This window comes from Nissabacter sp. SGAir0207 (assembly GCF_005491205.1).
Lineage (GTDB): Bacteria > Pseudomonadota > Gammaproteobacteria > Enterobacterales > Enterobacteriaceae > Chimaeribacter.
In genome coordinates, this window is record NZ_CP028035.1 from 629,434 (window position 1) to 686,375 (window position 56,942).

Consider the following 56,942-nt stretch of genomic DNA (forward strand, 5'->3'; position numbering starts at 1 on the left):
CCGGGTCGGCGCTCTGGCACTGGCTGTTGATCACGATGCCGCCGCGCGGCGCGGTGGGCAGCCCACACTGTTGCGCCAGCTTGTCCTGCGGCCGGATGCCGGTGGAGAAGACGATGAAGTCCACCTCCAGCGCGCTGCCGTCGGCGAACTGCATGGTTTTGCGCGCTTCACGGCCCTGCTGAAGGATCTCCTGGGTGTTTTTGCTGGTGTGCACCCGCACGCCCATCCGCTCGATTTTCTGGCGCAGCTGTTCGCCGCCCAGCCGGTCGAGCTGTTCGCCCATCAGCACCGGTGCGAACTCCACCACGTGGGTCTCCACGCCGAGGCTCTTCAGCGCGCCAGCCGCTTCCAGCCCGAGCAGGCCGCCGCCGACCACCGCGCCGCGCTTGCTGCGGCGGGCGCAGGACTCAATCGCGTTGAGATCCTCGATGGTGCGGTAGACGAAGCAATCCTGCCCCTCCGCGCCCTTGATCGGCGGCACCCACGGGTAGGAGCCGGTGGCCATCACCAGTTTGTCATACCAGACGGTACGGCCGGTGTTGGAGTGGATCACCTTCTCCTGACGGTTAAGGGTGATGGCGCGCTCGCCGAGCAGCACCTTGACGCCGTGCTTCTCGTAGAAACCCTCACGAACCAGCGACAGCTCCTCAGCGGTATGGTGGGAGAAGTAGGAGGAGAGATGGACGCGATCGTAGGCGATGCGTGGCTCCTCACAAAAAACGGTAATTTCGAACTGGCCCGGCTCCGCTTTTTCCATCAACTCTTCGATGAAGCGGTGGCCTACCATCCCGTTACCGATCACAGCAACTCTGACTTTGCTCATTTTTGCCTCAGTTTCTTTTATGCTGCGCTTACGATAACGGGTTGGCTGGCGTGAATATTGATGCAAATCAATCTCGCCTTGGGATCACTCTTTAGAGGTATGTGGATGATTTATCACCATATTTATAAGTTGCGGATTATATTCAACTTTGGCTGAAACGAATCAGTGCCGACGGGCTGGCCGCAATTGCCAACCGCGCCATTTTTGGTCGCTATGGTCAAACTTTCGGCGGAAGGCGGGAATAGGGCAGTGCGGCATTGCTGAAACCCGGCCCAAGAGGATATTTTGGGGGTGAAAATTTCATGAAGGAGTGGGGACAGTGCGTGAGGCACCCAAGGTGATGACAGAATTGGATAACGGCCTGCTGGAGGAGATCGTCAATCTCACCCGCCCGTTGATTGGGCAGGGCAAGGTGGCGGACTATATCCCGGCGCTGGCGGAGGTGCCGGCGGATCGGCTGGGCATTGCCATCTGTACGGTGGATGGGCGGGAGTACTATGCTGGCGACGCCGCCGAGCGCTTCTCCATCCAGTCGATCTCCAAGGTGCTGAGCCTGACGCTGGCGCTGACGCGCTACCCGGAGCAGGAGATCTGGCAGCGGGTGGGCAAGGAGCCATCAGGCCAGCCGTTCAACTCGCTGGTGCAGTTGGAGCTGGAGCAGGGCAAGCCGCGCAACCCCTTCATCAACCCCGGCGCGCTGGTGGTGTGCGACATGCTGCAAACCCGCCTCAGCGCCCCGCGCCAGCGGATGCTGGAGGTGGTGCGCCAGCTCGCCGGCCAGCCGGACATCGGTTACGACGGGCGGGTGGCGCGCTCGGAGTTCGACCACGGCGACCGCAACGCCGCCATCGCCTACCTGATGAAGTCATTTGGCAACTTCGAGAATGAGGTGCTTTCGGTACTTCAGACCTATTTTAATTACTGTGCCCTGCGCATGAGCTGCCGCGAATTGGCGCGCGCCTTTGTCTACCTCGCCAACCGTGGGCAGGCGCTGGATGCGGAGACGGCGCTGCTATCGCCCCGTCAGGCGCGGCAGATCAATGCGCTGATGGTGACCTGTGGCATGTACAACGGCGCGGGTGAATTTGCCTACCGGGTCGGGATGCCAGCCAAGTCTGGCGTGGGCGGCGGCATCATCGCCGTGGTGCCGGATGAGATGTGCATCGCCGTCTGGTCACCGGAACTCGATCCGGCAGGGAACTCTTTGGCCGGCACCGCTGCCTTAGAGCATCTGGCGCAGCGTCTTGGCCGTTCGATATTTTAAGCTGCCGCCCGCCGGGTGGCAGAAGAGGGAGTCAGTATGCAATTGAAGAAGATCGTACAGAGCGGGCTGTGTGCCGCCATCCTGCTGGCCGCCGGGCAGGCGCAGGCGGATTACCAGTGCAATGTCAAACCGCAGGATGACATCGTTATCACCCCACAGAGCGTGCAGGTGGTAGGGGCCAGTGGCAACGTGGTTATCTCGCCGAACGGCGACGTGAACCGTGGCGGCCAGATGGTGAATCTGGACGCCCTGCAACGCCAGAAGGCGGTTGATTATCAGGCGGCGTTGCGCCGCGACCTGCCGTGGATTGACACCGGCGCGCAGCAGCATCTGGAGAAGGCGCGGGTGGCGCTCGACGGCGTCATCGTCGAGCAGCTCGGCAGTGGCAGCAACGTGCGCAACCGGCTCACCACGCTTAATGGCCAGCTCAAGCAGCAGATGAACCGCATTCTGGAGCACCGCAGCGACGGGCTGGTGTTCCACCATCAGGCGATTGATCAGGTGCGGGCAGACGGCGAGCGCATCGTGCAGCAGAGCCTGGGCGGTGTGCTGCAAGACAGCCTGAACGAGATGGGCGTCAAGCAGGCGGCCGGTGCCTCGGACAGCAACCCGTTGCAGGCGGTGATGGGCAACCTCGGCGGGCTGCAACAGGCGATTCAGGCGGAGTGGAGCAATCAGGAGCAGGAGTTCAACGCCTTCGGCCATGAGGTGTGCAACCGCGTCACCGCGCTGGAGAACCAGCGGGCCGGGCTGCTCAGCAGCCTGAAGTGATGGGCCAGTAAAGAAAAGGGCGCCTTCGGGCGCCCTTTTTTTACTCTTCGCTCAGGAACAGCTCCAGCAGCGAGTTGAGGAACAGCTTGCCGTGCGGCGTGATCTGCCACATCTCGGCGTTCTCCGTCAGGTAGCCCTGTGCCAGCGCCTCATCGATTTGCGGGCGCACCACGCTCTCCGGCAGGCCGGTGAAGGCGGTGAACTCGGCGCGCGGCGCTGGCTCCAGCAGGCGGAAGCGGTTCATGAAGAACTCGAACGGCAGCTCTGCCGCCGCCACCGCATACTCTTTGTCGAGGTAGCGCCCCTGCATATAGCCGCGCGGGTGTCGGGTCTTGCTGGTGCGCAGCAGGGTGCCGTCAGCCAGCGTGATCTTGCCATGCGCGCCGCAGCCGATGCCAAGGTAGTCGCCAAAGCGCCAGTAGTTGAGGTTGTGGTGGCACTGGTAGCCCGGCTTGGCGTAGGCCGAGGTCTCATACTGCTGGTAGCCCGCGGCGGTCAACAGGGCATCGCCCTGCTGGAAGATGTCCCACAGCGCGTCATCATCCGGCAGCACCGGCGGGCGCGAGCTAAACAGGGTGTTCGGCTCAATGGTGAGCTGGTACCAGGAGAGGTGCGGCGGGTTGAGGGCGATCGCCTGACGCAAATCGTCGAGCGCCTCCTCCAGCGTCTGGTCTGGCAGCCCGTGCATCAGGTCGAGATTGAAGCTGCGCAGCCCCAGCCCGGCGGCCAGACGCGCGGCGCGTTTCGCCTCCTCCGGCCCGTGGATGCGCCCAAGGCGGGTCAGCTTCTCCGGGCTGAAACTCTGCACGCCGATGGAGATGCGGTTGACGCCAGCGCGCTGGTAGCCGCTGAAGCGGTCTGCCTCCACGGTGCCGGGGTTGGCCTCCATGGTGATCTCCGCGTCCGCCGCCAGCGGCAGGCGGGCGCGCACGCCATCCAGCAGCGTCTGCATCGCCTCGGCGCTCAGCAGGCTCGGGGTGCCGCCGCCGATGAAAATGGTGGTAATGGTGCGTCCTGCAACCTTCGGTACCTCAGTATCCAGATCCGCCAGCAGGTGCGCGACATAGTCGTCATGCGGCACCTCGCCCTTGAGGGCGTGGGAGTTGAAGTCGCAGTACGGGCACTTCTGCACGCACCACGGGATGTGGATATAGAGGCTCAGCGGTGGCAGTTTACGCATGTTTAATCGCATCCAGCAGCTGTGACAGCGCCCTGCCACGGTGGGAAAGCTCGCGCTTCTCCTCGCGGGTCAGGGCGGCGGCGGTCTTGCCGGCTTCCGGCGCGAAGAAGATCGGGTCGTAGCCAAAGCCGTTGGTGCCCTCGGCGGCGAAGGTGATCTCGCCCGGCCATGCGCCGTGGCAGACCAGCGGCGTCGGGTCATCGGCGTGGCGCAGGTAGACCAGCACGCAGTGGAAGCGGGCATGGCGACGGCCGGGCGGCACATCCTGCAACGCCACCAACAGCTTCTCCAGATTTTGCTGGTCGCTGGCATTCTCCCCGGCATAGCGTGCGGAGTAGATGCCCGGCGCGCCGCCCAGCGCGTCCACCGCCAGACCGGAGTCGTCGGCAATCGCTGGCAGGCCGGTCAGGCGCGAGGCGTGGCGCGCCTTGAGGATGGCGTTTTCAATAAAGGTCAGGCCGGTCTCTTCCGCCGACTCCACCCCGAGATCGGTTTGGGCGACCACATCCAGGCCAAAATCAGCCAGCAGATGGGCCAGCTCGCGCACTTTGCCGGCGTTACCGGTGGCGAGAACAACTTTTTGCATGAGGGTATCCTGCTGTCACGAGGGTGCCGCCGCAGCGGCACCGTAGAGTAAAGAGTGACGCCGCATGGGCGGCGTCAGGGGGCGAGCAGTGCCGCGACTTCCGGGGGGATCTGCCGCGGCGCAAGGATGCGAATCTGTTTGTGGCGTCCCAGCTCGCCCTTTTCGATCACCACCTGGTGCTTGGCGACGCGGAACTGCTTCGCCAGATACTTCACCAGATGGGCATTGGCCTGCCCATCCACCGGCGGGGCGGTGATGGCGACCTTCAGTTCGTCACCATGCAACCCGACCAGTTGGTCACGGCTCGATTTGGGCTGAATATATAGCCTGAGCAGCAGCCCGTCCAGTTGCGTGGTGACGGCGGTCACAGCAGCATCCACAGCTGACCGAAGAGATCCATGCCCAAGTAGTTGAGCAGGTAGAGAACCAGCACCACCACCATCGCGGAGAAATCAATGCCGCCCATCGCCGGGATCACGCGGCGCACCGGGGCCATCAACGGCTCGGTCAGCTGCATCAGCACATAGTCCATCGGGCCGTTGCCGCGGCTGACCCAGCTCATGATCGAGCGGATGATGATCATCCAGAACACCAGATAGCCGGCGGACTTGATCACCGAGATCAGGCCGAACAGCAAATTATAGGGGCTGAGCGACAGCCCGCCCCCCTGAATCAGCAGCAGCAGCGGGTATTTGATGGTCATCAGCAGGAAGGCCAGCAGCAGCGAGGCGCTGTCAACCGGCCCCAGCGACGGAACCACCCGGCGCAGCGGGCCGACCACCGGCTGGGTGATGCGCACCACAAACTGTGAGAAGGGGTTGTAGAAGTCAGTACGCGCCCACTGCATCCAGATGCGCAGTAGCAGCACCATTACGTAGAGATCAATCAGCGTTTTGACCAAAAAAGTCAGCGTCAGCATAAATTACCTTGTTGTTGTGATTAAAACTGTTTTTCCATGTCCTGCGCGCGGGCAATCGCGGCCTGCATCGCCTCGGCGACGATCTCCGGCAGCTTCTGCTCGTTGAACACCCGCAGCGCCTCCGCCGTGGTGCCGCCCTTGGAGGTGACGCGTTCGCGCAGCGTGCCGATACCCTCATCCGGGCTGGCCTCCACCAGCGCCGCCGCGCCGCTGGCCGCCTGTTGCACCAGCAGGCGCGCCTTGTCGGCCGCCATGCCCTGACGCTCCAGCTCCTGCTGCATCGCCTCCATAAACAGGAAGAAGTAGGCCGGGGCGCTGCCAGCGGCGGCGATCACCTGATTGATGCCCGCCTCCTGCTCGACCCAGCAAATTTTGCCGACCGAGCGCATCAGGTCAGCGGTGAAATCGCGGTCGGCGGCACTGACGTAATCGGGCGCGTAGAGGCCGCTCATCCCTTTGCCGACCAGCGACGGGGTATTGGGCATGATGCGCACGATGTTCAAACCCTCGCCCAGCAGCTCGCAGAAGCGGGTGACGCTGACGCCCGCGGCGATCGACAGCACCAGCTTGCCGTGGAAATCGACCTGCCCGCGCAATGCGTCGCAGACACTGGCCATCAGCTGCGGTTTCACCGCCAGCACCACCACCTCCGCCGCGGCGGCGCAGGCCGCGTTGTCACTGCTGCTCTTCACGCCATATTGTTCGGCCAGTTGGTCACGGTGGGTGGCCGACGGCGCACAGACGCTGATGGATTGGGCCGGATAGCCCCCGTCAACCAGACCGGCGACAATCGCGCCAGCCATGTTGCCCGCGCCGATAAAGGTAATGTTGCGATGTTGCATGGGACTCCTTGTTGGATGTTATGCAGCAAAAAGGCCGCGCGCTCAGCGTGGCTCGCCGTAGTCGCGCGCACCAAAAATGGCGGTGCCAATCCGCACCAGCGTACTGCCAGCGGCAATGGCGGCTGGCATGTCATCAGTCATGCCCATGGAGAGGGTATCCATCTGCGGGTGGCGCGCCTGCATCGCCGCCAGCGCGTCAGCCATCTGGCGGAACACCGCCAGCTGGCGCGCCGGGTCGCTCTCCGGTGCCGGGATCGCCATCAGCCCGCGCAGTTGCAGGCGTGGCAGCGCTGCCACCGCGTCCACCAGCGCTGGCAGTTCAGCCAGCGTGACGCCAGACTTGCTCGCCTCGTCGCTGATATTGACCTGCACCAGCACATTCAGCGGCGGCAGGTGCGCTGGGCGCTGCTCATTCAGGCGGGTGGCGATCTTCAGGCGGTCAACGGTATGGCACCAGCCAAAATGCTCGGCCACCAGACGGCTCTTGTTGGATTGCAGTGGGCCGATGAAGTGCCAGCTCAGCTCGCCAGCCAGCGGGTGGGTGGCGAAATGCTGGATCTTCTCCACCCCCTCCTGCACATAGTTTTCGCCGAAGGCGCGCTGGCCAGCGGCCATCGCTTCTTCGAGCGCGCTCGCAGGTTTGGTTTTGCTAACCGCAAGCAGCGTAATCTCTTTGGCATCCCGCCCGCATTCTGATGCAGCAGCGGCGATCCGGCGGCGAACATCCTGTAAATTGTGCTCAATCGTACTCATAGTGGCTCAGAGGTGGTGGAGATGGATATCAATGAATGGGTGGCCCTTAGTGTAAAGCATAATGCCTCCGATCTGCACCTCTGTACCGGACATCCGCCCATCTGGCGGCAGGATGGGCGGCTGCGGCGGGATGAGCGCCAGCCGCGCCTCTCCGCCGCCGCGCTGGCGGCATGGTGTGACCGCTGGCTGGCAGAGCCACAGCGGCAGGCGCTGGTGGCAGAGGGACAGGTGGATCTGGCGCTGACCCTGCCCGCAGGGACGCGATTGCGGGCGCACCTGTTCCAACAGGCGGAGGGGCTGTCATTGGCGCTGCGCCCCTTGCCGGTAAGCTGCCCGCAACTCTCGGATCTGGGCGCGCCGCCGGTGCTGGCGGAGTGGGCGCTGGCCGCCGATGGGCTGTTGCTGGTCACCGGCGCGACCGGCAGCGGCAAATCTACCACGCTGGCGGCGCTGGTTGGGCACCTCAACCGGCAGGCCGCGCGGCACATCATCACGCTGGAAGACCCGATTGAGTTCCTGCACACCAGCGAGCGTTGCCTGATCCAGCAGCGGGAGATTGGGCCGCACAGCCGCACCTTTGCCGGGGCGCTACGGGCGGCGCTGCGTGAAGACCCGGATGTGATTTTGCTGGGGGAGCTACGTGATGCCGACACCATCCGGCTGGCGCTAACCGCCGCCGAGACCGGGCATCTGGTGATGGCGACGCTGCACACCCGCGGCGCGGCGCAGGCGGTGGAGCGGCTGGTGGACACCTTCCCGGCGGAGGAGAAGGCCTTTGTCCGCGCCCAGCTGGCCGGCAGTTTGCGGGCGGTGGTGTCACAGACGCTGTGCGCCACCGCCGGGGGCGGCCGGGTGGCGCTGTTTGAGACGCTGGCCGTCACGCCAGCGGCCAGCCACCTGATCCGCGAGGGCAAAAGCCACCAGCTGCCAGCGCTGCTGCAAACCGGCGCGCAGGCCGGGATGCAGACCTTTGCCCAGAGCCGCGCACAGCGGCTGGCACAGGGGGTACGTTTTGAGACGGAAGCGGGTGGGGCGGGCGTTCAGCCGTAGTGGTTTTCGAACCAGCTCTCAAGGATCACCACTGCGGAGGCGGAGTCAACGCTGCCCTTGTCGAGGGCGCGGAAGCCGCCACGGTCGAACAGGTGGGCGCGCGCCTCTACGGTGCTGAGGCGCTCGTCATGCAGCTCAACCTGCACGCCGAAACGGCCATGCAGGCGGTTGGCGAACTTACGCGCGCGGGCGGTCAGCGGTTGCTCGGTGCCGTCCATATTGAGCGGCAGGCCGACCACCACCAGATCGGGTTGCCACTCTTTCAGCAGCTTCTCGATTTTGGGCCACTCTGGCGTGCCGTCCTGTGCCTTGAAGGCGGGCAGGGCGCGGGCGGTGCCGGTGATCTCCTGGCCAATCGCCACGCCAATGCTCTTGGTGCCGAAATCAAAGGCGATCAGGGTGCGGTTGCTCATCAGGCGTGCCCCGCCTGCGTGGCGATGTTGGCGATGTCGATGCCAAGGCGACGGCCCGCCTCGCGCCAGCGGTCAGCGATCGGCACGTGGAACAGGATATCTACGCTGGCCTCCGAGGTGAGCCAGGCGTTCTCCAGCAGCTCCTTCTCCAGCTGGCCCTGCTCCCAACTGGCGTAGCCCAGCGCCACCAGCACCTCTTCCGGCTGGTCTTGGGTGCCGAGCGTCTCCAGCACATCCTTGGAGGTGGTGATCATGGTCTGGTCAGAGATCAGGATACTGGAGCCAAAACCCTCACGCGGGGTATGCAGGATAAAGCCACGATCTTCCGCCAGCGGGCCGCCGGAGAAGACCGGCTTGTCCAGACGGATGGCGGGATCGCGCTCAACGGGGGCGATTTTCAATTTGTTCAGGACACCTTCAACAGTGAACTGCTCAACCGGTTTGTTAATGACCAGCCCCATCGCGCCTTCTTCATTGTGTTCGCAGATATAGACTACGGCACGTTTGAATTGCGGATCGTCCAAAGAGGGCATGGCAATAAGAAAGTGATGCTGTAAATTCATTATAGTTTGGAGCTTTCGCGGGGTTAAAGGGTACACAATCTGTAGTATGCGGCGTGCGGCCAGCCAAGTCACTGGCCGCAATCTGAAAAGGCGGCCAGTTTCCGGGCTTTTTAGCGGGGATTAACGGGCAGCCAGGCGTTTCTCAATTGCATCCATCAACATACCGGTGATGGAGATGGGGAACGCCGCCTCGATCTCGCGAGCGCAGGTCGGGCTGGTGACGTTGATCTCCGTCAGGCGGTCGCCAATGATGTCGAGGCCGACAAAGATCAGCCCTTTCTGCTTCAGGATCGGGGCCACGGTGCGGGCGATCTGCCAGTCGGATTCGCTCAGCGGGCGCGCCTCGCCACGGCCACCGGCCGCCAGGTTGCCACGGGTTTCGCCCTGCGCCGGGATACGCGCCAGACAGTAGGGCACCGGCTCGCCATCCACCACCAGCACGCGCTTGTCGCCGTCTTTAATAGCTGGCAGGTAGTTCTGCGCCATGCAGTAGCGGCTGCCGTGCTCGGTCAGGGTCTCGACGATGACGGACAGGTTGGGGTCATCCTGCTTCACGCGGAAGATGGACGCGCCGCCCATGCCGTCCAGCGGTTTGAGGATGATGTCACCATGCTCCTGATGGAAGCTGCGCAGGTGCGCCTTGTCGCGGCTCACCAGCGTGTCCGGCGTCAGCTCCGGGAACCAGGCGGTGAACAGCTTCTCGTTGCAGTCACGCAGGCTCTGCGGCTTGTTGACCACCAGCGTGCCCTTGTCCTCGGCGCGCTCCAGAATGTAGGTCGCGTAGACAAACTCGGTATCGAACGGCGGGTCTTTGCGCATCAGCACGGTGTCGAGCTGGTGCAGCGGGATATCCTGCTCTTCACCGAACTCATACCACTGCTCATAGTTCTGCTCGACGCGCAGCAGGCGGGTGCGGGCGCGTGCCTCGCCACCGCGCAGGTAGAGGTCGCGCATCTCCATGTAGTGGATTTCCCAACCACGGCGCTGCGCTTCCAACAGCATGGCGAAACTGGTGTCTTTCTTGATGTTGATGGAGGAAATCGGGTCCATCACGATGCCGAGCTTGATCATTGTTTCTCCTTTAGCCCAGGTCGCCAAAACGGACCTGGAGGGCGGTTATCGCAGTGAGCGCCGTCGTTTCGGTGCGTAAAACGCGCGGTCCCAACAAAATATCGGTAAAGCCAACGGTGGCGGTCATGGCGATCTCATCTGCGGAGAGTCCCCCTTCCGGCCCAATCAGCAAGCGAACCTTTTCCACCGGCAGCGGCAGGGTGTTGATGCTCTGGCTGGCGCGCGGGTGCAGGTTGAGTTTCAGGCTCCCATCCTCCTCCTTACACCAGACGTCCAGCGGCATCGCCTCGCGGATCAGCGGGATGCGGTTGCGCCCGCACTGCTCGCAGGCGGCGATGGCAATCTTCTGCCACTGCTGGATCTTCTTCGCCAGCCGTTCGCCGTCCAGTTTAACCCCACAGCGCTCGGAAAACAGGGGGGTAATTGTGCTTACGCCCAGCTCAATGGATTTCTGGATAGTGAACTCCATCTTCTCGCCCCGTGAAATAACCTGTCCGAGGTGCAAGTCGAGCGGGGACTCCACATCCTCCACCACGCCGTCGCCCAAGGTGACGCGGACGCTCTTTTTGTCTACCTGCGCAATCTCTGCCGGGAACACCTGATTACTGCCGTCAAAGAGGTGCAGGTGCTGGCCTGCGCTCATGCGCAGCACGCGGCCGACGTGGTTGGCCGCCTCATCGCTCAGCATGATGCTGCTGCCGGAGGCCAGTGGCTCCGGATGGTAAATGCGGGGAATGCGCATAACGTGGGTTCAACTTCCTGTGACATAAGGGGCCGCCAGCTGCGGCATGACGAGCGCGCCAGCCACGGGCTGGCGCGCGGAGTGCCTAGTGTAGGTTAGCCTTTTCGCTGCTGGCAAGCCTGCTGCACGTAGGGGTTGTGGTTGCCCTGCACGGCGGCGATGCGGTTGTCACGCTCGCACTCCCAAGCGGTGACCGGATACTGACGGTTCCAGACGTCAAACAGCTGGGTCTGCTGGCTGGAGAGGCGCAACTGGTAGCGATCACGCATGTAGAAGTAGGTGCGGGCGATGGAGCCACGCGCGCGTGCCGGTGGCTCGGCGCTCTTGTCCTTGAAATCGACCTTCATCTCACAGCGGCCATACTGGCCTTCGCCGCCGCGCCACTGGCTGTAGAGGAAGTTGCCGCGATCGCCATTCACTTCGCCGACCGCCGGCTGCAAATTGTGCAGGTCGGTTTCAATGCGGCGGTACTCCTTATCTTTCACGCAGTTTTTGCGGCCGCCCTCCTGCCAGCACTGGCGCTGGTGGCCAAACTGCCAGGCTGGCACCACGTGCTCCCACTCAATGCGGTTGGCGCGCAGGGCGCTTTTGCGCACCTGATAGCCGCAGGAGGCGAGATCCGGGATCCCTTTCTTGCCCTGCCAGTTGATTTTACAGCCGCAGTAGAAGTCACCGGGCGCGCCCTGATGAATCTTGACCGCTTCCGCCTTGGCCTGGCTGAAGTTATTGATCTCTTTTGCGACGCCGCTAAACGGCAGCAGAGCGCCGGTAACAAGGAGGGTAAACCAGATTTTGCGAGACATATTCCAAAACTGCCTGAAGAGAAAAGGGGGAGAGTAACGGATGCGTAACAGCGAGGCAAATCAATGGATACATTTTGCCGACAGGCTCACGCGCGCCCCGGCTCATCCGGTTGCAGCAGGCCGCCGCACTGGCGGCAACGGTACTCCGCCTCCTTGCGCTGCACGCGATTGTGGCGGCGCAGCGTCAGCTCATGTTTCTGGCAGCCGCAGCGGTAGGGGAAGGTCTTGCTCTGCACCGAGGCGATGCCAAACGAGTGGGTACGGTGTGCCGGTACGCCAAGCACCGACTCCATCATCCACTGCCACTGCTTGCCATGTGGCGGCACGCGGCCAAAGTGGCGGTGCACCAGCAGGTGCGCCAGCTCATGCGGGATCACCTGATCGATAAACGCCTGCTGGTTCTCCAGCAGCAGCACCGGGTTGAGGCGAATCTCCCAGCGCTCGAGCCAGGCGGTGCCCGCGGACGTGCCGCGCTGCTGGTAGAGCAGGGCGGGTTCCGGGTAATCCGTGCCCAGCCGCGCATTGGCCTGCCGCAGTGACTGGCGCAGGCGGAGCATCACGGCCTGTTGCAGGGCGATGGGAAGGCGGACGGGTTTCATAGGCGGCAGGATAGTGAACCTGGCCGGCGCTGGCAATAAAAAAGGGCGCCCCGAGGGGCGCCCTTCACTGGCTGTGGTGCGGAATCAGTCGCGGGAACCGATGTCACGCAGCTTCTTGCCGGCCATCAGGTTGCGCTCGATGTGCTCCAGCGAGACGTTTTTGGTCTCCGGGATCAGCGCGATGGTGATGAAGATGAACACCACGTTCAGCGCGCCATAGACCCAGAAGGTGTTGGCGTTGCCGAGGCTGTCCAGCATGGTCAGGAAGGTCGCGCCGACCACCATGTTGGCGATCCAGTTGGTCGCGGTGGAGATGGTGATGCCGAAGTCACGCCCTTTCAGCGGCTGGATCTCGGAGCAGAGCACCCAGATCAGCGGGCCGGCGCTCATGGCGAAGCCAACGATGAACATCAGCAGCATGGCGATGGCGAAGTACTTGGCGCCCATCGACTCGACACCGATGTGCAGCATGGTGCCCAGGATACCCATGCCAACCGCCATCACCATGAAGCCCAGCTTCAGGGTCGGCTTGCGGCCCCAGCGGTCTACCAGACCGATGGCGATGAAGGTCGCCAGCACGTTCACCAGACCAACGATCACCGTGCCCCACATCTGCTGGGAGGTGCTGGCGAAGCCCGCCAGGCCGAAGATTTTCGGCGCGTAGTACATGATGACGTTCATGCCGGTGAACTGCTGCATCACCTGCAACAGGATGCCGAGGAACACCGCGCGGCGGAAGTTCGAGTTGCTCTTGAACAGCGCCCAGCCAGACTGCTTCACCTTCAGGCTTTCACGGATCTCATCCAGCTCACGCTTGGCCTGCTCGCTGGTGTCACGCAGCTTCTCCAGCACGCGGCGCGCCTTCTCGTTGCTGCCACGGGCCGCCAGCCAGCGCGGGCTGTCCGGCAGGAAGAAGACCCCTACCAGCAGCAGGAGCGCCGGGATGGTGATCACGCCCAGCATCCAGCGCCATGCGCCGCTGTAGCTGAAGCCGGTGTCGGAGAGGTAAGCGCCCAGGATGCCGATGGTGATCATCAGCTGGTACATGGAGATCATGCTGCCGCGGATGCGCTCCGGCGCAATCTCAGAGAGGTAGATCGGCGCGGTATAGGACGCGATGCCAACTGCCAGACCGAGCAGCACGCGTGCGATGATCAGCACGTCCACGTTCGGGGCCAGTGCAGAGGCCAGAGAGCCAATCACAAACAGCACTGCGCCGATCATCAAACTATATTTACGGCCAATGCGGAAGTTGAGCCAGCCACTGCCGACCGCGCCTACGGCGGCGCCGAACATCATGGAGCTGACCACCCACTCTTGTTGATGGTTGGTTATCTGGAACTCATCGCTCAAGAACGGCAACGCCCCAGCGATGACGCCGATGTCCAGGCCAAACAGCAGCCCAGCCAGCGCGGCAAGAAAACAAACAAAGAAGGTGATTCTGGCACTTGAGCCAGTTCCCTCTTTGCTTAGCGTAAGGTTACTCATTGGGCCTCCAAGACGGCATCTATTACTTAGTTAACTATATTATTTGCCCAGTCGCTCTGATAAAGTGCGCCAGATCACACTTATGTAATCGGTTACACCTATTGTAGCCAGGTATATTACTGATTAATCGACCCTTCCTTACCCCAGCCTCGGGGCAAAAAAGCGTGCGCCAGATTATTTGATGAAGCTCCCTGAAAGAGCAATCAGATTTTGGCGAAAATTTATAAAGTAAATTTATAAGTTATTGTTATTGGTGCCTCTTTTGCGTGTAATCGGTTTCAGTTATCAGAGAAATACGCAGGGCTTTCGCCAGACGTAATAATTTTCTGTTTTGTCGTCAGGTAAACCGCGCTACCCGTGGGGGAAAACTGGCGGGGTGAGTGCAATGCATACAAAAACGCCCCGGCAGGGTTCCCGGCCGGGGCGCAGAGTAGCGGGAAAACTTATTTCAGGCCAGCGGCATCACGCAGCTGAGCGGCCTTGTCGGTCTTCTCCCACGGGAAGTGTTCGCGACCGAAGTGACCGTAGGCTGCCGTCTCTTTGTAGATCGGGTGCAGCAGGTCCAGCATCTGGATCAGGCCGTACGGGCGCAGGTCGAAGAACTCACGCACCAGCAGGGTGAGCTGCTCGGTGGAGACTTTCTCGGTGCCGAAGGTTTCCACCATGATGGAGGTCGGCTCAGCCACGCCGATGGCGTAGGAGACCTGGATCTCACAGCGGTCAGCCAGACCGGCCGCCACAATGTTTTTCGCCACGTAGCGCGCCGCGTAGGCCGCAGAGCGGTCAACCTTGGACGGGTCTTTGCCTGAGAAGGCACCGCCGCCGTGGCGCGCCATGCCGCCGTAGGTATCAACGATGATTTTACGGCCGGTCAGGCCGCAGTCGCCCATTGGGCCGCCGATCACGAAACGGCCAGTCGGGTTGATGAAGTACTTGGTGGACTCCGTCAGCCACTCAGCCGGCAGCACAGGCTTGATGATCTCTTCCATCACCGCTTCTTGCAGCTCTTTCTGGCCAATGTCTTCCGCGTGCTGGGTGGAGAGCACCACGGCGTCGATGCCGACAATCTTGCCGCCATCGTACTGGAAGGTGACCTGGCTCTTGGCGTCCGGGCGCAGCCACGGCAGGATGCCGCTCTTGCGCACTTCAGACTGGCGCTGCACCAGACGGTGCGCGTAGGTGACCGGTGCTGGCATCAGCACATCGGTCTCATTGGTGGCGTAGCCAAACATCAGGCCCTGATCGCCCGCGCCCTGCTCCAGTGGATCAGTACGGTCAACACCCTGGTTAATGTCCGGGGACTGCTTGCCAATGGCGCTCAGGACGGCGCAGGAGTTGGCGTCGAAGCCCATGTCAGAGTGGACGTAGCCGATTTCGCGCACGGTGTTACGGGTGATCTCTTCGATATCTACCCAGGCGCTGGTGGTGATCTCGCCACCTACCATCACCATGCCGGTTTTGACATAGGTTTCGCACGCGACGCGCGCTTTCGGGTCCTGCTCCAGGATGGCGTCCAGGACAGCATCGGAAATCTGGTCAGCGATCTTATCCGGATGTCCTTCTGATACAGATTCGGACGTAAAGAGGTGTTTAGCCATTATCTTCTTCACCTTGAGAAAACGGGTTAATAACTACTGCATGGCGCAGGGCATGCCGAATTGAATAGAGGTAAGCTTGGCTTCCCCGGGGGTCTGAAATGCATCCTGCAATGCCCGCAGACAAGCCGATCGCAGTTCATTGGTTAACCAGTATAGACGGATTAACATCTGGACGGCTATTTTAGGTCAGCTTTTGGCCGGATTGCCAGCGCTTTTTTGCAGGCGTGTTGCAGCACAATGGGCGTGACTGCACAAGGCGTAGCCTGACAAAGCCGGGGGCACATTTTCATTTTGCAATTTCAGTCTGATACCGGTATAACCAGCGCGAATCGGACTGGCGTCCGGCTTATCAACAATTCTCAGAGGCTTGGCTGCTCAAGGGCAGCGTGCGTGGAGGTGGTGAGTTTAATGACCCGCTGTTTACCGGTTGTTACATTTGTGCAGCTACGGCATCCCATGATGTCACTCGCCACGGCAACCTGCCTTTCTTCCCTCTCTTCAACATCTCAACGGTGTTATCCCCCACTGGATGCAACCCAGGATTCCCGGGCCGGCAAGCCTGGTGCCCTGCCTTAACGGCAACGTCTGCGCGCCTGTCCGCGCGGCTGATTGGGATGCTCTGCGGCGTTACAACCTCCGCTTAACCGGTTTGATACCGGAATAATTCACCTCGTGAGTCGAGGTTTGAACCAGGTGTTTTACACTTATAGGGGTGTTAACGCCCTTACACTGCCGCCATTGCAGCGTTTTATCCTGCGAGCCAGCGCGCGGTGTGGGTTGTTCTCATCTGTTATTACTGTGATAGTGGCTGGCCATGTTGTCAGTACAGAACGAGAGGCAAATGATGTCTGATGATATGTTGCACCACCGTCCGTCCGCGTCGGGCGAACCCTTATCTTTGCGCTCCATGCAGGAGGTTGCCATGAATGATCATAATGCCAGCAAGATGCTGCGCACCTATAACGTCGCCTATTGGGGCAATAACTACTATGACGTCAACGAACGGGGCCACATCAGCGTATGCCCGGACCCGGACGTGCCTGAGGCGCGGGTCGATCTGGCAGAGCTGGTCAAGGAGCTGCAACAGGAGGAGGGCCAGCGCCTGCCCGCGCTGTTCTGCTTCCCGCAGATTTTGCAGCACCGCTTGCGCTCTATCAACGCCGCCTTCAAGCGCGCGCGTGAGTCCTTCGGCTATGAGGGCGGCTACTTTCTGGTCTACCCGATCAAGGTTAACCAGCACCGTCGCGTGATTGAGTCGCTGATCAACTCCGGCGAACCGCTGGGGCTGGAAGCTGGCTCCAAGGCGGAGCTGATGGCCGTGCTGGCCCATGCTGGCATGACCCGTTCGGTGATCGTCTGCAACGGCTACAAGGATCGCGAATATATCCGTCTGGCGCTCATTGGCGAAAAGCTGGGCCACAAGGTCTATCTGGTCATCGAGAAGATGTCCGAGATCAAGATGGTGCTGGAGGAGGCGGAACGCCTGAACGTGGTGCCGCGCCTTGGCGTGCGTGCGCGTCTGGCCTCGCAAGGTTCCGGCAAGTGGCAGTCGAGCGGCGGCGAGAAGTCGAAATTCGGTCTGGCGGCGATACAGGTGCTGCAACTGGTGGAGACGCTGCGCGCGGCGGGCCGCCTCGACAGCCTGCAACTGCTGCACTTCCACCTTGGCTCGCAGCTGGCGAACATCCGTGACATCGCCACCGGCGTGCGTGAGTCGGCGCGCTTCTACGTCGAACTGCACAAGCTGGGCGTCAACATCCAGTGCTTCGACGTCGGCGGCGGTCTGGGCGTGGACTATGAGGGCACCCGCTCGCAGTCTGACTGCTCGGTCAACTATGGCCTGAACGAGTATGCCAACAATGTCATCTGGGGCATCGGTCAGGCTTGTAACGAGCACGGCCTGCCGCACCCGACGGTGATCACCGAGTCTGGCCGCGCCGTGACCGCCCACCACACGGTGCTGGTCTCCAACGTCATTGGCGTGGAGCGCAACGAGTTCAGCGAGCCGCTGCCGCCGACCGAGGAGGCACCGCGCGCGTTGCAGAGCCTGTGGGGCACCTGGCAGGAGATGCATGACCCGGCCAACCGCCGTTCGCTGCGTGAGTGGCTGCATGACAGCCAGATGGATCTGCATGACGTCCACACCCAGTACGCCCACGGGATGCTCGACCTGACCAACCGTGCCTGGGCCGAGCAGCTCTACCTGAACATCTGTAACCTGATCCAGCAGCAGCTGGACCCGAGCAACCGTGCGCACCGCCCGATTATCGATGAGTTGCAGGAGCGTATGGCTGACAAGTTTTACGTCAACTTCTCGCTGTTCCAGTCGATGCCGGATGCATGGGGCATTGACCAGCTCTTCCCGGTGCTGCCGCTTGAGGGGCTGCACCAGCCGCCGGAGCGCCGTGCGGTGCTGCTCGACATCACCTGTGACTCCGATGGCACCATCGACCACTATGTGGATGGCGATGGCGTCGCGGCCACCATGCCGATGCCGCCGTATGACCCGGAGAACCCGCCGGTGCTGGGCTTCTTTATGGTGGGCGCGTATCAGGAGATTTTGGGCAACATGCACAACCTGTTCGGCGACACCGCGGCGGTTGACGTCTACGTCTTCCCGGACGGTAACGTCGAGGTGCAGCAGTCTGATGAGGGCGACACCGTGGCCGACATGCTGGAGTATGTCCAGCTTGACCCGAACGTCCTGCTGACCCGCTTCCGCGATCAGGTGAAAGAGACCGACCTCGACAGCACGCTACAGGCGGAATTCCTGGCGGAGTTTGAGGCGGGCCTCTACGGCTATACCTATCTGGAAGACGAGTAACCTGCCGATCCCCTGGCTGCCGCGCTTGCGGGCGGCCGGGGGATTTTTTTATCCCTGAACTGTAGGCGGCCGCCGCGCGCGGCCCGAATCCATAATAGAAGAGGACGAACTATGAGCACGTTGGGCCATCAAGCCGATAACTCTCTGGTTTCCAATGCGTTTGGTTTTCTGCGTTTTCCCCTGAACTTCCAGCCGTATGACAGCGACGCGGAGTGGGTCATCACTGGCGTGCCGTTTGACATGGCCACCTCCGGCCGCTCTGGCTCCCGCCTCGGCCCGGCAGCGATCCGTCAGGTCTCCGTCAACCTCGCGTGGGAAGGCAAGCGCTGGCCGTGGGATTTCGACCTGCGTGAGCGCCTGAAGGTGGTGGATTGCGGCGACGTGGTGTTCAACTTCGGCGACGCGCAAGACCTGACCGACAAGTTGCAGGCCCACGCGGAGAAGCTGCTGGAGAATGGCAAGCGCCTGCTCACCTTCGGCGGCGACCACTTCATCAGCCTGCCGCTGCTGCGCGCGCACGCCAAGCACTTCGGCAAGATGGCGCTGGTGCATTTCGATGCCCACACCGACACCTACTCCAACGGCAGCAAGTTCGATCACGGCACCATGTTCTTCCATGCGCCGAACGAAGGGCTGATCGACCCGGATCACTCGGTGCAGATCGGGATCCGTACCGAGTTCGACAAGGATCTGGGCTTTACCGTGCTGGATGCCGCGCAGGTCAATGACCGCAGCGTGGATGACATTCTGGCGCAGGTGAAACAGATCGTTGGCGACCTGCCGGTCTACCTGAGCTTCGACATCGACTGCCTGGATCCGGCCCACGCGCCGGGCACCGGCACCCCGGTGATTGGCGGCCTGACCTCTGACCGCGCGCTGAAGCTGGTGCGTGGCCTGAAAGATCTGGGTCTGGACATCGTCGGCATGGACATCGTGGAAGTGGCCCCGGCTTACGACCAGTCCGAGATCACCGCGCTGGCCGCGGCGACGCTGGCGCTGGAGATGCTGCACGTGCAGGCGGACAAGAAGGGCGCCTAAGCCTCTCCCGTCCCAATAAAGAAAAAGCAGCCCAAGGGCTGCTTTTTTTATGGGGCTTGGATTACTTGCCGGCGGCGATGCGCTCACGGATATGTTTGGCGCGCGCCTCGGAGGAGGGGTGATCGTCAAACCAGCCGATGCTGTTGCCCTGTTCCAGCTTTGCCAGCTTCTCAAAGCTGGTGGCGAGGCCATTCGGGTCGATGCCGCGCTGCTTCAGCAGGTCAAAGGAGTAGTCATCCGCCTCGGACTCCTGCTTCTGGGAGAACTGGGCGTTAACGAACTTCTCGCCGATGTCCGCCAGTTCCGACTGCGAGAGCGCGCCGGTGATGCCGCCCAGCGAGGAGGCGGCGGTGCGCGCGGCAGTGGTGGCGTAGGCCACCTGCATCGCCTTGCGGGTGTGGCCGAGCGCCACGTGGCCCATCTCATGGCCGAGCACGCCCTCGACCTCATTGTCATCCATCAAATCCATCAGCCCGCTATAGACGCGGATGCAGCCGTTCGCCATCGCCCAGGCGTTGACGTCCTTGGTCAGGTAGACCTTGTAGTTGGCTGGCTGGCCGTTGATGTTATCGCCGAGCGCGGCGGCGATTTTGGTCAGCCGCTGGCTGTACTCGCTGCTCGCTGGCGCGATCTGGGCTTTGCTGTCCATCTCTTCGCAGGACTGGACGCTCAGGGCCTTCACCTGCGCATCACTGAGGGTCGCCGCCTGAAAAGCCTGCGCGCCGGATTGCAGTAAAGATTGGGAGTTCATGTTCTGGCAACCCGCCAGCAGGGCGGTGATGCCAATGGCTAACAGCGCAGGGCGCATCTTCATACAATTAACTTCCTGTGAGGTATAACAAGGGAACCGGCAAAGCATAACCCAACCGTAAAGAAAACGTTAAGCTATGCGACAGACATGGCCCGGCATAGACCATTTTTCCGAAAATGTGCGGCAAAATGGCTGACAAGTTGTGATCCCTTTCACAAATAGTTTTAAGGATTGCCGATTCAATGCGGAGTCTGACAAAATGCCTCACTTATTAGCTTCTTTAATCCGACCTGGAGTTGAACATGTCCTCTCGTAAAGAGCTTGCCAATGCCATCCGCGCGCTGAGCATGGATGGGGTGCAAAAAGCCAAATCCGGCCACCCCGGCGCCCCGATGGGGATGGCGGATATCGCCGAAGTGCTGTGGCGTGACTACCTGAACCACAACCCGGTCAACCCGCACTGGGCTGACCGTGACCGCTTCGTGCTCTCCAACGGCCACGGCTCAATGCTGATTTACAGCCTGCTGCACCTCACCGGCTATGACCTGCCGATTGAAGAGCTGGCCAACTTCCGCCAGCTGCACTCCAAGACCCCGGGTCACCCGGAGTATGGCTATACCGCCGGCGTCGAGACCACCACCGGCCCGCTGGGCCAGGGTATCGCCAACGCGGTGGGCATGGCGATTGCCGAGCGCACGCTGGCGGCGCAGTTCAACCGTCCGGGCCACGACATCGTTGACCACTACACCTACGCCTTCCTGGGCGACGGCTGCATGATGGAGGGGATTTCCCACGAAGTCTGCTCGCTGGCCGGCACCATGAAACTCGGCAAGCTGGTGGCGTTCTATGACGACAACGGCATCTCCATCGACGGCCACGTTGAGGGCTGGTTCACCGACGACACCGCCGCCCGCTTTGAAGCCTACGGCTGGCACGTGGTGCGCGGCGTGGACGGCCACGACGCCGACGCCATCAAGGCGGCGATTGAGGAAGCGCGCCGCGTGACCGACAAGCCGTCGCTGCTGATGTGCAAGACCGTGATTGCCTTCGGCTCGCCGAACAAAGCTGGCACCCACGACGCGCACGGCGCGCCGCTGGGCGACGCTGAAGTGGCAGCCACCCGCGAGGCGCTGGGCTGGCACCACGGGCCGTTTGAAATCCCGCAGGACATCTATGCCCAGTGGGACGCCAAAGAGGCCGGTCAGGCGAAAGAGCAGGCGTGGAACGAGCAGTTCAGCGCCTACCAGCAGGCCCACCCGGAGCTGGCGGCCGAGTTCAGCCGTCGCCTGAACGGCGAGCTGCCGGCAGAGTGGCAGGCCCAGTCGGACGCCTTCATTGCCAACCTGCAGGCCAACCCGGCCAAGATTGCCAGCCGCAAGGCCTCGCAGAACGCGCTGGAAGCCTTCGGCAAACTGCTGCCGGAGTTCCTTGGCGGCTCCGCTGACCTGGCGCCGAGCAACCTGACCATGTGGTCCGGCTCGACCTCGATTGGCGATGACCCGGCAGGCAACTACATCCACTACGGCGTGCGCGAGTTCGGCATGACCGCCATCACCAACGGTATCGCGCTGCACGGCGGCTTCCTGCCGTACTCCGCGACCTTCCTGATGTTCGTGGAGTATGCCCGCAACGCGGTGCGCATGGCGTCGCTGATGAAAATCCGCAACGTCTTTGTCTACACCCACGACTCCATCGGTCTGGGTGAAGACGGCCCGACCCACCAGCCGGTGGAGCAGCTGGCCAGCCTGCGCGTGACCCCGAACATGAGCACCTGGCGTCCGTGTGACCAGGTAGAGTCGGCGGTGGCGTGGAAGTACGCCATCGAGCGCAACGACGGCCCGGCGGCGCTGATTTTCTCCCGCCAGAACCTGGCGCAGCAGCCGCGCACCGACGCCCAGCTGGCGGACATCGCCCGCGGCGGCTACGTGCTGAAGGAGTGCGACGGCACGCCGGAGCTCATCCTGATTGCCACCGGCTCGGAAGTGGAGCTGGCGGTGAGCGCCTGCGAGCAGCTGACCGCCGAAGGCCGCAAGGTGCGCGTGGTCTCCATGCCGTCCACCGACGCCTTCGACAAGCAGGACGCGGCCTACCGCGAATCCGTGCTGCCGAAAGCGGTGAGCGCGCGGATTGCGATTGAAGCCGGTATCAGCGACTACTGGTACAAGTACGTCGGCCTCAACGGCGACGTGGTGGGCATGACCACCTTCGGCGAATCTGCCCCGGCAGAGAAGCTGTTCGAGCTGTTCGGCTTCACCACCGACAACGTGGTGAACAAGGCGCGCGCCCTGCTGGGCTGAGCCGTTCCCCGCTGACAGGCGCCCCCCGGGGCGCCTTTTTTATGGGCGTTGAACCGGCAGGATTGCCCAAGTTGGCGCTATTTTCCCCACCCTGACGGCAAAAGCGGCGGGTGTTGCTGGTTTTTGCAACGATCGCGCGGCCTTTCACTGACAGCGGCGTCAGATCATTTTCTTTGCGATTGCTTTGGTTTATGCTCGGCTGAACCGTTTCAGTTCAGGGAAATCCCTGCAAAATGAAGAGTGTGACGGCGATCACAATATCCATGTGATGATGTAAACGTGACGTGAGGAATTCCCCACGGGCGCGCCCTGCATTACTCTATGAAGCTGCTTTCATTACCGCAACTCAGGGAAACGCATGACAATCCGCATTGCGATAAATGGCTTTGGCCGCATTGGCCGCAGCGTGCTACGCGCGCTGTATGAGTCCGGCCGTCGGGCGGAGATCTCCGTGGTGGCAATCAACGAGCTGGCGCAATCCGAAGGGATGGCGCACTTGCTGAAGTATGACACCAGCCACGGGCGTTTTGCGTGGGACGTGCGGCAGGAGTGCGACCTGCTGATGGTCGGTGACGATACCATCCGTCTGCTGCATGAGCCGTCGCTGGCGGCGCTGCCTTGGGGTGAGCTGGGCGTGGATGTGGTGCTGGACTGCACCGGCGTGTATGGCAGCCGCGCCGATGGCGAGGCGCACCGCGCCGCCGGGGCGAAAAAGGTGCTGTTCGCCCATCCCGGCGGGCATGATCTGGACGCGACCGTGGTCTACGGCGTTAACCATCTGGCGCTGCACAAGGAGGATCGGATTGTCTCCAACGCCTCCTGCACCACCAACTGCATCATCCCGGTGATCAAGCTGCTGGACGACGCCTACGGCATCGAGTCCGGCACCGTGACCACCATCCACTCTTCCATGAACGACCAGCAGGTGATTGACGGCTATCACCCGGATTTGCGCCGTACCCGCGCCGCCAGCCAGTCCATTATTCCGGTGGACACCAAGCTGTCGGCGGGCATCACGCGCATCTTCCCGCAGTTCCAGGATCGCTTTGAGGCGATCTCGGTACGGGTGCCGACGGTCAATGTCACGGCCATCGATTTGAGCGTTTTTGTCGGGGCCTGCGTCAGCGTCCGTGACGTCAACCTGCTGTTACAGAAGGCCGCGCAGGGGGCGTTTCGTGGTATAGTTGACTATACGGAACTACCATTAGTCTCGATAGATTTTAACCACGATCCGCACAGCGCCATCGTTGATGGCACCCAAACGCGGGTCAGTGGGCAGCACCTGATTAAGACGTTGGTCTGGTGCGACAATGAGTGGGGCTTTGCCAACCGGATGTTAGACACCACCAGGGCAATGGCCGCAAGCGGTTTCTAGTACGGTGCACCGGCCTCTGCCGGCTCACCGCTCAAGCAACTTTAAAGAGAATCAACGAGAGGGTTCACCATGTCTGTAATTAAAATGACCGATCTGGATCTGGCCGGCAAACGCGTCCTCATCCGTGCTGACCTGAACGTGCCGGTAAAAGAGGGCAAAGTGACCTCTGACGCACGTATCCGCGCCTCGCTGCCGACCATCGAAGCGGCACTGAAGCAGGGCGCGCGCGTCATGGTTACGTCCCACCTGGGCCGCCCGACTGAAGGTGAGTATAACGAAGAGTTCTCGCTCCAGCCGGTGGTGGATTACCTGAAAGACAAACTCTCCTCGCCGGTACGTCTGGCAAAAGAGTACCTGGAGGGCGTTGAGGTTGCAGAAGGTGAGCTGGTCGTGCTGGAAAACGTCCGTTTCAACAAGGGCGAAAAGAAAGACGACGAAACGCTGTCGAAGAAATACGCCGCGCTGTGTGACGTGTTTGTGATGGACGCCTTCGGCACCGCGCACCGTGCGCAGGCTTCCACCCACGGCGTCGGCAAGTTCGCGCCTATCGCCTGTGCCGGCCCGCTGCTCTCCGCTGAGCTGGAAGCGCTGGGCAAGGCGCTGGGCAACCCGGCCCGCCCGATGGTTGCCATCGTGGGCGGCTCCAAGGTTTCCACCAAGCTGACCGTGCTGGACTCCCTCTCCAAAATCGCTGACCAGCTGATTGTCGGCGGCGGCATCGCCAACACCTTCGTGGCGGCGCAGGGCCACAACGTCGGCAAATCCCTGTATGAAGCTGACCTGACGGATGAGGCGAAAAAGCTGCTGGAAACCTGTGACATTCCGGTCCCGACCGATGTGCGCGTGGCCACGGAGTTTTCTGAAACCGCCCGTGCAACGTTGAAATCTGTCAACGACATCAAAGATGATGAACAAATCCTCGACCTGGGTGACCAGTCCGCGGAGCGTCTGGCGGAGATCCTGAAAAATGCCAAGACCATCCTGTGGAACGGCCCGGTAGGCGTCTTCGAGTTCCCGAACTTCCGCAAAGGGACTGAAATTGTCGCGCAGGCCATCGCCGACAGCGAAGCCTTCTCCATTGCAGGTGGTGGTGACACTCTGGCAGCAATCGATCTGTTCGGAATTGCTGACAAAATTTCCTATATCTCCACCGGTGGCGGTGCGTTCCTGGAGTTCGTGGAAGGCAAGAAACTGCCGGCAGTTGTGATGCTGGAAGAGCGTGCTAAGCAGTAATTAACTGGCGGGCCGCCGCTGCGGCCCGTTCATGCTGTTCCGTCTGGCACCGCCGGGCGGAGGGGCTTACCGATTCATTTCTCTACGGCCGACGAAAACAGGACGACGTAATATGTCTAAAATTTTTGATTTCGTAAAACCGGGTGTCATCACAGGTGATGACGTTCAGAAAGTGTTCCAAGTTGCGAAAGAGAACCAGTTCGCACTGCCAGCAGTTAACTGCGTGGGCACCGACTCCATCAACGCCGTGCTGGAAACTGCCGCTAAAGTCAAAGCGCCGGTTATCGTCCAGTTCTCCAACGGCGGCGCGGCCTTCATCGCCGGCAAGGGCCTGAAATCTGACCAGCCGCAGGGGGCTGCCATTCTGGGTGCCATCTCTGGCGCGCACCACGTGCACCAGATGGCGGAACACTACGGCGTGCCGGTAATCCTGCACACCGACCACTGCGCCAAGAAACTGCTGCCGTGGATCGACGGCCTGCTGGACGCTGGCGAGAAGCACTTCGCTGCCACCGGCAAACCGCTGTTCTCCTCCCACATGATCGACCTCTCTGAAGAGTCGCTGGAAGAGAACATCGAGATCTGCTCCAAGTACCTGGCACGCATGGCGAAGATCGACATGACCCTGGAGATCGAACTGGGCTGCACCGGCGGTGAGGAAGATGGCGTTGACAACAGCCACATGGACGCCTCCGCGCTCTACACCCAGCCGGAAGACGTGGCGTACGCTTACGAGAAGCTGAACGCCATCAGCCCGCGCTTCACCATCGCGGCCTCCTTCGGTAACGTGCATGGCGTTTACAAGCCGGGCAACGTGAAACTGACCCCGACCATCCTGCGCGACTCTCAGGAGTTCGTCTCCAAGAAATACAACCTGCCGCACAACAGCCTGGACTTCGTGTTCCACGGCGGTTCCGGCTCCTCCGCGCAGGAGATCAAAGATTCCGTCAGCTATGGCGTGATCAAAATGAACATCGATACCGACACCCAATGGGCAACCTGGGAAGGTATCCTGAAGTACTACAAAGAGAACGAAGCCTACCTGCAAGGCCAGCTGGGTAACCCGAAAGGCGACGACCAGCCGAACAAGAAATACTACGACCCGCGCGTCTGGCTGCGCGCGGCTCAGGCGTCCATGGTGACTCGCCTGGAGCAGGCGTTCAAAGAGCTGAACGCGGTAGACGTACTGTAAGGCCATCTGGTCTGAAAGCGAGGCTCCCCACGGGGAGCCTTTTTTTATGGGCGAAAAGCAGGCAGATTGCCCCGTTTTTCAGCGTCTGTCGCCCGATTGCGCCCGCCCGGTTGGCAGAGGCCGATTTTGTTAGTTACCCTTATAGCGAACTGTCAGGGTTGAAAACCTTGACAAACTTTGTGGTTTTAGTGCGCCGGTAGCTTGCCGGACGCAAGGCCAGGTTTACTCTTGATCGTTAATCGCCCTCTCCGGCAGCAGGGGAGGCCGCGTGTGAAAATAACAAAGGTGGCATGAATGGATGATTTGAACGTAGTCGATACTCTTAACAACGCCGGCTCCTGGCTGGTGCGTAATCAGGGGCTGTTGATCCACTATGCGGTGAACATTATTGCTGCCGTATTTATCCTGACCCTGGGCTTTATGGCGGCGCGCTTTATCTCCTCTGCCATCCGCAAGCTGATGCATGCGCGCGGCATCGATGACACCGTCTCTGACTTCCTCTCCGCCATCGTGCGCTACGGGGTTATCGCCTTCACCATCATCGCCGCGCTGGGCCGCATCGGCGTGCAGACCGCTTCGGTGATCGCGGTGCTCGGTGCCGCCGGTTTGGCCGTGGGTCTGGCGCTGCAAGGCTCGCTCTCCAACTTCGCCGCGGGCGTGCTGCTGGTGATCTTCCGTCCGTTCCGTGCCGGTGAGTACGTGGATCTGGGCGGCGTCGCTGGCACCGTGACAGAGGTGCAGATTTTCCACACCACCCTGCGTACCCCGGATGACAAGGTTGTGGTGGTGCCGAACGGCAAGATCATCGCTGGCAACATCATCAACACCTCGCGTGAGCCAAACCGCCGTACCGAGATTATCGTGGGTGTCTCCTACGATGCGGACATCGACACCGTGAAAAAGGTGCTGGGCGACATCGTGGCCGCCGACAAGCGCGTAATGCATGAGAAGGGCGTGGTAGTACGCCTGAACGAGATGGGTGCCTCCACCCTGAACTTCGTGGTGCGCTTCTGGACGACCAATGGCGACGCACAGGAGACTTTCTGGGACACGCTGGAGAGCTTCAAGCGCGCGTTGGACAAGCACAACATCGGCATCCCGTTCCCGCAGATGGATGTGCACCTCTACCGTGCGGACAACGACGACAGCTCCGACGCTGCGCCGCGCAATCTCGACCTGAAAAAGGCAACCAATGGGCAGGCCAACGGCCACGCCTCCTGACGCTTTTTTCGCCTAAACTGGGGGTGCCATGCGGCACCCCTTTTTTATGGCCGATGGGCATTAGCCAGACTGATAGGGGATAAGTTTTTTGCGTTTCCTCTAATGGCCGCGCCGCCGCATACTGCGCCCATTCGCAGGGCGCACTGGGCGCACTGCCTGTATTGAGGATAGCGATCGTGTTTTCCACCTACCTGCAAGGCTTCCTGTTGGGGGCGGCGATGATTCTGCCGCTCGGCCCGCAGAATGCCTTTGTGCTCTATCAGGGCGTCCGCCGCCAGTACCACCTGATGATCGCCGCGCTCTGCACCCTGAGCGACGTGCTGCTGATCTGCGGTGGGGTGTTCGGCGGCAGCGCGCTGCTCAGCACCTCGCCGCTGCTGCTGGCGCTGGTGACCTGGGGCGGCGTGGCCTTCCTGCTCTGGTATGGCTTCGGCGCGCTGCGCCGGGCGGTACAGCCGGGTGAGGAGGCCGCGCTCGAGGCAGGCGTGAACCAGACCCGCTGGCGGATCGTGCTGACGCTGCTGGCGGTCACCTGGCTCAACCCGCACGTCTATCTGGATACCTTTGTGGTGCTCGGTAGTCTGGGCGGGCAGTTCGCGCCGGAAGGCCGCCGCTGGTTTGCGCTGGGGGCCGCCTGCGCCTCGCTGCTGTGGTTCTTCGGTCTGGCGCTGCTGGCGGCGTGGCTGGCACCGGTGCTGCGCACGCCGCGCGCCCAACGCATTATCAATGCGCTGGTGGGGGTGGTAATGTGGGGCATCGCTTTCCAACTGGCGAGCCAGGCGCTGCACTGATTCGAAGTAATCCTATAGGTGGGGCGGTTGGCCGCACGTTATGCTAGCTTTGATGCGTGACACTCTATTTTTATCGGACAATGGCTGGCGGCGATGGGTAAACAATTGAAAAGCCTGTTGCCGCCGGGCAGGGGTTAACACTAAATAGGGCGGAAGGGACACTATCCCGGCGTATACCGCAACCTTAAGGAGAGACCGTGAAGTTAAAGGCATTGGCTTTGGCCGCAATCATGGGCGTAGGCAGCGCGGCGACTGCCGCACAGGCCGCAGAACTGCCGGAAGGGCCGCACGTGGTGACGTCCGGCACGGCCAGCGTGGACGCTACCCCAGACATCGCCACTCTGGCGATTGATGTGAACGTGTCGGCGAAAGAGGCGGCATCGGCCAAGCAGCAGGCGGACGCCCGTGTGGCGGAGTACTTCGCCTTCCTGCAAAAGAATGGCATCGACAAAAAAGACATTAACGCCGCCAACCTGCGCACCCAGCCGGAGTATAACTACCTGAAAGATGGCCGCTCGGAGCTGAAAGGCTACCGCGCCTCGCGTCAGGTACAGGTGACGCTGCGCCAGCTCGACAAGCTGAACGATCTGTTGGATGGCGCGCTGAAGTCGGGCCTGAATGAGATCCGCGCCGTGGAGTTGGGGGTGGCGAACCCGGACACCTACCGCGATCAGGCGCGCCAGAAGGCGATTGATAACGCCACCCAGCAGGCGGGCGCGCTGGCGGCGGGCTTCAAGGCCAAACTGGGGCCGGTCTACAGCATCCGTTACCATGTCGCCAACTACCAGCCGATGCCGGTAATGCGCATGTTCAAAACGGCGGAGTCCGCCCCGCAAGGTGACGCGGCGCAAACCTATGAGCAGCAAACCATCCACTTTGACGATCAGGTCGATGTGGTGTTTGAGCTACAACGCCCGCAGTAATCTCCCCGCACGGCCAGCAGGCCGTGCTTAATCCTGCCGCAGTACCTGATGGCCGTAGGCGATCAGCGCATCCGTCACTTTCCGCATCATGCGGCTCTCCGGCGCGAAACGGTGCCAGAACAGCATCCGCCGTTGGAACAGGCCGGGCGTCAGGTCAATCAGCTCGCCGCTCTCCAGTTCACGCTCAATTTGCAGGTGTGGGATCATGCAACAGGTGGTGCCCTGGCGTGCCAGCTGCACAAAGGCTTCCGAGGAGTTCACGATATGGCAGGGGACGCTGCCGGGTGACAGGTCGAAATTCTGCTGCAAAAACGCCTGATGCATGTCATCCAAGTGATCGAAGGCCACCGCCGGCGCTTTCAGCAGCGCGCTGCGGGTGACGCCGTTCGGGAAGTAGCGCTCAGCAAACCCCTTTGAGGCGACGAACAGGTAGTCGAGCGCCCCCAGTTGGTCGACCAGACAACTCGGCAGCGGCTGGGGCTGGATACTCACCGCGCCCACTACCTCACCACGCCGCAGCCGCTCTTGGGTGCGGGTCTCATCTTCCACCTGGAGATTGAGGCGAATCGGCGAGTCGGCCAGCACCGGCTTCAGCGCTGGCAGCAGCCAGGTCGCCAGACTGTCGGCGTTGACCGCCAGCGACAGCAGCAGCGGCGAGTCACTGCCAGTGTCGTTGCCCAGCCACTCCTCTTCCAGCAGCTCCACCTGATGCAGCAGCGCCAGCAGCTTCTGCCCCTGCTCGGTGGGGCGGGGCGGCACGGTGCGCACCAGTAGCGGCTGGCCGAACAGGTTTTCGAGTTGTTTGATGCGTTGGGATACTGCCGATTGTGTGATGCAAAGTTTCTGTGCCGCGCGCTCAAAACCGCGCTCACGGATCACCGCGTCCAGTGCTTGCAACGTTCGGTAGTCTGGGCGTTTCATCGACCTTCTATCCCCTGAAAAAAGTGTATCCCTGCACTATGCCACAGTTTTTGCCGTTGCGCGGCGGCAAAATCATGCGCGCGCGGCGGCATGGCGTGCGGATCTGTGATCGTCGGCGGCGGATTGCGCGCCCTTTTCCACGGCGCTTGCTCTATAATACGCACACGTTTTCGCAGCAAGAGCAGTGAATTTACCATGACTCAGGATGAACTGAAAAAAGCGGTTGGCTGGGCGGCCCTGGACTACGTGACGCCGGGCACGGTGGTCGGTGTCGGCACCGGATCGACCGCCGCGCACTTTATCGATGCGCTTGGCTCCATCAAACACCAGATTGAGGGCGCGGTCTCCAGCTCCGACGCCTCCACCGCCCGGCTCAAGAGCCTCGGCATCCCGGTGTTCGACAGCAACGAGGTGGACGTACTGGACGTCTATGTGGATGGCGCGGATGAGATCAACGGCCATATGCAGATGATCAAGGGCGGCGGCGCGGCGCTGACGCGTGAGAAGATCATCGCCGCGATGGCGCGCAAGTTCGTCTGTATCGTGGATGCCTCCAAACAGGTCGATGTGCTGGGCCACTTCCCGCTGCCGGTAGAGGTGATCCCAATGGCGCGCGCCTACGTGGCCCGCGAGCTGGTGAAGCTGGGCGGCCTGCCGGAGTACCGTCAGGGCGTGGTGACCGACAACGGCAACATCATCCTGGATGTGCGCAGCCTCACCATCCTTGACCCGGTGGCGCTGGAGAACACCATCAACGGCATTCCGGGCGTGGTGACGGTCGGGCTGTTCGCCAACCGCGGCGCGGATGTGGCGCTGATCGGCACGCCAGAGGGTGTCCGCACCGTAAAATAAGTTTTCGCTATTGCTGCGGCGGCGCGTCACTCAGCCCAATGGGGCTGCCGGGGCGCGCCGCCGGAATGCCGCTTCTGCGTCTCTCCTCGCGCCATAACCCGGCCTTATGACCGGACATATTTTCCCCGCTGAAATATCTTTTCTTCAGGCCCCCAAATTTGGTGACATCTGTCACAAGCCGCGCCCGGAATTCTGTAACATTCTGGCTGCCTACGCTTCGCCAGCATTTTTCGCCAGAATCTACTGCCGCCGATAAGCCTTGTGCTGCTCTGCCCGCAATCGTTTGTATTGCCGCCCGCTGAATATTTGTTATGTTGGAGCGGAGCTGTTATGCAACAGCCGTTTCTGAAGTCTGAACTATAGGGTCGGGTTATGGCAAAAGTATCACTGGAGAAGGACAGAATTAAGTTTCTGTTAGTAGAAGGGGTCCATCAGAGCACCATCGAAAGCCTGCGTGCTGCCGGATACACCAACATTGAGTACCACAAGGGTGCGCTGGACACTGAGGCGCTGAAAGCCTCGATCCGCGACGCGCACTTTGTCGGCATCCGATCGCGCACCCAGCTGACTGAAGAGGTGTTCGCCGCCGCAGAGAAGCTGATCGCCGTGGGCTGCTTCTGTATCGGCACCAACCAGGTTGACCTGAAGGCGGCCACCAAGCGTGGCATCCCGGTCTTCAACGCGCCTTTCTCCAATACCCGATCCGTCGCCGAAATGGTGATCGGCGAACTGCTGCTGATGCTGCGCGGCATCCCGGCGGCCAACGCCAAGGCCCACCGTGGCATCTGGAACAAGCTGGCGGTTGGCTCCTTTGAGGCGCGCGGCAAACGCCTCGGCATCATTGGCTACGGCCACATCGGTATGCAGCTTGGCGTGCTGGCCGAAGGGCTGGGGATGCACGTCTACTTCTACGACATCGAGAACAAACTGCCGCTCGGCAATGCCCAGCAGGTGCGCCACCTGTCGGAGCTGCTCAACATGAGCGACGTGGTCTCGCTGCATGTGCCGGAAACCCCCTCCACCCAAGAGATGATGGGTGCGGAAGAGTTCAAGCTGATGAAGCCGGGCGCGATCCTGATCAATGCTTCGCGCGGCACGGTGGTCGATATCCCAGCCCTGTGCGACGCCCTCGCCAGCAAGCACCTGTCGGGTGCGGCCATCGACGTCTTCCCGGTCGAGCCAGCCACCAACAGCGACCCGTTCATCTCGCCGCTGTGCGAGTTCGACAACGTGATCCTGACGCCACACATCGGCGGCTCCACCCAGGAAGCGCAGGAGAACATCGGCTCGGAAGTGGCCGGCAAGCTGAGCAAATACTCTGACAATGGCTCCACGCTCTCAGCCGTCAACTTCCCGGAAGTGTCGCTGCCAGCGCATGGCATCAACGCCAGCCGTTTGCTGCACATCCACGAAAACCGCCCCGGCGTGCTGACGCGCATCAACCAGATCTTCGCGGAGCAGGGCATCAACATCGCGGCCCAGTACCTGCAAACCAGCCCGGAGATTGGTTACGTGGTGATCGACGTGGAGAGCGAAGGCGTGGAGACCGCGCTGCAACTGATGAAAGAGATCCCGGGCACCATCCGTACCCGCTTGCTCTACTGATTGGCTTGCTCTTTACGACGGGCGCCTTAGGGCGCCCGTTTTCGTTGCTACCACTGCCAATGTTTGGCGGGGGTGAGGATCTCTGGCAGCGGCACGTCCCAGACTTCCGCCGGAATGGCCGCCACCTGTTGGCACTCATGCGCCAGACCAATCGGGTAGGGGCCATGCGCCTGCCACGTCGCCAACGTGCGGTCGTAGAAACCGCCGCCCATACCGAGCCGCTGGCCGCTGTCGTCAAAGGCCACTAAAGGGGTGAGGATCACATCGAGTTGTTGCAGCGGCAGAAGGTGGCGCACATCCAGCGGCGGCTCCAGAATGCCAAGGCGGTTGGCGGCCAGCGCCGTCTGCGGCGCATAATCCAGGAACAGCAGATGCCCCGGCGAAAAGGGGTGCAGCACCGGCAGTACCACCCGTTTGCCCAGCGACCACAGCGCCTCAATGGTGGGGCGGGTCGGTAGTTCGCCATCAAAGGAGAGAAACACCGCCACGCTCTGCGCCGCCACAATGCGCGGATGATTCATCACCCGTTCGGCCACCTGTTGGCCCGCCCGCCGTTGCTGACCGGCGCTCAGGGCGCGACGACGCTGCCGCACTTCAGTGCGCAGTTGCTGGCGTAATACAGGGATGGAGAGCGCGCTGTCGTCTGCGAATTTCATAAGAAACGTGAAACGATTGGGCTAACAGTGACAGGGTAAACCGCTGCCAAATAAAGAAGGGAATCTCCGAGATGCCGCCGCAGGCTGTAACCCTTGAACCCTTGGTTCAAGGTGAACGTAGCGTCGTAACCTTAAGGCTTCTCGGACGGACCGAGCATGCTCACGGGCAACGGAGCGCCACATTCTTGTGGTATGAAATATCGGCTCAGGGGACTGGCCCGCTGACAAACATCTCAGAGAAATTTTTAACTCGCTGCTGACTTTACTGGCCTAACCAAGAGAAATCAACTGCTTAAGTGATCATTTTTTCGAATTAACCTGGTTGGCTCATTCGAAGGGCGCGCCCTGACGTTCAGAGATACGACCTTGCTCCAGCAACGCCTGTTCGATGGTCTGTTGCAGCATCCGGATACGTTGTTCCATATTGGCGGCATAGTCACGGGTTTTCAAGCGCTCTTGCGCCAGTTCGTGACAAACGTTCAATGCCGCGATGAAAACTAGCTGTTCCGTATTTGTGACTCTAGTGCGAACTTTAAGATCTTGCAACCGTTGGTTCAGATCTTCTGCGGCCAGATTCAATGCATCCTGTTGCTCTGGCGGGCAGTTCACCCGTAATGAACGGCCAAAAATTTGAATGTCTACCGGTTGTGCAGCCATGCCACCTTCCTGCTCAATTTCCGCGTCCGCTTACCGCACCGGTCAAAGCGGGCGCCACTATATATACCTCAATACCAAGATACAACCCCCTTTTCTTCAGGGGGTTCCCCATGTTAGAGAGCTTACTCTACTAAGCTGTCAGGGAGAATCAACCCTTAACCGGGCATTTGCGAATCTGGTACAGCGACGGATCTTGGTGGTAGCATACCATGAACTTATCCTGCCAACGATGACCAATACGTATGTCGATAAATAATAGCTACCCCACCTATGACACCATCAATCAGGCGCTGCGCCAGCAGGCCGTCGCCCTGACGGCCGCCGAGATGCACGGCCTGATCAGCGGCCTGCTGTGTGGCGGCAACCACGATGCCAGCTGGCAGACGCTGGTGCATGATCTGACCAACGAGGGCATCGCCTTCCCGCAGGCGCTGAGCGCGCCGTTGCAGGCGCTGCATCAGGCGACCCGCGAGTCGCTGGAGGATGATGGCTTCCAGTTCCGGATGCTGATGCCAGATGATGACGCCAGCGTGTTTGACCGCGCTGACGCACTGGCCGGCTGGGTCAACCACTTCCTGCTGGGTCTGGGCATGGTGCAGCCGAAGCTCAACCAGGTGAAGGATGAAGTGGGCGAGGCGATCGATGACCTGCGCAACATCGCCCAGCTTGGCTACGATGAGGATGAGGACCAAGAGGAGCTGGAGCAGTCGCTGGAGGAGGTGGTGGAGTACGTGCGCGTCGCGGCGATCCTCTGCCACTCTGAGTTTGGCCAGCAAGGCCCGACCGCGCCGGAAGTGCGCAAGCCGACGCTGCACTAAGCGGCGGGCAGTGCGCCGTTAACAGACTTTCAGGAGAAGGTAATGACCCAACAGGAGTATCAGAACCGCCGCCAGGCGCTTTTGGCGAAGATGGCGCCGGCCAGTGCGGCCCTCATTTTTGCCGCCCCGGAAGCTGTCCGCAGCGCCGACAGCGACTACCCGTACCGTCAGGACAGCGACTTCTGGTATCTCACCGGCTTCAACGAGCCGGAAGCGGTACTGATCCTGATCAAAAGCGACGAGACGCACAACCACAGCGTGCTGTTCAACCGGGTGCGCGACCTGACGGCCGAGATCTGGTTTGGCCGTCGGCTTGGGCAGGAGGCGGCCCCCGCCCGGCTCGGGGTGGATCGCGCCTTGCCGTTCCCGGAGATTGGCGATCAGCTGCACCTGCTGCTCAACGGGCTGGACGTGGTCTACCATGCGCAGGGGCAGCACGCCTACGCCGATGCCATTGTGTTCGGCGCGCTGGATAAATTACGCAAGGGCGCACGCCAGAACCTGATCGCCCCCGCCACCCTGACGGACTGGCGGCCGTGGCTGCATGAGATGCGCCTGTTCAAGTCCGCCGAGGAGCTGGAGATCATGCGCCGCGCTGGCCAGATCACCGCGCAGGCCCACACGCGGGCGATGCAGCAGTGCCGTCCCGGCATGTTCGAATACCAGCTGGAGGCGGAGATCCACCACGAGTTCACCCGCCACGGCGCGCGTTACCCCTCCTACAACACCATCGTCGGCAGCGGCGACAACGCCTGCATCCTGCACTACACCGAAAATGAGAGCGAGATGCAGGCGGGCGATCTGGTGCTGATTGACGCTGGCTGCGAGCTACAGGGCTACGCTGGCGACATCACCCGCACCTTCCCGGTCAATGGCCGCTTCAGCCCGGCGCAACGCGCTATCTATGATCTGGTGCTGGCTGCCGAGTACCGCGCGCTGGCACTGTTCCGCCCCGGCACCAGCATCCGTGACGTCACCGAGCAGGTGGTACGGGTGATGATCGAGGGGCTGGTGGCGCTCGGCATCCTGCATGGCGAAACCGACCAGTTGCTGGCGGAGCAGGCGCACCGCCCGTTCTTTATGCATGGCCTGTCGCACTGGCTGGGGCTGGACGTGCATGACGTCGGCCGTTACGGCGTCGATCGTGACCGGGTGCTGGAGCCGGGCATGGTGCTGACCGTCGAGCCGGGGCTGTATATCGCGCCGGATGCCGACGTACCGGCCGAGTACCGCGGCATTGGCGTGCGCATCGAGGATGACATCCTGATCACCGAGGAGGGCAATGAGATCCTCACCGGCGGCGTGGTAAAAGAGGCGGATGAGATTGAGGCATTGATGGCGGCGGCACGGCAATGAGCATCATTATTGTAGGCGGCGGCATGGTCGGGGCCACGCTGGCGCTGGCGGTGTCGGCGCTGAGCGGCGGCAGGCTGCCGGTGGATCTGATCGAGGCGATGCGTCCCGAGGATCGCCGCCACCCCGGTTTTGACTCCCGGGCGCTGGCGTTGGCGCAGGGCACCTGCCAGCAACTGGCGCGTATCGGCATCTGGCCAGCGCTGCGCGACCTCGCTACCCCGATTACCCACGTCCACGTCAGCGATCGCGGCCATGCCGGGTTTGTGAACCTGCACGCCCGCGATTTCAACGTCACCGAGCTGGGCAACGTGCTGGAGCTGCATGACGCTGGCCGACGGCTGTTTGACCTGCTGCGCAAGGCGCCCGGCGTGCGGCTGCACTGCCCGGCGAAAGTGGTGGAGGTGACCCGCAGCGCCGACCACGCCAGCGTGACGCTGGAGAGCGGCGAGACGCTGACCGCCAGCCTGCTGGTGGCGGCGGATGGCTCCCACTCGGCGCTGGCGAAAGCCTGTGGCGTGGAGTGGCAGGTGAGCGACTACCCGCAGGTGGCGGCCATCGCCAACGTCACCACCGCGCTGCCGCACCAAGGGCGCGCCTTTGAGCGCTTCACCGAGCACGGGCCGCTGGCGCTGCTGCCGATGTCGCAGGGGCGCAGTTCGCTGGTGTGGTGCCACCCGCGTGACCAGCAGGCGGCGGTGCGTGGCTGGGATGACGCCGAGTTCAGCGCGCGCCTGCAACAGGCCTTCGGCTGGCGGCTCGGCAAGATCCTCCAGGTCGGCAAGCGTGACTGCTACCCGCTGCAACTGCGCGCCGCCCACAGCCACATCAGCCACCGGCTGGCGCTGGCTGGCAACGCCGCCCAGACGCTGCACCCGATTGCCGGGCAGGGCTTTAACCTCGGCCTGCGTGACGTAATGACGCTGGCGGAGACGCTGGCCGACGCCGCCGCGCGCGGGCAAGACCCCGGCAGTTGGGCAGTGCTGAGCGCCTATCAGGCACGCCGCCAGCCAGACCAGCAGGCCACCGTCGGTGTGACGGATGGCCTGATTCACCTTTTCGCCAACCGTTATGCGCCACTCGCCGTGGGGCGTAACCTCGGCCTGATGGCAATGGAACAGACCCCACTGCTGCGTGACGCCTTTGCCCGCCGTACCCTGGGATGGGTGGCGCGCTGAGGCCAACAGGAAACTAATTATGCAATCTTTTGATGTGGTCATCGCCGGTGGCGGCATGGTCGGGCTGGCGCTGGCATGTGGCCTGCACGGCACCGGCCTGCGCATTGCGGTATTGGAGCACCGGGCGGCGGAGCCTTCGCCGCTACCGGCGCAGCACTCGGTGCGCGTCTCGGCAATCAACGCCGCCAGCGAGCGCCTGCTGCGGCATATCGGCGTCTGGGATGAGATCGTGGCGCGCCGCGCCAGCCCCTACGCCGGTATGGAAGTGTGGGATCGCGACAGCTTCGGCAGCATCGCCTTCCGCGCTGACGACTACGGCCACGCCCATCTGGGTCACATCATCGAGAACCCGGTGATCCAGCAGGCGCTGTGGCAGCGCGCCGCCAGCCTGCCGGAAGTGACGCTGATGGCCCCGGCGCAGCTTAAAAGCGTGGCGTGGGGCGAGAATGAGGCGTTCATCAACCTGGAGGATGGCCGGATGCTGACCGCCCGGCTGGTGGTTGGCGCGGACGGTGCCAACTCCTGGCTGCGCCGCCACGCTGACATCCCGCTCACCTTCTGGGACTACGGCCACAGCGCGCTGGTCGCCACCATCCGCACCTCTGAGCCGCACCACGGTGTGGCGCGGCAGGCGTTCCACGGCGACGGCATTCTGGCCTTCCTGCCGTTCTCCGATCCACACCTCTGCTCCATTGTCTGGTCGGTGCCACCGGCGGAGGCGACCCGGCTGATTGAGCTGGATGAGGCGGCGTTCAACCGCGAACTGGCGCTGCATTTCGACATGCGCCTCGGCCTCTGCCAGTTGGAGAGCGAGCGCCAGAGCTTCGCGCTGACCGGCCGCTACGCCCGCAGCTTTGCCGGTCACCGGCTGGCGCTGGTGGGTGACGCCGCCCACACCGTCCACCCACTGGCCGGGCAGGGCGTCAACCTCGGCTTTATGGATGCCGCCGAGCTGGCCGCAGAGATCCGCCGCCTGCAACATGAGGGCAAGGATTTCGGCCAGCACCTCTACCTCAAGCGCTATGAGCGCCGCCGCAAGCACAGCGCCGCGCTGATGCTGGCGGGGATGCAGGGTTTCCGCGACCTGTTCGCTGGCCAGAACCCGGCGAAAAAACTGTTGCGCGACATCGGCTTGACGCTGGCGGACAGCCTGCCGGGCGTCAAGCCGCGTCTGGTGCGTCAGGCGATGGGCCTCAACGATCTGCCTGACTGGCTCAACCCGCCAGCCTGATCCTCGGGGCGGCACTCTGCCGCCCTTTCTCTTTCTTTCCCTCCGCCATGCCCCAAAACAGGGCAGGCCCGCGCTCGTTTGAATTATTCTAATTCCACCTACTGTTTCGCATTACTTATTATTATCCGAAGCGCTTTTCTGGCACGGCGGGTTTTCCCAGCGTTGGCCGTTTTTGTTACATAATCTCGTACATTGTCTGTGCTTATTGTTAATTATGTGCCACGGGGCGCAGTTTTTTAGCGGAATCTGCTACAGACTTTGGTCGCACCCTTCTGGTGCCAACGCGGCAAGGCCTATTTCAGCTTATGGAAAGGCGTTGGGAACGGTGATAACTTCACCAAAAGGTTAACGTTTGCGTCGCTATACTTGCCCAGTGGATGGCGTAAAAAACCACCACCGGCAGACGCAAACCTTGGAGAGGGAAACATGGCGAAGCAGACCCCGTTGTATGAGCAACACCTCGCGTGCGGCGCGCGCATGGTGGACTTTCATGGCTGGATGATGCCGTTGCACTACGGCTCGCAGCTGGAGGAGCACCACGCGGTGCGCCATGACGCTGGCATGTTTGACGTCTCCCACATGACGATTGTCGATCTCACGGGCGCGCGCGTGCGCGACTTCCTGCGCTACCTACTGGCCAATGACGTTGGCCGCCTGACCCAGCCGGGCAAGGCGCTCTACAGCGCCATGCTGAACGCTTCCGGCGGCGTTATTGATGACCTGATTGTCTACTTTCTGGCGGAGGATCACTTCCGGCTGGTGGTCAACTCCGCGACCCGTGAGAAAGATTTGGCGTGGATCAGCCGCCACGGCCAGGAGTATGGCATCACGCTCACCGAGCGTGACGATCTGGCACTGATCGCGGTGCAGGGGCCGCAGGCGCAGGAGCGCGCCGCCACCCTGCTGAGCGCGGAGCAGCGTCAGGCGGTGGCGGGCATGAAACCCTTCTTCAGCGTGCAGGCAGGTGACCTGTTTATCGCCACCACCGGCTACACCGGCGAGGCGGGCTATGAGATCGCCCTGCCGAACGCGCAGGCGGCAGAGTTCTGGCAGCGTCTGCTGGCGGCGGGCATCAAGCCCGCTGGCCTTGGCGCGCGTGACACCCTGCGGCTGGAGGCGGGCATGAACCTCTACGGGCAGGAGATGGATGAGGGCGTCTCGCCGCTGGCAGCCAACATGGGCTGGACTATCGCGTGGCAGCCGGAGGATCGTGATTTCATTGGCCGCGAGGCGCTGGTGCGTCAGGGCGAGCTGGGCACTGACCAGCTGGTCGGGCTGATGATGACCGAGAAGGGCGTATTGCGTGGCGGCCAGACCGTCTGCTTCACCGATGCCGCTGGCAGCCCGCAGCAGGGGGTGATCACCAGCGGCAGCTTCTCGCCAACGCTGGGCTTCAGCATCGCGCTGGCGCGGGTGCCAGCCGGTATCGGCGAGCAGGCCATTGTGGAGATCCGCAACCGCGAAATGCCGGTGCGGGTAACAAAACCTGTCTTTGTGCGCGCCGGCAAGCCGGTCGCCCAGTGACGGATAACAAAGAGAGAGGGTGGCGATGAGCAATGTACCAACAGAACTGAAATACGCCGCATCCCATGAGTGGGTGCGTGACGAAGGCAATGGCATCTACTGCATCGGCATCACCGAGCACGCGCAGGGGCTGCTGGGTGACATGGTGTTCATTGACCTGCCGGCGGTGGGCCGCCAGTTGCAGGCCAATGAAGAGTGTGCGGTGGCGGAGTCGGTGAAGGCCGCCTCAGACATCTACGCGCCGATTGCCGGTGAGATTGTCGAAGTGAACGAAGAGTTGAATGACTCGCCAGAGCTGATCAACGAGCAGCCCTATGCCGCAGGTTGGATCTGCAAAATCAAGGCCGCCGATGACGCTGGCCTGGAAAACCTGCTGGACGCCGCTGGCTATCAGGCCAGCATCGCCGAGTGATCCCCACGGCCCGGCCACGCGCCGGGCCGCTGCGCCACCCCCCAGACCCCCATGCATGACTTCAGGAATCTGTAGCAATGACCCAGACGCTTAGCCAACTTGAACACCGTGATGCCTTTGTTGAACGCCATATCGGCCCGGACGCGCGCCAGCAGCAGCAGATGCTCGACGCCGTGGGCGCGGCCTCGCTGGAGGCGCTGATCCAGCAGATCGTACCGGCCGACATCCAGTTGCCGGGGCCGCCAGCGGTGGGCGAATCGGCGACCGAGCATCAGGCGCTGGCAGAGCTGAAAGCGATCGCCGCCCGCAACCAGCGCCACCGCAGCTACATCGGCATGGGCTACAGCGCGGTGCTGACGCCGCCGGTGATCCTGCGCAACATGCTGGAGAATCCCGGCTGGTACACCGCCTACACCCCCTACCAGCCTGAGGTGTCGCAGGGGCGGCTGGAGGCGCTGCTCAACTTCCAGCAGCTATCGCAGGATCTGGCCGGGCTGGATCTCGCCTCCGCTTCGCTGCTGGATGAGGCAACCGCCGCCGCCGAGGCGATGGCGATGGCCAAGCGCGTCAGCAAGCTGAAGCAGGCCAACCGTTTCTTTGTCGCCGAGGATATCCACCCGCAGACGCTGGACGTGGTGCGAACCCGCGCCGCGACCTTTGGTTTTGAGCTGATCATCGACCGCGCCGAGCGGGCGCTGGAGCATGAGGGGGTGTTCGGTGTGCTGCTGCAACAGGCTGGCACCACCGGCGAGCTGCATGACTACGGCGCGCTGCTGGCGGCGCTGAAAGCGCGCGGCGTCATCAGCGCGGTGGCGGCTGACATCATGGCGCTGGTGCTGCTGACCGCGCCGGGCAGCCAGGGGGCGGACATCGTGTTCGGCTCCGCCCAGCGTTTTGGCGTGCCGATGGGCTACGGCGGCCCGCACGCCGCCTTCTTCACCTGCCGTGACGAGTTCAAGCGCGCGATGCCGGGGCGCATCATCGGCGTCTCCCGTGACGCGGCGGGCAACACCGCGCTGCGCATGGCGATGCAGACCCGCGAGCAGCATATCCGCCGTGAGAAGGCCAACTCCAACATCTGCACCTCGCAGGTGCTGCTGGCGAACATCGCCAGCCTCTACGCGGTGTACCACGGGCCAGAGGGGCTAAAGCGCATCGCCACGCGCATCCACCGCCTGACCGACATCCTCGCCGCTGGTCTGCGGCAGGGCGGCCTGACGCTGCGCCACGCCAGCTGGTTTGACACCCTGACCGTCGAGGTGCCGGACAAGGCGGCGGTACTGGCGCGCGCGCTCAGCTTCGGCATCAACTTGCGCACCGACATCCACGGCGCGGTCGGCATCACGCTGGATGAGGCCACCACCGGCGAGGAGGTGCTGGCGCTGTTCGCGGTGCTGCTGGGCGAGGGGCATGGGCTGGAGATTGAGGCGCTGGATCGGGCGGTCGCGCTGGAGAGCACCTCGATCCCTGAGGCGCTGCGCCGCCAGACGCCGATCCTCACCCATCCGGTGTTCAACCGCTACCACAGCGAAACCGAGATGATGCGCTACATGCACCGGCTGGAGAAGCGCGATCTGGCGCTCAATCAGGCGATGATCCCGCTCGGCTCCTGCACCATGAAGCTGAACGCCGCCGCCGAGATGATCCCAATCACCTGGCCGGAGTTCGCCGACCTGCACCCCTTCTGCCCGCCGGAGCAGGCCGCCGGTTACCAGCAGATGATCGGCCAGCTCTCCCAGTGGCTGGCGCAGCTCACCGGCTATGACGCCATCTGTATGCAGCCGAACTCCGGCGCACAGGGCGAATATGCCGGGCTGCTGGCGATCCGCCACTACCATGAGAGCCGCCAGCAGGGCCACCGTACCCTCTGCCTGATCCCCAGCTCCGCCCACGGCACTAACCCGGCGTCGGCGCAGATGGCGGGCATGGAGGTGGTGGTGGTAGCTTGCGACAAACGCGGCAACATCGACCTGAATGACCTGCGCGAGAAGGCGGCGCAGGCGGGCGATCGCCTCTCCTGCATCATGGTGACCTACCCCTCGACCCACGGCGTCTATGAGGAGACCATCCGCGAGGTGTGCCAGATCGTCCACCAGTATGGCGGGCAGGTCTACCTCGACGGCGCGAACATGAACGCGCAGGTAGGCATCACCACGCCGGGCTACATCGGCGCGGATGTTTCACACCTCAACCTGCATAAAACCTTCTGCATCCCGCACGGCGGCGGCGGGCCGGGCATGGGGCCGATTGGCGTGAAGGCGCATCTGGCACCGTTCGTGCCCGGCCACAGCGTGGTGGCGATTGACGGCGTGCTGACGCAGAACGGGGCAGTCTCCGCCGCGCCGTTTGGCAGCGCCTCCATCCTGCCGATCAGCTGGATGTATATCCGCATGATGGGCGCGGAGGGGTTGAAGCGCGCCAGCCAGGTGGCGATCCTGAGTGCCAACTACATTGCGACACGCCTTCAGGGGGCTTTCCCGGTGCTCTACACCGGCCGCGACGGCCGGGTGGCGCACGAGTGCATCCTCGACATCCGCCCGCTGAAGGAGCAAACCGGCATCAGCGAGATGGATATCGCCAAGCGCCTGATTGATTACGGTTTCCATGCGCCAACCATGTCCTTCCCGGTGGCGGGCACCCTGATGGTGGAGCCGACCGAGTCCGAGGGCAAGGCCGAGCTGGATCGCTTTATCGAGGCGATGCTGGCGATCCGCGCCGAGATTGGCCGCGTGGCGGCTGGTGAGTGGCCGCAGGATGACAACCCGCTGGTCAACGCGCCGCACACCCAAGCGGAGCTGCTGGTGGAGTGGCAACACCCCTACAGCCGCGAGCGGGCGGTATTCCCCAGCGCCGCCACGCAGGAGAACAAGTACTGGCCAGCGGTGAAGCGTCTGGATGATGTCTACGGCGACCGCAACCTGTTCTGCGCCTGTGTGCCGGTCAGCGACTACCAATAAGCAGCAGGAAACCCTACGCTGTAAAGGCCCGGAAAACCGGGCCTTTTTTATGGAGGAAAAGATGGAGAGAGTGGCATTGGTGACCGGCGGCAGCCGGGGCATTGGGCGCGCCACGGCGCGGTTGCTGGCGCAGGAGGGCTACCGGGTGGCGATTAACTACCGGCAAGACCACGCGGCAGCGGCGTCGCTGGTGGCGGAGATTGTGGCGGCCGGTGGGACGGCGCAGGCGTTTGCCGCCGACATCGCCGAGGAGGCGCAGGTCATGGCGCTGTTCGCGGCGGTGGACGCGGCCTTCGGCCCGCTGACGGCGCTGGTCAATAACGCGGGCATCCTGTTCCAGCAGGCGCGGATTGAGGAGCTGGATGCCACGCGCATCAACCGCGTGCTGGCCACCAACGTCACCGGCGCGTTCCTCTGCTGCCGCGAGGCGGTGAAGCGCATGGCGCTGCGCCACGGCGGGCGCGGCGGGGCAATTGTTAATGTCTCGTCGGCGGCGGCGCGGCTGGGCGCACCGGGTGAGTATGTGGACTACGCCGCCTCCAAGGGGGCGCTGGATACCCTGACCACCGGCCTGTCGCTGGAGGTGGCGGCGGAGGGCATCCGCGTCAACGGCGTGCGCCCCGGTTTCATCTACACCGAGATGCACGCCGACGGCGGCGAGCCGGGCCGGGTTGACCGCGTCAAGGCGCAGTTGCCGATGCGGCGCGGCGGCCAGCCGGAGGAGGTGGCGGCGGCCATCAGCTGGCTGCTCTCTGACGCCGCCTCCTACGTCACCGGCAGCTTCCTCGATCTGGCTGGCGGCAAGTAGCGGTCTTGGGCAGATGCCTGAAAAAGTGCCGGTCGTTGGCGGGTAATCCTGTTCATCTGCCTGATGTGTCGCGTGGCGGTGCTTGCCTATACTGCGCCGTCCGCCGGAGGCCCGGCGGCGATTTGCTATGCTGAAAGCGTAGCGCATGAGCGGGCCTGCCCACTGCCACCCCCGGCAACCGGCAGGCGCAATGGGGCAGGCAACTCCTGCCAACAGACAGGATGTGGAGGGAAGGGCAGAGATGAAAATCGTCATTGCACCAGATTCTTATAAAGAGAGCCTGAGCGCGCTGGAGGTGGCCAACCAGATTGAGGCGGGCTTCCGCGAGGTGTTCCCGCAGGCCGAGTATGTGAAGCTGCCGGTCGCCGACGGCGGCGAAGGCACGGTGGAGGCGATGGTGGCCGCCACCCACGGGCGCGTCGTCAAGGTCAAGGTCACTGGCCCGCTGGATAAGGAGATTGAGGCGTTCTACGGCCTCTCCGGCGACGGCGACACCGCCTTTATTGAGATGGCCGCCGCCAGCGGTCTGGAGCAGGTGCCCGCCAAACAGCGCAACCCGCTGCACACCACCAGCTACGGCACCGGCGAGCTGATCCGCCACGCGCTGGAGCAGGGCGTGCGCCACATCATTATCGGCATCGGCGGCAGCGCCACCAATGATGGCGGCGCGGGCATGGTGCAGGCGCTGGGCGCGAAGCTGCTGGATGGCAACGGCCAGCCCATCGCGCGCGGCGCGGCCGGGCTGGCGGATCTGGATCGCATCGACGTAGGCGAGCTGGATGAGCGGCTGAAGGCGTGCCGCATTGAGGTGGCCTGCGACGTCACCAACCCGCTGACCGGCGACAAGGGGGCCTCGGCGGTGTTCGGCCCGCAGAAGGGCGCGACGCCGGAGATGGTGAAGCAGCTTGACGGCTATCTGGCGCACTACGCGCAGCTTATCCAGCGCGATCTTCAGGTCGAGGTCGATCAGGTGCCGGGCGCGGGCGCGGCCGGTGGCATGGGCGCCGGGCTGCTGGCCTTCTGCGGCGCGGATCTGCGCCGGGGCATTGAGATTGTCACCGAGGCGCTGGGGCTGGAGGCACTGGTCAAGGACGCCGATCTGGTGATCACCGGCGAGGGGCGCATCGACAGCCAGACCATCCACGGCAAGGTGCCGATTGGCGTGGCACAGGTGGCGAAGCGCCACGATAAACCGGTGATCGCCATCGCTGGCAGCCTGACCGCCGATGTCGGCGTAGTGCATGAGCATGGGCTGGATGCGGTGTTCAGCGTGCTCTATACCATCTGTAGCCTCGACGAGGCGCTGGAGAACGCTGGCGACAACGTGCGCATGACGGCGCGCAACGTCGCCGCCACCCTGAAACTGGCGCGCGGCCTGCACTGATTGCCTCTTCTGACGCCTGCCGTCCCCGGCAGGCGTCACCTTCCTGAAAAATTACACTCCCTTGTCCTGATTGCGGATTAACCGCGCCACGCCCGCCTGTGCCGTTTTCCCTGCTTGCTGCGCCTACAGGCCTGCCGATATGTTAAATCGCGATCTTTTTATTAACCGGTTTACCTGGCGTCGCTGCGCGATTTTTGCTCTTTTGGTAGGGGTGCCACAGACAAAAACGGTCATTTCCACAGAAACGGTCAGTAACGGTCAGCGGGACGGGTGAGGGAATGTGACCGTTTGCAAATTTGCCTCCGCTGGCGAGACGCCAAAAGGGGCGTTATCTGCACGCCATGCCTCAGATCAGTTCTTTAACATTTCATTAGCTTTCTCTTTTTTGTGCGAAATATCACAGCCGGTCGCGGACGCCCGATTCGCACCGGTGGCTTTGACCGTCGGCGCAAAACCATTCCGGTTAAGCCCGTATCTTAAAAAACATCAGGAAGGAGAAGACCATGCTGCCTGCAGAACGCCATCGCTTTATCGCCGACCTCCTCAGCCAACGGGGGCGGGTATTGGTTCATGAAGTGGCCGCGCTGTGCCAAATCTCACTGGAGACCGCACGTCGCGACCTGACGCTGCTGGAGAGAAAGGGCGTGCTGTTGCGCAGCCACGGCGGCGCAATCTACTTAGACAGTCCGGGGCCGGAGAAGCGCACCCTGCCGGCGCAGATTGAGCAGGGGGAGTCATTCCGCCAGCGCAGCAACGAGTCGCCGGAGGCCAAAACGCGCATTGCCAAGCGGGCGCTGGAGTTTATCTCGCCGGGTGACTGCCTGTTGCTGGACAGCAGCTCCACCAGCTGGTTCCTGGCCCGGCAGTTGCCGGACATCGAGCTGGTGGTGCTGACCAACTCGCTGCACATCATCCAGACGCTGGCGGTGAAGGCCAATGTGCGCACCATCGGCCTTGGCGGCGAGTACTCCGCCAAGTATGAGGATTTCATCGGCGTGCTGGCGGAGCAGATGCTCAAGGAGTTCGTCATCAACAAGATGTTCTTCTCCTGCCACGGCCTCAGTCTGGAGGGGGGGATCCGCGAGAGCAACGAGCACCACGCGCGGCTGAAACAGCAGATGCTGCTGGCCGCCGAGCGCAAGTTCCTGCTGGTGGACGCCAGCAAGATTGGCCGCCGCTCCTTTGCCCGCATCTGCCACTACCGCGAGATCGACACGCTGATCACCGACCGGCTGGTGGACGAGGAGTTCCGGCAGGAGCTGGCCTGGAACAACGTCAATGTGGTGGAGGCCGCGCCCGCCAACCGGCGGCGCGGCGAGCCGTAGGGGTGTGCGCCAAACACCTGACCGTCTGTCCCAATAACCATCTGTCCAATAACTGTCTGTCCAATAACTGTCTGTCCAATAACAACAAGTGGCGTGGAGCCACCCTGAAGGAGAGAACACCATGAAGAGATCTGTACTGGCCTGCCTGTTTGCCACGGCGCTGCTCTCTGTGTCAGCGCATGGCGCGGAGAAGCTCCGCATGGGCGTGGTGGTCAAGATTGGCGGCATCCCGTGGTTCAACGCGATGGAGGCCGGCATCAAGAGCGAGGCCGCCAAGCGTGGCATCGACGCCTGGCAGGTTGGCCCGACCGCCGCCGACCCGGCGTTGCAGGTGCGGGCGATTGAAGATCTGATCGCGCAGAAGGTGGATGTGATCGGCGTGGTGCCGAACGACGCCAAGGTGCTGGAGCCGGTGCTGAAGCGCGCGCAGGCGGCGGGCATCAAGGTGATTGTGCATGAGTCGCCGGGGCAGCAGTACGCCGACTGGGACTTTGAGCTGGTGGACGCCAAGGTGCACGGTATCAACCACATGAAAGCGCTGGCCGCCTGCATGAAAGAGCAGGGCAAGTACGCGGTCTACGTCGGCAGCCTGACGGTGCCGCTGCACAATTTGTGGGCCGACTCGGCCATCAACTACCAGAAAGAGCACTACCCGAACATGCAGATGGTGGCCGACAAGTTCGGGGTGGCGGAGTCGCTGGATGAGACGCTGCGCACCACCAACGACCTGATGGCCAAGTACCCCGACCTGAAGGGCATCGTCGCCTTCGGCTCGCAGGGGCCAATCGGTGCCGGTCGCGCGGTGATGAACCGTGGCAAGACCAATGATATCTGCGTCATCGGCCCGTTCAGCCCCGGTCAGGGCGCGTCGCTGGTCAACCGCGGTGCCATCAAGGGCGGCTACATCTGGAACCCGATGGTGGCCGGTGAGGTATTTGTCCGGCTGGCGGACATGATGCAGAAGGGCGAGAAGATCACCGACGGCATGACCATTGAGGGCATGGGTCAGGTGAAGGTCGATGAGGCCACCCACACCATTCTGGGCAACGAAACCGAAAGCCTGGATAAGACCAACCTGCCGAAACTGGTGAAAATGGGGCTGTAACCATGGCGATCTCCGAGACACTCCCAACCGCAACGCCCGCCGCGCCCACCGTCGGCCAGCCGCTGATCGACGTGCAGCACCTGTCGATGACCTTCGGCGGCCACCGGGCGCTGGATGAGATCTCCCTGACCCTGATGCAGGGCGAGGTGCACTGTCTGGCCGGCACCAACGGCTGCGGCAAAAGCACGCTGATCAAGGTGATCTCGGGGGTCTACCAGCCGGATGCCGGCTGCCGCATCACCCTGAATGGCGAAACCTTCCGCCGGCTGACGCCGGATCAGGCCCGCGCCTTCGGCATCCAGGTGATTTACCAGGATCTGTCGCTGTTCCCCAACCTGACGGTGGCGGAGAACATCGCCTTTGAGCACAACCTGCATGGCCTGCTGGGCTGGTTCCGGCCCGGCAAGCTGCGCGCCACGGCGCAACGCATTCTTGATGAGCTGAACTTTACCCTCGATCTCGACAGCAAGGTGTCGGAGCTGCCGATCGCCCAGCGCCAGCAGGTGGCCATTTGCCGCGCGCTGGTGGCCGACGCCCGGCTGGTGATCATGGATGAGCCGACCGCCTCGCTGACCCGCACCGAGGTCAACCAACTGCTGCGCACCGTGCACTACCTGAAGGGGCGCGGCATCAGCGTGGTGTTCGTCAGCCACCGGCTGGATGAGGTGCTGGAGATCTCCGACCGCGTGACGGTGATCCGCGACGGCAAAAAGGTCGGCACCTTCCCGGCCAGCGAGGTGAGCAGCGCCCGCCTGACGGAGCTGATGACCGGCCTGACCCTCGACTACCGCCTGAAGGCGGCCAACCGCCACAACCCGCGCGTGATGCTGGAGGTGGACAACCTCAGCCGCCCCGGCCAGTACCATGACGTCAGCTTCAAACTCCATCAGGGCGAGGTGCTGGGGCTGTGCGGCCTGCTCGGCTCCGGCCGCACCGAGCTGGCGCTCAGCCTGTTCGGCATGACCCGGCCGGAGAGCGGCAAGATCTACCTCGACAGCAAGCCGGTGCGCTTCCGCAGCCATGAGGACGCCATCAAGGCTGGCATCGGCTACGTCTCGGAGGATCGCCTGACGCTCGGGCTGGTGTTGCAGCAGTCGGTGGCCGACAACACGGTGCTGGCGATCCTCGACCAGCTGCGCGGCCGCTTCCACCTGATTGATGAGTACCGCAAGAACAAGCTGATCATGCAGTGGATCGAGCGGCTCGGCGTCAAGGTGAATGACCCGGAGCAGGCGATCTCGACGCTCTCCGGCGGCAACCAGCAGAAGATCGTGCTGGCGAAATGGGTGCTGACCCAACCCAAGATTTTGATCCTCGACTCGCCCACCGTCGGCGTGGATGTCGGTGCCAAGGCCAGCATCTATCAGCTGATCCACCAGCTGGCCGACGAGGGGATCTCGGTGCTGCTGATCTCCGACGAGGTGCCGGAGGTCTACTTCAACTGCGACCGGGTGCTGCACTTCAGCGAAGGCAGCGTCATCGGCGAATACCTGCCACACGGCATCAGCCAGCAACAACTCGCGGAGGCGGTCAATGCTTGACATCAACTCACACCTGCCGAAGAGCGTCCCGGCCCGCCGCGTCGGGCCACACGGCCTGCGCCGCCTGCTGCCGCGCCACAACGAGGGCTACCTCGCGTGGGTGGTGCTGGTGGTGATGGTCACCTTCTCGCTGCTCAGTGACCAGTTCCTCACCGTGCAGAACCTGCTCGACCTGACCGAGAGCTATGCGGTCAGCGGCATCTTTGCCCTCGGGCTGTTCGTGGTGCTGGTGACCGGCGGCATCGACATCTCCTTCGCCGCCGTCGCCTCGGTGGTGCAGTACCTGATCGCCTCGCTGTTCCTGCATCTGGGGCTGACCAGCCCGGTGCTTAGCATCGCGCTCGGCATCGGCGCGGGGATGCTGCTCGGCATGTTCAACGCCCTGCTGATCTACGGCCTGCGCATCGTCTCGATCATCGTCACCATCAGTATGCAGGCGCTGCTGTTCGGCATGCTGATGTGGCTGACCAACGGCCGCAGCCTGTATGACCTGCCGGAGTGGTGGACGCTGCCGCGCAGCGTGCTGCCGTTCAGCCTCGGCGACCAAAGCTACCAGATCGGCCTGCCGCTGGTGGTGATGCTGGCGGTGGCGCTGCTCACCTGGCTGCTGCTCAACCGCACCCACCTGGGCCGCCAGCTATTCGCGATGGGCGGCGATCAGGAGTCAGCGCGCCGCATCGGCATCCGCGTCGGGCTGCTGCACCTGTTCGCCTATGGCTACCTCGGCGCGATGGCGGCGGTCGGCGGGCTGGTGCAGGTCTACCGCGTCGGCGAGGTGGTGCCTAACGCACTGGTCGGCGGCGAGCTGGACGTGCTGGCGGCGGCGGTGCTGGGCGGGGCCAGCCTCAACGGCGGCAAGGGGAGCGTGGTGGGCACCCTGATGGGGGTGTTCCTGATCGGCATGTTGAAGAACGGCCTGAACCTGATCGGCGTCTCCAACTACTTCATGAATGTGGTGATTGGCGTGGTGATTGTCGCCGCCATCACCGTCACCCACTACAAAAAACGCAAAGAGACGGACGTCGGCTTCGTCTGATGGCCAGCGCGGGAGAGCTTATGTTTACGCGGATCAAAAAAGTGGATAGCACCACCCAGGGGCTGCTGCTGTTGCTGGTACTGGTGGTGGTGGGCTTCAGCGTGGCGCTGCCGGGGCGCTTCTTCAACGGCGGCACCTTTATGAGCATCGCCTTCCAGCTGCCGGAGCTGGGGCTGCTGACGCTGGCAATGTTTATCCCGATCCTTAGCGGCGGCCTGAACCTGGCGATCATCGCCACCGCCAACCTCACCAGCCTGCTGATGGCCTGGGTGTTCCTCACCTGGATGCCACCGGAGGCCGCGCTGGCGCTGCAGGCGCTGTGGCTGGCGGTGGCTCTGGTGGGCGCGATGCTGCTGGCGATGGTGATTGGCCTGTTCACCGGCGCGCTGGTGGCCTACGTCGGCGCGCACCCGATTCTGGTGACGCTGGCGACCATGACCATCGTCAACGGCCTCGGCATCTACCTGACGCGCGGTGCGGCCCTGAGCGGGATGCCGGAGATTGTGCGCTACATCGGCGCGGAGACGCTGCTCGGCGTGCCGGTGCCGCTGATCCTGTTTCTGGTGACGGCGCTGCTGCTGGCGCTGTTTTTGGAGAAGACCCGCCTCGGCAAGACCATCTACATGAGCGGCAGCAACATCAACGCCACCCACTTCAGCGGCGTGAACACCCACCGCGTGCTGATGGCGATCTACATGATCTCCAGCCTGCTGTGCGTGATCGCCGGGCTGGTGATGATGGCGCGCTTCAACTCGGCGCGCATGGGCTACGGCGACTCCTATCTGTTGCTGACCGTGCTGGCGATCATCCTCGGCGGCACCGACCCGTTCGGCGGCTTTGGCCGCGTCAGCGGCGTGGTGCTGGCGCTGGTGGTGCTCCAGGTGATTGCCACCGGCCTCAATTTGCTCAACGTCAGCCCGCACTTCAGCCTGGCGATGTGGGGCGCGGTACTGATTCTGGTGCTGGCTGGCAAGTTCTTCCGCCAGCGTTACCAGCAGCGGCGTGCGGCGCGGCTCAGCGCCCTGCGCGCCCGGCAGGCACGCCCCTGATTCTTTTTTCCCCTTAACCTCAGGATACGGACCATGGACTACAAAATTTCGCCCTCGCTGATGTGCATGAACCTGATGGAGATCCGCCAGCAGCTGGCGGTGCTCAATCGCCGCGCCGACATGCTGCACATCGACATCATGGATGGGCACTTTGTGAAAAACATCACCCTGTCGCCCTTCTTTATTGAGCAGATCCGCCCGCACACGCCGCTGGTGCTGGACGTGCACCTGATGGTGGAGCACCCGACCGACTTTATCGTGCCGATTGCCGAGGCCGGGGCGGACTTCATCTGCCCGCACGCCGAAACCATCAACCGCGACGCCTTCCGCGTGATCAACCAGATCCGCTCGCTTGGCAAAAAGGTGGGCGTGGTGCTCAACCCGGCGACGCCGGTGGAGTACATCCGCCACTACATCCACCTGCTGGACAAGATCACCGTGATGACGGTCGATCCCGGCTACGCTGGCCAGCCCTTCATCCCAGAGATGCTCGGCAAGATCCGCCAGTTGCGCGACCTGAAGCGCGAGCAGGGCCACCGCTACCTGATAGAGATTGATGGCTCCTGCAACAGCCGTACCTACCACGACCTGATGGGCGCGGGCGCGGAAGTGCTGATTGTCGGCACCTCCGGGCTGTTCAATCTGGACAGTGATTTGGATGCGGCGTGGGAAAAGATGCTCGATCAGATGCGCCAGGCGGCGTAAACGCGGAGAGGCGTATGCAGCAATTTCTTGGGGTCGATATCGGCGGCACACACACCCGCCTGATGGTAATGGATGAGCAGCAACGCTTTAGCGGCTACCGCAAAGTGCCGACCGCCAGCTGGGCGCGGCAGGCCGATCCATTGCAGGGGCTGACAGAGCTGATCGCCGCCGCGCGGCCAGACGGGCCGCTGGCGCGGGTGATGCTCGGGCTGCCCGGCATTCTGTCACGCGACCGGCGGCAGGTGCTCTCGCTGCCCTTCATCCCGGCGCTGGACAACCAGCCGGTGGCGGCGCGCCTCAGCCAGGCGCTGGGGGTGGAGGTGGCGATGGACAAGGACGTCAACCACCTGATGTGGTGGGACTTAACCCGCCTGCCGCAGCTGCCGCGCGTGGCGGTCGGGGTCTACCTCGGCACCGGCATGGGCAACAGCCTGTGGCTGGAGGGGGCGTTCTACCACGGCGCGCACGGGGCCGCTGGCGAACTGGGCCACATGCCGTGGCCGGGCGAGACCACCGCCTGCCGCTGCGGCAACATTGGCTGCGTGGAGAGCGTCACCGCTGGCCACTGGCTGGCGGACTGGGCCACCGCCCACGCCGCGCAGACGCCGATTGGCGAGCTGTTTCTGCACCACGCGGCGCACCCGGATTTGCAGGCGTTCATCACCCGGCTGGCGCAGGCGATTGCCGCCGAGATGAACATCCTCGACCCGGAGCATCTGGTGCTGGGCGGCGGGGTGCTGGCGATGCCCGGCTTCCCGCAGGCGGCGCTGATTGCGCAGATCCGTCGCCATCTGCGCGCGCCACAGCCGGCCGGCGGGCTGGCGATCACCCTGAGCGACGTCACTGACGAGACCGGCTGCCGTGGTGCCTGTCTGGCCGCCGCGCGTGACCTTTCCTTTGCCGGCAGCAGGAGGCAGGCATGAGCAATAAAGTGTGTGTGTTTGGATCGTTCAACCTGGACATCGTCGCGGGCATGGCGCGCTTCCCCCAGCCGGGCGAGTCGCTGATTGCGCGCAACAGCATGATGGGCGCGGGCGGCAAGGGGGCCAACCAAGCGATTGCCGCGCTGCGCGCCGGTGCGCGCGTCCACTACATCGGCAAGGTGGGGCGGGATGATTTCGGCCAGTTCGCCCGCCGCCACCTCGACAGCGCCGGTTTTGATGCCGTGACGCTGTTCACCACCGGCGAGCGGCCGACCGGCAACGCGCTGATCTACGTGGCGGGGGAGGATGCGGAGAACATGATCGCAGTAGACCCCGGCGCGAACCTGACGGTCAGCGAGCAGGAGATTGATCAGTGCCGCCCGGCGATTGCCGCGGCCGACATCCTGCTGACCCAATTGGAGAACAACTTGCCAGCGGTGGAGCGCGCCATCGCGCTGGCGCGTGAGGCGGGCACCTCGGTGATCCTCAACCCGGCGCCGTTCCAGCCGGTGCCGGACGCGCTGCTGCAACAGGTTGACCTACTGACGCCCAACGCCACCGAGTGCTCGCTGCTCAGCGGCGTGACGGTGACGGACGTGGCCTCGGCGCGTGAGGCGGCGGCGGTGCTGCACCGCAAGGGGATTGCGCGGCTGATCGTCACCCTCGGCACCCAGGGGGCGCTGCTGTCGCTGGAGGGGGAGACCACGCTGGTGCCAGCCTGCCGCGCCACGCCGGTCGATACCACCGGCGCGGGCGATGCCTTCAACGGCGCGCTGGCGGCGCAACTGGCGGCCGGCAGTGGGCTGGCGCAGGCGGTGCGGTTTGCCACCGCCTATGCGGCGGTGTGCGTCGAGCGGCCGGGGGCGGCGGCCTCCATGCCGAGCCACGCAGAGGCGCTGGCGCGACTGCAGGCGGGGTAGGGGGTTACTTCAGCCAGCCCTGACGCTGGGCGTCTTGCAGGTGGCCTTCCAAATGCCGCCACAGCTCCGGGTGGATCTCGCCGATGAAGGCGTTGCGGCTCAGCACCTGCTCCAGCCGGATGCCATTCTCCACCCAGCTCTGCCCTTGGTTATTGAGGTTCATCAGCACCGGCAGGACGCGGTCGATTACTAGCGCGAAGCGCGCCTCCGGCGTTTCGCCCGCCTCATACTCCTGCCACAGGCCGAGGAAGCGCTCGCGCTGCGGCGACGGCAGCAGGCCAAACAGCCGCTGTGCGGCAGCCTGCTCCTGTTCCTGTACCGCGGCGCGGCCCGCCAGGTCATACACCAGCACGTCGCCCGCGTCGATCTCCACGATGTCATGCAGCAGCGCCATCTGGATCACCTTCTGCACGTCCAGCCCCTCGTCGGCGTAGGGAGCCAGCGTCATCGCCGCCACCGCAAAGTGCCAGCTATGTTCGGCGGAGTTCTCCTGCCGGCTGGTGCCGAGCACCTTGGTGCGGCGCTCTACGGTTTTCAGCTTGTCGATCTCCATCAGGAATTGGAACACCTCGGTCAGGGAACCGAAATCCAGCGCACTCGAAATCAATGACATACACACTCCAGGTCGGACGGCAAAAATGTGATTATTCCGTTAACACTTGGTTGTGACAAGGTCTCACCGATTTTTTGTCAGCTTACACGTGTACTCTGGAATGGTTCTCAGTTACCCTGCAAAGGCGACCCATTTCCCCTCTCTGCCGTGAAGGAACCCAGCGCATGCGTTCAACCCCACCCGCAATTTCCCGTTCTGTTCCCTACCCTTGGGCCGAGGAGCTGGCCAACAGCCTCAGCCACGGCGTTGGCGTAATCTTTGGCATCGTCGGGCTGGTACTGCTGCTGATGCAGGCGCTGCATGAGGGCGCGGGCGCCGTGGCGCTCACCAGCTACAGCCTGTATGGCGGCAGCATGATTTTGCTCTACCTGGCCTCGACGCTCTACCACGCCATTCCGCACCACCGGGCGAAGTACTGGCTGAAGAAGATTGACCACTGCGCCATCTACCTGTTGATTGCGGGCACCTACACCCCCTTCTTGCTGGTGGGGCTGGACTCGCCGCTGGCGCGCGGGTTGATGGCGGTAATCTGGGGGCTGGCGCTGGTCGGCGTGCTGTTCAAGCTGGCGTTTGCCCACCGCTTTGAGGCGCTGTCGCTGGTGACCTACCTGACGATGGGCTGGCTGTCGCTGATTGTCATCTACCAGCTGGCGCGGGCGCTGCCGGTGGGTGGGGTGGCGCTGCTGGCGATTGGCGGGGTGATCTACAGCCTCGGCGTCATCTTCTACGCCTCGCGGCGCTGGCGCTTTGGCCACGCCATCTGGCACGGCTTTGTGCTCGGCGGCAGCGTCTGCCACTTTCTGGCGATCTATCTCTACGTGTAGCAGGCGAAAAAAAACGGGACCAGAAGGCCCCGTTTTTTATGCTGGGGAGCGTTACTTCTCCTCCACCAGCGAGTAGGGCAGCGGCTGGATGGCAAGCGCGCCATTGGCGTCGTCGCGCACGCGGAAGCGGCTCTCCGGTGCCTGATCGTTGTTCATCACCACCTGTACCCAGACCGTGCCGTCATTCAGCTGTACCGCCGCCAGCACCGTACCGGTGCGCCGCCAGTTCTCGCCCATCTGCAACTCCAGATCCTCGCCAGCGGCTGGCACGCGGCTGGCCTGACCCGCCAGCCAGTAGAGCGCGCGCTTGTTCGCGCCACGGTACTTGGCGCGCGCCACCATCTCCTGCCCGGCGTAGCAGCCCTTGCTGAAGCTGATGCCCGCTGGCAGCGCCTGCAAGTTGGTGGCCTGCGGGATGAACTGCGCGCTGTTGGCGGTATCAATCACCGGGTAGCCCGCCTCAATCTCCAGCGCCAGCCACTGCTGGCTGTCATTGAACTGCGCCTCGCCGCCCAGCTTGTCCATCAGTTCACTCGCCTTATCGGCGCGGGTGACCAGCAGGAAGCGCTCCGCCGGCAGGGAGAAGTGCAGCAGCGTGGAGTCGCCCTGCTGCACCACCGGCCGCTCGGCGGTCGGCAGTTCGTCAAACAGCCCGGCCAGTGCGGCGCGCGCCTGAAAACCGGCCACGCCGAGCAGCGCCGCCTCATCATCCGCGGTAAAGGCCACTTTGGAGAACACCGCGTACTTCTTGATCTCGGCCAGCTGGCTGTCACGCACGCTGCGGCGCTCCAGATAGGCCCAACCCTCGCCATGCGGGAACAGACGCAGGTTGCTCCACATCTTGCCCTTGGCGTCACAGTGCGCGCACAGCGTGTGCTGGCCAGCGAGCGCGGCCACGTCAGCGGTAACCTGGCCCTGCAAGTAGGTCACCGCGTCAGCGCCGGTGACGTTGACCAGCGCCCACTCCTCAAGGGAGATCAGGGTCAGGGGCAGATGGGACGATGCCGAGGGCTTTTGCGGGGGAAACGGGGTGTGATACGCCATAGTGGATTCCTGCCAGTAGGGTGCCGTAAGTGTTGCTTAATGGTAAAAGAGGCGCGGGGGATTGCAACAGGAATTCGTGGCATCCCGATCGCAACCCCTTGCCAATCGGTTGTCGGGTGCCGCCTCTTTTTTCGCACTGCGCCGAATTGTTAAGCCGTGGTGCGTGCAGAGTGATAAAATCGGTTTAAACTGATGAACGTCTTTGAAATAAAGGTCGGTAAAACACATGGATATTAACAATAAGGCCCGCATTCACTGGGCATGTCGCCGCGGTATGCGCGAGCTGGACATCGCCATCATGCCGTTCTTCGAGCATGAGTACGACACGCTGTCTGAGGCCGACAAAACCCTGTTTGTCCGCCTGTTGCAGTGCGATGACCCGGATCTCTTC

54 protein-coding genes and 1 other RNA gene (2 of these 55 only partly in view) are annotated in these 56,942 nt (G+C 62.9%); 33 read left to right on the forward strand and 22 right to left on the reverse strand.

Going from position 1 to position 56,942, the window contains the following annotated elements:
* Positions 1–823 carry the 5' end (the start) of a nitrite reductase large subunit NirB gene (gene nirB / locus C1N62_RS02715; RefSeq protein WP_137762179.1) on the reverse strand. It extends 1,727 nt beyond the left edge of the window, so only the first 823 of its 2,550 coding nucleotides appear in the window; it begins with the start codon at positions 821–823; its stop codon lies off the left edge, out of view.
* 337 nt (positions 824–1,160) lie between these two features.
* Here nirB and glsB point away from each other — a divergent pair, with 337 nt between their 5' ends.
* The gene (glsB, locus tag C1N62_RS02720) at positions 1,161–2,087 is read left to right on the forward strand and encodes a glutaminase B (RefSeq protein ID WP_137764883.1); all 927 of its coding nucleotides are present in this window, start codon (positions 1,161–1,163) and stop codon (positions 2,085–2,087) included.
* 36 nt (positions 2,088–2,123) lie between these two features.
* On the forward strand, positions 2,124–2,858 hold the full coding sequence (locus C1N62_RS02725) for a DUF2884 domain-containing protein (RefSeq protein WP_137762180.1): 735 nt from the start codon (positions 2,124–2,126) through the stop codon (positions 2,856–2,858).
* A gap of 40 nt (positions 2,859–2,898) precedes the next feature.
* On the opposite strand, the gene hemW is transcribed toward C1N62_RS02725, so the two are convergent.
* From hemW to C1N62_RS02755, 6 genes are all read right to left on the reverse strand, one after another.
* Positions 2,899–4,038: a radical SAM family heme chaperone HemW gene (gene hemW / locus C1N62_RS02730; RefSeq protein WP_137762181.1), complete on the reverse strand. Its 1,140-nt coding sequence runs from the start codon at positions 4,036–4,038 to the stop codon at positions 2,899–2,901.
* Positions 4,031–4,624: an RdgB/HAM1 family non-canonical purine NTP pyrophosphatase gene (gene rdgB, locus C1N62_RS02735; RefSeq protein WP_137762182.1), complete on the reverse strand. Its 594-nt coding sequence runs from the start codon at positions 4,622–4,624 to the stop codon at positions 4,031–4,033. Before rdgB ends, hemW begins: the two co-directional genes overlap by 8 nt.
* Positions 4,625–4,698: 74 nt before the next feature.
* A complete protein-coding gene (yggU, locus tag C1N62_RS02740; protein ID WP_137764884.1) occupies positions 4,699–4,992 on the reverse strand; it encodes a DUF167 family protein YggU in 294 nt (97 codons plus the stop codon).
* Positions 4,989–5,543 carry a YggT family protein gene (locus C1N62_RS02745; RefSeq protein WP_137762183.1) on the reverse strand — a complete coding sequence of 185 codons (555 nt, stop codon included), beginning with the start codon at positions 5,541–5,543 and terminating at the stop codon, positions 4,989–4,991. The genes yggU and C1N62_RS02745 overlap by 4 nt, the downstream gene beginning before the upstream one ends.
* 20 nt (positions 5,544–5,563) lie before the next feature.
* Positions 5,564–6,385 carry a pyrroline-5-carboxylate reductase gene (gene proC / locus C1N62_RS02750; protein ID WP_137762184.1) on the reverse strand — a complete coding sequence of 274 codons (822 nt, stop codon included), beginning with the start codon at positions 6,383–6,385 and terminating at the stop codon, positions 5,564–5,566.
* Positions 6,386–6,427: 42 nt separating this feature from the next.
* Entirely contained in the window at positions 6,428–7,138 is a 711-nt protein-coding gene (locus tag C1N62_RS02755; RefSeq protein WP_137762185.1) for a YggS family pyridoxal phosphate-dependent enzyme, read from the reverse strand.
* A 21-nt stretch (positions 7,139–7,159) separates the two neighbouring features.
* Here C1N62_RS02755 and C1N62_RS02760 point away from each other — a divergent pair, with 21 nt between their 5' ends.
* Positions 7,160–8,188 (forward strand): type IV pilus twitching motility protein PilT, encoded by a 1,029-nt coding sequence (locus C1N62_RS02760; protein ID WP_137762186.1) that lies wholly within the window; start codon positions 7,160–7,162, stop codon positions 8,186–8,188.
* Here the strand turns inward: C1N62_RS02760 and ruvX are convergent.
* The 8 genes from ruvX to metK all read right to left on the reverse strand — a co-directional run bounded on the left by ruvX (position 8,179) and on the right by metK (position 15,465).
* Positions 8,179–8,601, reverse strand: a complete 423-nt coding sequence (gene ruvX / locus C1N62_RS02765) for a Holliday junction resolvase RuvX (RefSeq protein WP_137762187.1) — start codon at positions 8,599–8,601, stop codon at positions 8,179–8,181. The two genes, C1N62_RS02760 and ruvX, sit on opposite strands and share 10 nt — an antisense overlap.
* Positions 8,601–9,164 carry a YqgE/AlgH family protein gene (locus C1N62_RS02770; RefSeq protein WP_137762188.1) on the reverse strand — a complete coding sequence of 188 codons (564 nt, stop codon included), beginning with the start codon at positions 9,162–9,164 and terminating at the stop codon, positions 8,601–8,603. The genes ruvX and C1N62_RS02770 overlap by 1 nt, the downstream gene beginning before the upstream one ends.
* A gap of 120 nt (positions 9,165–9,284) precedes the next feature.
* Positions 9,285–10,235, reverse strand: a complete 951-nt coding sequence (gene gshB / locus C1N62_RS02775; protein ID WP_137762189.1) for a glutathione synthase — start codon at positions 10,233–10,235, stop codon at positions 9,285–9,287.
* A gap of 10 nt (positions 10,236–10,245) precedes the next feature.
* Positions 10,246–10,977 (reverse strand): 16S rRNA (uracil(1498)-N(3))-methyltransferase, encoded by a 732-nt coding sequence (gene rsmE / locus C1N62_RS02780; protein WP_137762190.1) that lies wholly within the window; start codon positions 10,975–10,977, stop codon positions 10,246–10,248.
* Positions 10,978–11,072: 95 nt separating this feature from the next.
* Positions 11,073–11,780, reverse strand: a complete 708-nt coding sequence (gene endA, locus C1N62_RS02785; RefSeq protein ID WP_137762191.1) for a deoxyribonuclease I — start codon at positions 11,778–11,780, stop codon at positions 11,073–11,075.
* Between the two features lie 86 nt (positions 11,781–11,866).
* Complete coding sequence (locus C1N62_RS02790; protein WP_137762192.1) at positions 11,867–12,379, reverse strand: SprT family zinc-dependent metalloprotease; 513 nt, start codon at positions 12,377–12,379, stop codon at positions 11,867–11,869.
* A gap of 84 nt (positions 12,380–12,463) precedes the next feature.
* Positions 12,464–13,867 (reverse strand): sugar porter family MFS transporter, encoded by a 1,404-nt coding sequence (locus tag C1N62_RS02795; protein WP_137762193.1) that lies wholly within the window; start codon positions 13,865–13,867, stop codon positions 12,464–12,466.
* Between the two features lie 443 nt (positions 13,868–14,310).
* Positions 14,311–15,465 carry a methionine adenosyltransferase gene (gene metK / locus C1N62_RS02800; protein WP_137762194.1) on the reverse strand — a complete coding sequence of 385 codons (1,155 nt, stop codon included), beginning with the start codon at positions 15,463–15,465 and terminating at the stop codon, positions 14,311–14,313.
* Positions 15,466–16,309: 844 nt separating this feature from the next.
* On the opposite strand from metK, the gene speA reads away from it, so the two are divergent.
* Both speA and speB read left to right on the forward strand, forming a co-directional pair.
* Entirely contained in the window at positions 16,310–18,289 is a 1,980-nt protein-coding gene (gene speA, locus C1N62_RS02805; protein ID WP_137764885.1) for a biosynthetic arginine decarboxylase, read from the forward strand.
* A gap of 111 nt (positions 18,290–18,400) precedes the next feature.
* Positions 18,401–19,327 (forward strand): agmatinase, encoded by a 927-nt coding sequence (speB, locus tag C1N62_RS02810; RefSeq protein ID WP_137762195.1) that lies wholly within the window; start codon positions 18,401–18,403, stop codon positions 19,325–19,327.
* Between the two features lie 61 nt (positions 19,328–19,388).
* On the opposite strand, the gene C1N62_RS02815 is transcribed toward speB, so the two are convergent.
* The gene (locus C1N62_RS02815) at positions 19,389–20,141 is read right to left on the reverse strand and encodes a M48 family metallopeptidase (RefSeq protein WP_137762196.1); all 753 of its coding nucleotides are present in this window, start codon (positions 20,139–20,141) and stop codon (positions 19,389–19,391) included.
* Between the two features lie 239 nt (positions 20,142–20,380).
* Between C1N62_RS02815 and tkt the strand changes: the two genes are divergently transcribed.
* The 7 genes from tkt to C1N62_RS02850 all read left to right on the forward strand — a co-directional run bounded on the left by tkt (position 20,381) and on the right by C1N62_RS02850 (position 29,110).
* Complete coding sequence (gene tkt, locus C1N62_RS02820) at positions 20,381–22,375, forward strand: transketolase (RefSeq protein WP_137762197.1); 1,995 nt, start codon at positions 20,381–20,383, stop codon at positions 22,373–22,375.
* Between the two features lie 358 nt (positions 22,376–22,733).
* Complete coding sequence (epd, locus tag C1N62_RS02825) at positions 22,734–23,750, forward strand: erythrose-4-phosphate dehydrogenase (protein ID WP_137762198.1); 1,017 nt, start codon at positions 22,734–22,736, stop codon at positions 23,748–23,750.
* Positions 23,751–23,819: 69 nt separating this feature from the next.
* Positions 23,820–24,983, forward strand: a complete 1,164-nt coding sequence (gene pgk / locus C1N62_RS02830; RefSeq protein WP_137762199.1) for a phosphoglycerate kinase — start codon at positions 23,820–23,822, stop codon at positions 24,981–24,983.
* Between the two features lie 112 nt (positions 24,984–25,095).
* Positions 25,096–26,175 (forward strand): class II fructose-bisphosphate aldolase, encoded by a 1,080-nt coding sequence (gene fbaA, locus C1N62_RS02835; RefSeq protein ID WP_137762200.1) that lies wholly within the window; start codon positions 25,096–25,098, stop codon positions 26,173–26,175.
* Between the two features lie 294 nt (positions 26,176–26,469).
* Positions 26,470–27,396: a small-conductance mechanosensitive channel MscS gene (mscS, locus tag C1N62_RS02840; protein ID WP_137762201.1), complete on the forward strand. Its 927-nt coding sequence runs from the start codon at positions 26,470–26,472 to the stop codon at positions 27,394–27,396.
* 176 nt (positions 27,397–27,572) lie between these two features.
* The gene (argO, locus tag C1N62_RS02845; RefSeq protein WP_137762202.1) at positions 27,573–28,187 is read left to right on the forward strand and encodes an arginine exporter ArgO; all 615 of its coding nucleotides are present in this window, start codon (positions 27,573–27,575) and stop codon (positions 28,185–28,187) included.
* Positions 28,188–28,384: 197 nt separating this feature from the next.
* Positions 28,385–29,110, forward strand: a complete 726-nt coding sequence (locus C1N62_RS02850) for an oxidative stress defense protein (protein ID WP_137762203.1) — start codon at positions 28,385–28,387, stop codon at positions 29,108–29,110.
* A gap of 27 nt (positions 29,111–29,137) precedes the next feature.
* Here the strand turns inward: C1N62_RS02850 and C1N62_RS02855 are convergent, their stop codons facing one another.
* The gene (locus C1N62_RS02855; RefSeq protein ID WP_137762204.1) at positions 29,138–30,031 is read right to left on the reverse strand and encodes a LysR family transcriptional regulator ArgP; all 894 of its coding nucleotides are present in this window, start codon (positions 30,029–30,031) and stop codon (positions 29,138–29,140) included.
* Positions 30,032–30,226: 195 nt separating this feature from the next.
* Between C1N62_RS02855 and rpiA the strand changes: the two genes are divergently transcribed.
* Positions 30,227–30,883 (forward strand): ribose-5-phosphate isomerase RpiA, encoded by a 657-nt coding sequence (rpiA, locus tag C1N62_RS02860; protein WP_137762205.1) that lies wholly within the window; start codon positions 30,227–30,229, stop codon positions 30,881–30,883.
* A gap of 372 nt (positions 30,884–31,255) precedes the next feature.
* Positions 31,256–32,488, forward strand: coding sequence for a phosphoglycerate dehydrogenase (serA, locus tag C1N62_RS02865; RefSeq protein WP_137762206.1), 1,233 nt, complete (start codon positions 31,256–31,258; stop codon positions 32,486–32,488).
* 47 nt (positions 32,489–32,535) lie between these two features.
* Here the strand turns inward: serA and C1N62_RS02870 are convergent, their stop codons facing one another.
* The 3 genes from C1N62_RS02870 to zapA form a co-directional block, all read right to left on the reverse strand.
* Positions 32,536–33,144: a 5-formyltetrahydrofolate cyclo-ligase gene (locus C1N62_RS02870; RefSeq protein ID WP_137762207.1), complete on the reverse strand. Its 609-nt coding sequence runs from the start codon at positions 33,142–33,144 to the stop codon at positions 32,536–32,538.
* Between the two features lie 59 nt (positions 33,145–33,203).
* A non-coding RNA gene (ssrS, locus tag C1N62_RS02875) (6S RNA) lies at positions 33,204–33,387 on the reverse strand.
* Positions 33,388–33,471: 84 nt separating this feature from the next.
* Complete coding sequence (gene zapA / locus C1N62_RS02880) at positions 33,472–33,801, reverse strand: cell division protein ZapA (protein WP_072932761.1); 330 nt, start codon at positions 33,799–33,801, stop codon at positions 33,472–33,474.
* A gap of 242 nt (positions 33,802–34,043) precedes the next feature.
* Here zapA and C1N62_RS02885 point away from each other — a divergent pair, with 242 nt between their 5' ends.
* The 17 genes from C1N62_RS02885 to rbsK all read left to right on the forward strand — a co-directional run bounded on the left by C1N62_RS02885 (position 34,044) and on the right by rbsK (position 54,070).
* Positions 34,044–34,619: a YecA family protein gene (locus C1N62_RS02885; protein WP_137762208.1), complete on the forward strand. Its 576-nt coding sequence runs from the start codon at positions 34,044–34,046 to the stop codon at positions 34,617–34,619.
* Positions 34,620–34,661: 42 nt separating this feature from the next.
* Complete coding sequence (gene pepP, locus C1N62_RS02890) at positions 34,662–35,975, forward strand: Xaa-Pro aminopeptidase (RefSeq protein ID WP_137762209.1); 1,314 nt, start codon at positions 34,662–34,664, stop codon at positions 35,973–35,975.
* Positions 35,972–37,150, forward strand: coding sequence for a 2-octaprenyl-6-methoxyphenyl hydroxylase (ubiH, locus tag C1N62_RS02895; RefSeq protein ID WP_137762210.1), 1,179 nt, complete (start codon positions 35,972–35,974; stop codon positions 37,148–37,150). Before pepP ends, ubiH begins: the two co-directional genes overlap by 4 nt.
* 19 nt (positions 37,151–37,169) lie before the next feature.
* Positions 37,170–38,381 (forward strand): FAD-dependent 2-octaprenylphenol hydroxylase, encoded by a 1,212-nt coding sequence (ubiI, locus tag C1N62_RS02900; protein WP_137762211.1) that lies wholly within the window; start codon positions 37,170–37,172, stop codon positions 38,379–38,381.
* A gap of 426 nt (positions 38,382–38,807) precedes the next feature.
* The gene (gene gcvT, locus C1N62_RS02905; RefSeq protein WP_137762212.1) at positions 38,808–39,905 is read left to right on the forward strand and encodes a glycine cleavage system aminomethyltransferase GcvT; all 1,098 of its coding nucleotides are present in this window, start codon (positions 38,808–38,810) and stop codon (positions 39,903–39,905) included.
* A 25-nt stretch (positions 39,906–39,930) separates the two neighbouring features.
* Positions 39,931–40,317, forward strand: a complete 387-nt coding sequence (gcvH, locus tag C1N62_RS02910; protein WP_137762213.1) for a glycine cleavage system protein GcvH — start codon at positions 39,931–39,933, stop codon at positions 40,315–40,317.
* A 77-nt stretch (positions 40,318–40,394) separates the two neighbouring features.
* A complete protein-coding gene (gene gcvP / locus C1N62_RS02915) occupies positions 40,395–43,274 on the forward strand; it encodes an aminomethyl-transferring glycine dehydrogenase (protein ID WP_137762214.1) in 2,880 nt (959 codons plus the stop codon).
* A 61-nt stretch (positions 43,275–43,335) separates the two neighbouring features.
* Complete coding sequence (locus C1N62_RS02920) at positions 43,336–44,082, forward strand: SDR family oxidoreductase (RefSeq protein WP_137762215.1); 747 nt, start codon at positions 43,336–43,338, stop codon at positions 44,080–44,082.
* A 241-nt stretch (positions 44,083–44,323) separates the two neighbouring features.
* Complete coding sequence (locus tag C1N62_RS02925; RefSeq protein WP_137762216.1) at positions 44,324–45,466, forward strand: glycerate kinase; 1,143 nt, start codon at positions 44,324–44,326, stop codon at positions 45,464–45,466.
* Between the two features lie 503 nt (positions 45,467–45,969).
* The gene (locus C1N62_RS02930; RefSeq protein ID WP_137762217.1) at positions 45,970–46,791 is read left to right on the forward strand and encodes a DeoR/GlpR family DNA-binding transcription regulator; all 822 of its coding nucleotides are present in this window, start codon (positions 45,970–45,972) and stop codon (positions 46,789–46,791) included.
* Positions 46,792–46,912: 121 nt separating this feature from the next.
* Positions 46,913–47,896 carry a substrate-binding domain-containing protein gene (locus C1N62_RS02935; RefSeq protein ID WP_137762218.1) on the forward strand — a complete coding sequence of 328 codons (984 nt, stop codon included), beginning with the start codon at positions 46,913–46,915 and terminating at the stop codon, positions 47,894–47,896.
* A gap of 2 nt (positions 47,897–47,898) precedes the next feature.
* The gene (locus C1N62_RS02940; RefSeq protein WP_137762219.1) at positions 47,899–49,437 is read left to right on the forward strand and encodes a sugar ABC transporter ATP-binding protein; all 1,539 of its coding nucleotides are present in this window, start codon (positions 47,899–47,901) and stop codon (positions 49,435–49,437) included.
* 115 nt (positions 49,438–49,552) lie between these two features.
* Positions 49,553–50,473, forward strand: a complete 921-nt coding sequence (locus tag C1N62_RS02945; RefSeq protein WP_240775758.1) for an ABC transporter permease — start codon at positions 49,553–49,555, stop codon at positions 50,471–50,473.
* A 20-nt stretch (positions 50,474–50,493) separates the two neighbouring features.
* Positions 50,494–51,522, forward strand: a complete 1,029-nt coding sequence (locus tag C1N62_RS02950) for an ABC transporter permease (protein ID WP_137762221.1) — start codon at positions 50,494–50,496, stop codon at positions 51,520–51,522.
* A 33-nt stretch (positions 51,523–51,555) separates the two neighbouring features.
* Positions 51,556–52,227: a D-allulose 6-phosphate 3-epimerase gene (gene alsE / locus C1N62_RS02955; protein ID WP_137762222.1), complete on the forward strand. Its 672-nt coding sequence runs from the start codon at positions 51,556–51,558 to the stop codon at positions 52,225–52,227.
* A gap of 14 nt (positions 52,228–52,241) precedes the next feature.
* Entirely contained in the window at positions 52,242–53,150 is a 909-nt protein-coding gene (alsK, locus tag C1N62_RS02960; RefSeq protein WP_137762223.1) for an allose kinase, read from the forward strand.
* Entirely contained in the window at positions 53,147–54,070 is a 924-nt protein-coding gene (gene rbsK, locus C1N62_RS02965; protein ID WP_137762224.1) for a ribokinase, read from the forward strand. Before alsK ends, rbsK begins: the two co-directional genes overlap by 4 nt.
* Positions 54,071–54,074: 4 nt before the next feature.
* Here rbsK and C1N62_RS02970 read toward each other — a convergent pair whose 3' ends face one another.
* Positions 54,075–54,683, reverse strand: a complete 609-nt coding sequence (locus tag C1N62_RS02970; RefSeq protein ID WP_137762225.1) for an HD domain-containing protein — start codon at positions 54,681–54,683, stop codon at positions 54,075–54,077.
* Between the two features lie 164 nt (positions 54,684–54,847).
* Here C1N62_RS02970 and C1N62_RS02975 point away from each other — a divergent pair, with 164 nt between their 5' ends.
* The gene (locus tag C1N62_RS02975) at positions 54,848–55,507 is read left to right on the forward strand and encodes a hemolysin III family protein (RefSeq protein ID WP_137762226.1); all 660 of its coding nucleotides are present in this window, start codon (positions 54,848–54,850) and stop codon (positions 55,505–55,507) included.
* Positions 55,508–55,558: 51 nt separating this feature from the next.
* Here C1N62_RS02975 and ygfZ read toward each other — a convergent pair whose 3' ends face one another.
* A complete protein-coding gene (ygfZ, locus tag C1N62_RS02980; protein WP_137762227.1) occupies positions 55,559–56,551 on the reverse strand; it encodes a tRNA-modifying protein YgfZ in 993 nt (330 codons plus the stop codon).
* Positions 56,552–56,777: 226 nt separating this feature from the next.
* Here ygfZ and sdhE point away from each other — a divergent pair, with 226 nt between their 5' ends.
* Positions 56,778–56,942, forward strand: the 5' portion of a protein-coding gene (sdhE, locus tag C1N62_RS02985; protein WP_137762228.1) for an FAD assembly factor SdhE. The gene runs 102 nt beyond the window's last position; only the first 165 of its 267 coding nucleotides appear in the window; it begins with the start codon at positions 56,778–56,780; its stop codon lies beyond the right edge, outside the window.

Coding starts and splice junctions, on each gene's coding strand:
- endA (WP_137762191.1), bottom strand. CDS start 11,780: ATGTCTCGCAAAATCTGGTTTACCCTCCTTGTTACCGGCGCTCTGCTG.
- mscS (WP_137762201.1), top strand. CDS start 26,470: ATGGATGATTTGAACGTAGTCGATACTCTTAACAACGCCGGCTCCTGG.
- tkt (WP_137762197.1), top strand. CDS start 20,381: ATGTCCTCTCGTAAAGAGCTTGCCAATGCCATCCGCGCGCTGAGCATG.
- C1N62_RS02950 (WP_137762221.1), top strand. CDS start 50,494: ATGTTTACGCGGATCAAAAAAGTGGATAGCACCACCCAGGGGCTGCTG.
- proC (WP_137762184.1), bottom strand. CDS start 6,385: ATGCAACATCGCAACATTACCTTTATCGGCGCGGGCAACATGGCTGGC.
- C1N62_RS02815 (WP_137762196.1), bottom strand. CDS start 20,141: ATGAAGATGCGCCCTGCGCTGTTAGCCATTGGCATCACCGCCCTGCTG.
- ruvX (WP_137762187.1), bottom strand. CDS start 8,601: ATGAGCAACCGCACCCTGATCGCCTTTGATTTCGGCACCAAGAGCATT.
- hemW (WP_137762181.1), bottom strand. CDS start 4,038: ATGCGTAAACTGCCACCGCTGAGCCTCTATATCCACATCCCGTGGTGC.
- pepP (WP_137762209.1), top strand. CDS start 34,662: ATGACCCAACAGGAGTATCAGAACCGCCGCCAGGCGCTTTTGGCGAAG.
- speA (WP_137764885.1), top strand. CDS start 16,310: ATGTCTGATGATATGTTGCACCACCGTCCGTCCGCGTCGGGCGAACCC.
- ubiH (WP_137762210.1), top strand. CDS start 35,972: ATGAGCATCATTATTGTAGGCGGCGGCATGGTCGGGGCCACGCTGGCG.
- fbaA (WP_137762200.1), top strand. CDS start 25,096: ATGTCTAAAATTTTTGATTTCGTAAAACCGGGTGTCATCACAGGTGAT.
- C1N62_RS02770 (WP_137762188.1), bottom strand. CDS start 9,164: ATGAATTTACAGCATCACTTTCTTATTGCCATGCCCTCTTTGGACGAT.
- gshB (WP_137762189.1), bottom strand. CDS start 10,235: ATGATCAAGCTCGGCATCGTGATGGACCCGATTTCCTCCATCAACATC.
- C1N62_RS02945 (WP_240775758.1), top strand. CDS start 49,553: ATGGTCACCTTCTCGCTGCTCAGTGACCAGTTCCTCACCGTGCAGAAC.
- alsK (WP_137762223.1), top strand. CDS start 52,242: ATGCAGCAATTTCTTGGGGTCGATATCGGCGGCACACACACCCGCCTG.
- ubiI (WP_137762211.1), top strand. CDS start 37,170: ATGCAATCTTTTGATGTGGTCATCGCCGGTGGCGGCATGGTCGGGCTG.
- C1N62_RS02870 (WP_137762207.1), bottom strand. CDS start 33,144: ATGAAATTCGCAGACGACAGCGCGCTCTCCATCCCTGTATTACGCCAG.
- C1N62_RS02755 (WP_137762185.1), bottom strand. CDS start 7,138: ATGAGTACGATTGAGCACAATTTACAGGATGTTCGCCGCCGGATCGCC.
- gcvT (WP_137762212.1), top strand. CDS start 38,808: ATGGCGAAGCAGACCCCGTTGTATGAGCAACACCTCGCGTGCGGCGCG.
- rbsK (WP_137762224.1), top strand. CDS start 53,147: ATGAGCAATAAAGTGTGTGTGTTTGGATCGTTCAACCTGGACATCGTC.
- rdgB (WP_137762182.1), bottom strand. CDS start 4,624: ATGCAAAAAGTTGTTCTCGCCACCGGTAACGCCGGCAAAGTGCGCGAG.
- C1N62_RS02975 (WP_137762226.1), top strand. CDS start 54,848: ATGCGTTCAACCCCACCCGCAATTTCCCGTTCTGTTCCCTACCCTTGG.
- C1N62_RS02760 (WP_137762186.1), top strand. CDS start 7,160: ATGGATATCAATGAATGGGTGGCCCTTAGTGTAAAGCATAATGCCTCC.
- C1N62_RS02795 (WP_137762193.1), bottom strand. CDS start 13,867: ATGAGTAACCTTACGCTAAGCAAAGAGGGAACTGGCTCAAGTGCCAGA.
- C1N62_RS02920 (WP_137762215.1), top strand. CDS start 43,336: ATGGAGAGAGTGGCATTGGTGACCGGCGGCAGCCGGGGCATTGGGCGC.
- C1N62_RS02970 (WP_137762225.1), bottom strand. CDS start 54,683: ATGTCATTGATTTCGAGTGCGCTGGATTTCGGTTCCCTGACCGAGGTG.
- C1N62_RS02940 (WP_137762219.1), top strand. CDS start 47,899: ATGGCGATCTCCGAGACACTCCCAACCGCAACGCCCGCCGCGCCCACC.
- ygfZ (WP_137762227.1), bottom strand. CDS start 56,551: ATGGCGTATCACACCCCGTTTCCCCCGCAAAAGCCCTCGGCATCGTCC.
- zapA (WP_072932761.1), bottom strand. CDS start 33,801: ATGGCTGCACAACCGGTAGACATTCAAATTTTTGGCCGTTCATTACGG.
- C1N62_RS02925 (WP_137762216.1), top strand. CDS start 44,324: ATGAAAATCGTCATTGCACCAGATTCTTATAAAGAGAGCCTGAGCGCG.
- C1N62_RS02790 (WP_137762192.1), bottom strand. CDS start 12,379: ATGAAACCCGTCCGCCTTCCCATCGCCCTGCAACAGGCCGTGATGCTC.
- gcvH (WP_137762213.1), top strand. CDS start 39,931: ATGAGCAATGTACCAACAGAACTGAAATACGCCGCATCCCATGAGTGG.
- C1N62_RS02885 (WP_137762208.1), top strand. CDS start 34,044: ATGTCGATAAATAATAGCTACCCCACCTATGACACCATCAATCAGGCG.
- C1N62_RS02725 (WP_137762180.1), top strand. CDS start 2,124: ATGCAATTGAAGAAGATCGTACAGAGCGGGCTGTGTGCCGCCATCCTG.
- C1N62_RS02745 (WP_137762183.1), bottom strand. CDS start 5,543: ATGCTGACGCTGACTTTTTTGGTCAAAACGCTGATTGATCTCTACGTA.
- metK (WP_137762194.1), bottom strand. CDS start 15,465: ATGGCTAAACACCTCTTTACGTCCGAATCTGTATCAGAAGGACATCCG.
- speB (WP_137762195.1), top strand. CDS start 18,401: ATGAGCACGTTGGGCCATCAAGCCGATAACTCTCTGGTTTCCAATGCG.
- C1N62_RS02935 (WP_137762218.1), top strand. CDS start 46,913: ATGAAGAGATCTGTACTGGCCTGCCTGTTTGCCACGGCGCTGCTCTCT.
- epd (WP_137762198.1), top strand. CDS start 22,734: ATGACAATCCGCATTGCGATAAATGGCTTTGGCCGCATTGGCCGCAGC.
- rpiA (WP_137762205.1), top strand. CDS start 30,227: ATGACTCAGGATGAACTGAAAAAAGCGGTTGGCTGGGCGGCCCTGGAC.
- alsE (WP_137762222.1), top strand. CDS start 51,556: ATGGACTACAAAATTTCGCCCTCGCTGATGTGCATGAACCTGATGGAG.
- gcvP (WP_137762214.1), top strand. CDS start 40,395: ATGACCCAGACGCTTAGCCAACTTGAACACCGTGATGCCTTTGTTGAA.
- serA (WP_137762206.1), top strand. CDS start 31,256: ATGGCAAAAGTATCACTGGAGAAGGACAGAATTAAGTTTCTGTTAGTA.
- C1N62_RS02855 (WP_137762204.1), bottom strand. CDS start 30,031: ATGAAACGCCCAGACTACCGAACGTTGCAAGCACTGGACGCGGTGATC.
- rsmE (WP_137762190.1), bottom strand. CDS start 10,977: ATGCGCATTCCCCGCATTTACCATCCGGAGCCACTGGCCTCCGGCAGC.
- C1N62_RS02930 (WP_137762217.1), top strand. CDS start 45,970: ATGCTGCCTGCAGAACGCCATCGCTTTATCGCCGACCTCCTCAGCCAA.
- pgk (WP_137762199.1), top strand. CDS start 23,820: ATGTCTGTAATTAAAATGACCGATCTGGATCTGGCCGGCAAACGCGTC.